This window comes from Paenibacillus sp. 1182, from assembly GCF_017833915.1.
GTDB classification, from domain to species: Bacteria; Bacillota; Bacilli; order Paenibacillales; family Paenibacillaceae; genus Paenibacillus; species Paenibacillus polymyxa_D.
Map to the genome: position 1 here is coordinate 1 of NZ_JAFICR010000007.1, position 56,886 is coordinate 56,886.

The window sequence follows — 56,886 nt, forward strand, 5'->3', positions numbered from 1 at the left end:
CAGGGGTAACCCCCCTGCTTCTCCAGAGACCAGAGCATTATGATGTAAAAAAGAAACCCACGTCTCAAAATGACGGGGTTTCTCGACAATCTGAGCAGACTCGCAAGAGTCTGCTTTTGTCATACACGTAAAGAGGAGATACACTTACCCCATTTATTTTATCCTTCCAGTAACAATGATTCCGGATCTTCCAGCAATTCTTTGACCGTTACCAGGAAACGAACTGCCTCACTGCCATCAATAATCCGGTGATCGTAGGACAACGCGATATACATCATCGGACGATTTTCCATTCGTTCCTCGTCGATGGCAATCGGGCGAAGTTGGATTTTATGCATTCCTAAAATCCCCACTTGCGGCGTATTGAGAATTGGCGTAGACAGCAGGGAACCGAAAATACCTCCATTGGTTATGGTAAAAGTTCCTCCTTGCAAGTCGGCCAGAGAAAGCGAATTGGAGCGTGCTTTGCCAGCCAAATCTGCAATGCTCTTCTCGATCTCAGCAAAGCCAAGACGATCGGCATCCCGTACAACTGGCACAACCAAACCTTCCTTGGCAGATACAGCAATCCCAATATCATAGTATTTTTTCAGTACGATATCATCGCCATTAATTTCAGCATTCACGGTAGGGAAGCGCTTGAGAGCACCAACCACTGCCTTTGTAAAGAAGGACATAAAACCCAAGCCTACATCATGTTTTTCCTTAAACTTATCTTTACGGCGTTTACGCACATCGAGAATGGCGGTCATATCCACTTCATTAAAAGTGGTCAGCATGGCAGCTGTCTGCTGTGCTTCAACAAGACGCTTAGCGATCGTCGCTCTGCGACGAGACATGCGCTGGCGTTCCACAGGCTTGCTGTACTCCGTTTGAGCTGAAGACGGAGGCGCAGGCTTGCTAGTAGCGGGAGACGCAGATATAGATGCTGCACGTGATACTTCAGCGCTGTTATGCGTTTTTACGTCCTCCTGGAATACACGTCCGAGCGGGTCCTTTCCCTGTACCTGCTCAAGATCAATCCCGCGCTCACGCGCTAACTTCCGTGCAGATGGTGATGCCGTCTGGCCATTTCCGTCGCTATTCGATGAAATAGGCGGTGCAGACTTTTCTTCTACTTTAACGCCGCCTCCTACGGAAGACGGTGAAGTCGCTACGGACGGTGCTTCAGGCGCTTGAGTCGCTGCAACTTCTCCAGCACCGGTTGAATCCGCACTACCACTGCCGCTTCCGATCAGACCAACAGCTTCACCAATGACCACAGTATCTCCCTCCTGACGAAGGATTTTCTGCACCACACCTGCTTCTTCCGCACTAATTTCCAGATTGACCTTATCGGTTTCCAACTCCAGCAGAACATCTCCCTGTCCTACGGAATCCCCTTCCTTCACAAGCCATTTGGAGATTGTTCCCTCCGTGATGGATTCTCCCATTGCCGGCACTATAATATCGCTCACAGCCGCTACCTCCCCAGTGTAATATTGTTTTTGGAATCCTGCTTCAACGCCGATTGAATAATTCGCTGTTGTTCTAGGCTGTGTACTTGCTGATAACCGCTGGCCGGGCTTGAACGATCTGGTCTGCCTGCGTAACGAATTTCTGCTCCCTGTGGCACAACATTCCGCAGACGAGGTTCAATGTAACTCCAAGCCCCCATATTTTTAGGTTCTTCCTGAGCCCATACGAACTCCTTAACATGCGGGAAGCGTCCGAAAATATTCCGAATTTCCTCTTCCGGGAAAGGGTATAACTGCTCCACACGAATAATATGCAGACGCTCTTCTGCCTCATTCTTATCCTTTTCCAATGCTTCTTCGAGATCAATGGCAATCTTGCCACTGCACAGTACAATGCGTTCTACACGATCCGGACGTGCACCCAGACCAGGCTGTTCCAACACAGGACGGAATGCTCCTTCGCTGAATTCAGAAGCAGGCGAAGCGACACGATTATTACGAATCAGGCTCTTCGGCGACATCATCACCAGCGGGCGGGCTTCCTCACTTTCGCTTAATGCAGCCTGACGGCGCAGCAGATGGAAATATTGGGAGGCACTGCTCAAATTAGCGACAGTCCAGTTATTTTGTGCGGACAACTGGAGAAAACGCTCCAGACGTGCGCTCGTATGCTCTGGTCCTTGTCCTTCACTACCATGCGGTAACAGCATCACCAGACTCGATTTCTGTCTCCATTTGGCACGGCCTGCGGAAATAAATTGGTCAAAAATAACCTGTGCACAGTTGGCAAAATCGCCGAATTGTGCTTCCCAAATCACTAACGTTTCAGGAGAATACACGTTATAGCCATATTCAAAGCCAAGGACAGATGCCTCAGACAATGGACTGTTATGAATACTGAACGAAGCACGCGCTTCCGGCAATGTATGCAACGGGCAATGTGTACGGCCTGTTTCAGGCTCATGCAGCACGAGGTTACGATGAGCAAATGTAGCTCGCTCCGCATCTTGGCCTGTCATACGAATAGGCTTGCCGTCTGCGAGAATGGTAGCCAAAGCCAGCGTCTCCGCCAAGCTCCAATCTACCTTTTCACCCTCGTTCAGAGCGGTTTTTCTACGCTGTAAAATTCGATCCAGCTTCGGATATACGTGAAAAGACTGTGGCCATTTGAGTAAGTTTTCATTGATTTGGCGCAGTTTTTTCAATTCCACTGCAGTACGTACCACAGAACTCTGATTCTTTTTCGCCTTCACAGGAGTAATCTCCGGCTCTTGTTCCGGTTGATTCTTCACCTGCTCATGCGCTTCCTTCAGTCTGTTTTGCACCTTTTCAATGAGGCCGGCACTAAACGCTTCGTCCACAATCCCCTGCTTCATCAGCTTTTGAGTATACAATTTGCTCACCGTCGGATGATTCTTCACCTTACGATATACCAGCGGTTGTGTTGTTTCCGGGTCATCGGATTCATTGTGACCATAACGACGGTAACCAATCAGATCAATCAGAAAATCCTTCTTGAAACGATTGCGATATTCGCCAGCCATACGAGCAGCTGCAATACAAGCTTCGGGATTATCCGCGTTCACATGCACAATTGGAATTTCATAACCTTTAGCGAGATCACTGGCATAACGGGTCGAACGGGAATCAACACTCTCTGTCGTAAAGCCCAGACGATTATTCACAATAATATGAACTGAACCGCCATTTCGGAAGCCGCGCAAATTCGTGAAATTAAGTGATTCTGCCACGATACCTTCACCTGGGAAAGCAGCATCACCGTGCATAATAATGGTAGCTGCCTTGCTCACATCCAGCTTCGGATAACCAGCCTCACTGCGGTCTTCCTGTGCAGCTCGTGAAAATCCTTGTACCACCGGATTCACATATTCCAGGTGACTTGGGTTATTCGCCAATGTCAGACGGGCCTGCACCGCTCCCCCATCTTTTACAAAACGATCAGCACCCAGATGATATTTCACATCGCCAGTCCAGCCATAGTTAATTCCTGTGGAACCTTCCGACGGGATCAAATCCTTATTCGGCGAATGATGAAATTCAGAGAAAATTTTACTGTAAGGCTTGCCCAGCACATGTGCCAGTACATTCAAACGGCCGCGATGCGCCATACCCATCAGGACATGACTTGCTCCTGCATTTGTGGTTAGACGAATGATCTCATCGAGAACAGGGACAAGCACATCATTACCCTCGATGGAAAAACGTTTCTGTCCGACGAATGTTTTATGCAAAAACTCTTCAAACTGTTCTACTTCTACCAATCTGCCCAGCAACGACTTGCGTTCCTGTGTGGTGAGGGGCTTGGAGGACCAACCAGATTCTGCATAGCTGTTCAGCCAGCTGCGTTCCTCCTCGTTATGAATATGGCTAAATTCATAGGCAATCGGACCTGTGTATGCTACACGTAACCGTTGAATGGCTTCCCATCCGTTAAGTGTTCCCGCAGGAGCGTTATCCCATATTAAAGAGGCTGGAAAAGCCTTCAAGTCTTGTTCAGTTAAACCGTAAGATGCTGGATTAAGCAAGCGTGTATCCTGCTCTGCATCCAGTTCCAGCGGATCGATTTGGGCGGCTAAATGTCCGTATTCACGGATATTCCATACCATTTTACCCGCTGTAACCGCTTTCTGTAATGTATTCGAATCAAGATGCCCCAAAGCACTTGTGGGGGGGCCTTGCAATTTGTTGTCTATCATGGAAGCAGCCGAGTATTCGGATTGTGGCGGCTCACCCCATTGATCAAATAGCTCGCGGTAAGCCGGGTCAACCGTTCCGGGGTCCGCTACATACTTTTCATACTGGTCCTGCACATAACCTAGATTAGGTCCGTAATACGCCTGCCAAGGTACCTGTCTGCTGCTCTCTTCCATTGTCATCTCGTTCCCTCCGTCAAATTTTGAAATTCATAGCTGGACGGAAATCATTTTCATTTTTTTATTAATCTTCAATTTAAGTTGTTCACAATATGCTCACATTATATGAAATTCTTCATCAAAAGTCGAATTTCACAATTCTTATTCCTCTTCCATTGTATAAAGTTTTCTAGCTATGAGCATTTCCTTTTTCTCAACATATCCATGCGTAAATGAGATGAATCGGGCTAATCTGTAATCAAACACCTGGCAACTTAAATAACCAGCCGTCGAATATCAACTGACAGCTGGTTATTTAGTCTATGTTGCACCTCATAACGCCAAACGAGTTTGAATGCAACTTCCGAGTCCACCCCACTATGATTACCGTCAACAGCAGAATTTAAAAGGCAGAAGGTCCGATACGATGCAAATTCAAACGTAAAGTGACATTAAAGTCACTTTTCTGTACAATATTCCTACTTTTCACTATTATTTTAATTAGGCATCTAAAAACCGCTTTGAAAGCGAAAGGGATGGAACTGTGACTGGACTAAAACAAGTACTCAGAAACAAGAATTATGTCAGGTTTTTTCTGGCAACCTTCGCCTCACAAATGGGAGGAATTATCGGGGTTACTGCATTCATGTTTTATTTGTTGAAACGGTTTACAAATCAGCCTTATTATGCAACGCTTGCCGAGTTAATGTATTCGCTTCCTATGCTGGTAGTATTTCTCGTAGTTGGAGTGCTGGCAGATCGGATGGACAGACAAAAAATTGCTGTTAATTGTGACTGGATCAGCGCTTTTTTATCCTTATGTTTGCTTATTTTTATTTGGGTCGATTCGATTCCTTTGATATTTGCCCTCCTGTTCATCCGTAGTGCTGCCTCCAAATTTTTCTTCCCGGCCGAAAGTGCCATTATACAGGGAATATTAAGCGAAGATGATTACACTATTGCCGCAGGCCTCAATCAAATGATGGGGAGTCTTTTCATGCTATTCGGAGGAACTCTCGGGGCCGTCGTTTACTGGCACTTTGGAATTACTGGAGCCATCCTAATTGATGCTGTTTCTTTTATTGTGTCTGCACTGCTTATTCGTTCCTGCAAAATTCCAAAGGAAGTACGCCTTCCGAACGGGGCACATCAATTCAAACAATTAAAATTCAAACTTGTCATGATCGATTTTAAACAAGGGTTTCTTTACATATTACGCAACAGACTATTGCTTTGGTTGGTTTCAGGCTTTTTTATGTTCGGTATTTTAAATGGTGGTTTTAGCGTTTTACCGATGTTTATTCTTAAATACAAGCTAGCTCCAGGCAATTACGAGCAGTATATGGTATGGACGGGTATTATTTTTGGGGCTGGTGTGTTGCTTGGTACCCTAATCGCTTCTCTCATCTCTGCCAAGCTAAAACTACACCAAATGATTGCAGCGGGAGTTCTGGTAGCCGGAATGGGTATGTGCACACTTGGATTTGTTAACCACATCTACGCTTTCCTGATTATCAACTTTGTCATCGCACTGATACTTCCGTTCATTAACATCGGCATAGGAGGATGGCTTCCTCGTATTGTAGATCCTCAAATGATGGGACGTGTGCAAGGTTTGATTAATCCGTTAATGATGCTGTCCCAGTCTCTTACATTAGGTTTCATTGCTGTTAGCTTTCCTTCATTTATTTCAATTGAAATTCTGTTTTTATTAGTTGGGGTCTGTACCGTTATTGTAGGAATATACTACACTATTGTGCTTCCCCGTTATGCTGATTACAGTACTTCTTCCAAGACCCTTCAGGAATCTTTATAGGCAAATTAAAAAAGTCATACAGCAGACCATTCCGCCAGCGATTGCGATTGTTGAGTTGCCACTTCTGCCTCCGAATCCAGTTCAGAGGTGGCTTCATACATTCGTTGCATACGACTAGCTCGTCAAAACCCAGTAGAGACAAAGACTAATAGGGTATGTAATATTCAAAAAAAAACGCCCGGCAGACGCATTAGCTGCATCAGCAGGACATTTTGATTGAAATCGGAGTAGCGGGATTCGAACCCACGACCTCACCCACCCCAAGGGTGCGCGCTACCTAGCTGCGCTATACCCCGATAACCCAGTGTATGTAGATCGATGCTGTTATTTACTATTATATTCTGGTCATAAAATCCTGTAAAGGGATTATTTTCACGTTAAGAGGTCAAAAACAGAGATCATAGGAGCTAACCATGCAAAGCAAAAAATTACTTATCCCCATTGCATTACTTCTTTTAATACAGTTAAGCGTTCCTATCTGCTATACCTTTGCACAGGATAACCTTGTCATAGATCATGAAACGAAAGAGAGAATCAAAGAACAATATGGCTTGGAAGAACCTCAGTCTCCTATATTAGAGCAGCAGCAAAACATTTTATTCGGAGGTGATTGGGGCTTTAATCCTTCTGCCGATGCTGTGATGCTGGAATTGACCATATGGATTCGGAATCCGCTCATTTTCATCAGTCAACAACTGATATATTCGGTGAAATCATAAGCTTTATTTCGACAAGTTCCATGATATAAAGCATAAGAATCATTTATTTCGTAGCAAATTGTCTGCCACCTAAGGTCACTTCATCCTTCTTATTGAAAAGGTTTAATTCAATAGGTCCCCTACCATGTAGCCACAGCAGTTCATCGAATAAAAATGTCAGTCCATCCTTGCCGCGTAAGCGTTCGATGATCTCCGTGACAACTTGCATAACTTCCCCTTGTACACCCTCTGCCAGTTGCAAACCTCCGCTTTCTCCATCCAGGTAAAGATGCGTATGATATGACTGCTCCACCTTCTTCACATGGCGCAGACACAGTAAGCCATTTTCGAGGTAAAAGAAATATTGACGGTCATAAAGAACCCCTTCGCATATCTCATACATATGAGGGTAATCATACGGCCCCTGAACCATGGATACCCGTTCCAATTCCATTACCGATTCTGTCATACATCCTCGCTCCATTCCTTTGTTCAAAGTTTCTTATTTGCCAATATGCTCTCTTTTACAGGTAGTTTTTCAAACTAGGCTGTTGAACGATAATTAATTGCTAATTGTAAAACGTTTTGATACGATAAGCATATTACTATGACGTTCACAAATAACATCTCAATAAACCAAATGCACATTACAGTGTTATTTTTGTTGTTTCTAGAATACATTGAATAGTGTTTATTGTCAATACTTTGATGGGTTTTTTTAACACTATAGAGTGCATTTATCTGGAGGAAAATATGATAAAGATTCATCTTTCCCGTATTATGGGCGAAAAACGAATAAATATTGCCGAGCTTTCTCGCATGACTGGATTACATAGAAACGGAATCACCAAACTTTACAACGAAGAAACAGACGGTGTGAAATTTGATACGCTAGATAAAATTTGTAAAGCTCTAGACTGCCATGTTCAAGATGTTATCGAGTATGTAGAGGATGATACAAATTAGTAAAATGGACTTCTCTTGTTATGGGAAACTGTTTCAATTAGGTTTAGAACCGGCGTACTCCCTAGTGAACTGATCGAATACTTGCCAGAGAGAGCCGTTAACATTCTTACGGCTCTCTGTTCTTTGTGTAATATTCAAAATACTTTTTTACCGATCTTCCACTCAATTAAATTTGAACAATGTAATCCCTTTCTATCAGGCCACTTTAAATATATTTCTCCCACATATTATAAATGTCGAATAAAGCATTGGGTCATTTATATTTTCTCATTTCACCCTTTTTTCCTGTATAAACTTGTACAATCCATACAGTTTCAACTCCTCTTAAACCCATAGAAAAGAAAAACCACATAGAATCAATCCATGTGATTGGAGTGCAAACTCACTATTAAAGAAACATCTTGGACCGAATAAAAAATCGGAACATGTTTTTGCTCTCAATTTAATTTGATTATTTCCTATTACCTTGAAGATTCTTTACAGTTCCAGTAATGGCCTGATAGTGATTAATAATTGAGTTATTTTGAGGATTAGAAGCAAAACTGTTAGAGATTTTATAAGGTCTTCTATTAAAACTACTAATTCCACCTATATTTTTAATAGAAGGGCCATAATTTTGATCGTAGTACCACTCACCATCTAACGTATGGATAAAAAATTCTCCTAAGAAATAGCTTGATAACAGAACGTTTTCCTCCGTCGGTTCTGAACTTAGCAAAGCTTCGATGGTTTTTAGCGACTTTTCATCTTTAAAGTTCAGATTATTTACCTCGACAAATTTCTGTAGCTTCTCAAACCATCCTTTATCCAAAAAATTTGCAGGAGGAAGCGTATCTTTAGGCACATTCTCTTCAAACCATTTTAGAGCATGCTCATCAATAATCTTTCCTAGGGTGATAAATATATCTCGTAATGACTCTTCATCCTCATAGTAATGGAATTTATCTATCTTTGATCCATCAATGAAATAAAAGCTATACACTGATTCGGACTCAGTCATAAAAGTAATGCGTATTGCATTCTCTGTCCAATAACTTTTATCGATTTGGATTGTTTCCTTAAATCCATTGACTACTCTTGTAAAAAACCAAGTATTGTTTAAATGCTCATAAGTAAAGTTCAAAGCAGCTAATTTGTTCCCTATGGTTTTTCTGATAATATTTGATATTTTCACAAAATATTCTCCTTACAAGATAATTGGAACATGCATCCGTGGAACAGGAAAAAATCCTCCTACTCTCAATTTAACGAGCAAATGATCATCTTAGAGCATGTTGTCTCCTAATTATATATTTTCAGAATGAGGAGCTAAAAAGAAACCTCATAGAGATTTATACTCCATATGGTCAAAATAACTATACAATTAATTTTTAATCGTTCAAGAGTTCCTGATTTATTCTTTTCATTTCTTTAAGGCACAAATCAATTCTGTCTAAATCTATGACTGTTTTATCAACGCCAGCTACAAAAAACAACTTTAGCCAGAAAGCATCCTCCTGAGCGTAATTTTCAATAGCTTGTTCAATAGTTTCTTCTGTTAATGACTTCTGGCCATTATTCATTCTAAAAAACACTCTTGCTCCTTTTTCCCCCTTAGGTAATTAATATCTCTTGTTAGATTTCTCGTTCCATTTCCCGTATTAAAATTTCTTTTAAGGAATTTGCCACAAGTTCATCTGCTTCTAAATGTTCTTTCCCTTCGTTTTTACTCATTTCAGAGTATTCTTTCATTTCAAACGGTGGTTGCATTAATTTATATCCATTTCAAAATCCCCTTCTTACTTTGCTATCTTATTCGAAAAAAAATTCACGGTAACACCACCTGATACTAAGATCGTTAAAAGATCCGTAAAATATTGCTGTGGTGAAAATCCATAACATCTCTCTTCTTGATCCCATTCTTCCTCGAATCTTTCCAAGAAATAATGTGCGTTTTTCCAATGGATCGTGAACGGTCCTACTGTTCCAAAACCTCCACAGAGACAGTCCGATATACTGTCCAAGCTAAATCCATAGTACCCTCCGGGTCCATTAATCGCTTCACCAAGTGCTATGAAAACTGTTGTAAAATCAGATATGTATTCGCCGTCCAAGGTGTAGACTTCTCCTCGTTTATCCAGTCTAGCAAAATGATTAGATGCAGAATGTATTCTAGTCACGTTTAGCCACCCGGACCGTTCTTCTTTAGAAAAGCCTTGCCATATATTATTTTCAAGCGACTGAGCACCCTTTAAAAACTCCCATAATCTTAATTCCACAGGGGAGGGCTTCGTTTCAAGTATACCTGTTAACTCCAGATTGAAGTTTCCTTTATTGTAGTTTAGTTTATGGATTATGTAGGATTCAGGTAGGTGATAATGATAGCTTCCAATCACTTTTTCTTCATCATTTAAAATAGCAATGTACAAGTTGTGTACAGATTGTTTTGTCTTTATTATGTTTCCTATGAAATCCTCATTAAAGACAAATTGTTCAAAAATAACCTTTTCATACGTTTCGACAATGATATCACCCGTTAAGCCAACCACATCTCTACAATAACCAACCGTGAGCCCACTTTCATCGTCAATGACAGCAAATCTATATTTCATATCATATCTCCTCACAATAGTTTTAAGGAATGTAGCATTTAGCATTTCGGAATAGAGCCAATAATTAATCAATTTGAAGCCTATAAGGATTGAGATCCTCTACACTTTTTATCTTTTTTAGATCTTCTGCAGGTATTGCAAAATAAATTTTTTCCTTCTCGGACTTAAATGTTAACGAAGCATCATACTTCTTTTCAACAATCCACTGCTTTATTTCCAACATCTCTTGAAGATAATGAGTGGCTGAAAAGTTACCTTTAATAAGAATTGTAGCATTTGATGACAAGGCTCGGCTAACAGTAGAATAGCTTGGAATTTCATCGCTGTATATTATAGTAGGACTTTCAAGACTATATATATCTACTATCACTTCTGCATCCGATCCTGTAACTTCCTTTGCTTTTTTGGTCACGGCAGTTTTTATCTCATCCCTCCACACAGAAGAGGTATAGTCATCCATCATTTGCCCATAATAGTCTTCTTCCACCAAAAAAGAAATCCCTAATCCAGAGCTCACATTAGCTATAAATTTATCATTCTTAAGGTCATAATCTACTGAATCAATTTTCCAGTTCATAGTGTACATTTTATGTAGGTAGTCAGTGACGTTACTCCGAAATTGGACTCTTTCTATCGGACTTCCTGTTGTAATGGATACAACTGTATATGCAATGTCAATAATGATCACGAATAAAACAGTTTTTTTCACCACTCCAACCAAACCTCTCTAATAAAAGAATCATGTAAAAAGCTCTAAAGATTCCAGCAAGCTTTTCACCCACATCCTCTATAATCTTTACCGCTTCCTTTAAATCTCCACTTTCTATGACTTCTTCTAAACGCATTTTGTTCATAGTTTACCAGCCCACCTTATTACAATATATAGCAACTATCCAGACTTAAATGTAATTCAATAATTTACATATGATAACAATCTGATGTCTCTTTTGTATATAGCGAACATTGTCGAAACCCTAAAGAGATATCCACTCATTGATTTAAAATAAACAAAATGTTATATTGTCTATAAAATAATCATCATTTAATCGAGGTGTTTGCTAAAATGGATCATTCCGAACTATTCTGGAATGCTGGTATCGAAGAACTGAAGCGTGGATATATTCGCCAAGGAGAGCAGGTCATTTGCTTGCTGGACGGACAGCGATTTGAGCAAGGCATCATATATCAGGATCAAGGGGTATTTTATGACGCGGAGAGGTACATGCGACTTCATATTGAGCGGACGTACGGTTCGGTCTTTGACTATTTGATCGGTCTGGACAAAAAGCTGACTGGACTGACGGATCATCAGAATCGGTTGCTTCAGTTATTTTATCAAGGCATGGGCGATGCGGACATTCAAAAGGAAACCGGAATCGGTAGCGCATCCACCATACGCAATCATCGCTTTGGTCTCAAAGAAAAAGAACGACAGGCCAAAGTATTTCTCACATTAATGGAGCTACTAAAGGAGAAAGATCGTCACGCTCCCGCCATTGTAGAAGTACCCATAGGAGCACGGATGGTGGACGAACGCTATAACATTACGGAAGACGAAAGACAAAAGGTACTCACGAAGTATTTTCCGAATGGTACAGACGGACGCCTTAAGACCTTTAAAATGCAAGAAAAGCACAAGCTGATTGTGCTGCGTGAAATTGCGAGCCGTTTTGTGAAGGGACAAATATATCATGAGAAGGATATCAATGCGATTTTACAGGAAGTGTATGACGATTATGTCACGGTGCGAAGATATATGATTGAATACAGTCTGTTGGATCGCAAACCGGATGGCAGTGAATATTGGTTGAAGGAATCTTGAAGCTAGGCGCTTATGAAATCAGCATTTTGCATAATTCGATTCCCAACGCTCGTAGGTACAATATATAGACGAACTAAAGCGTTTCGATCTATACATTGCTGATTTGAAAAGGCTCTTGGGATTTATGCAAAATGCTCAAATAGGAGGATTCGACAATGAATCGAAGAAAAGAACTGGTGCAGCAATACATGGAGATGAAGACAGAGGCAGGAATCTATTGCATTCGCAATACACGTAATGGGAAAATTTTCGTCTCTTCCACGCCGAATTTAAAGTCGCTGAATGGACGGCGTTTTGAGCTAAATATGGGTGGATTTAAGAATAAACAACTGCAACAGGAATGGAATGAGTATGGCGAAGATTCGTTTGAATTTGAAGTGCTGGACGTTTTGAAGAAAAAGGAATCCGCGTTCTTTGATGTCAAGGATGCACTAGCAAAGCTGGAGCAGACCTGGCTTGATCGACTCCAGCCTTACGGGGACAAAGGGTATTTGTAAATTACCAATCCACGGGATGCTCTTCCCGAAGGTATCCAAAAATAATAGCGTCGACAAATTGACCTTTTTCATAAAAATAGTCTCTCAGGTGACCCTCTTTAGTAAAGCCACTTTTGAGTAGCAGCCGTTTGGAGCCTTCGTTATCTGGATCAATGAAGGCTTCTATACGGTGAACCTGCGGCAAATGAAAGCCATAATCCACTACCACCGTCATCGCCTCTGTCATCAAACCCTGCCGCCAATATTCCGGTGCCAGCTCATAGCCGATTTCAATACGGGAGTGCTCCTTCTGCCAGTTATGAAATCCAATTGTACCCACGATCCGCTCAGGAGCTTTTTTTAATGTAATCCCCCAACGAAAGCCCTCTTGCTTCTCATATCTGGTTAGCATCGAACGAACAAATTTTTCGGCTTGCTCTACCTCTGTAAAGCTTTCCAAGTCATAATATTGTGTGACCTCATCCTTGGAGAAATAACCGAATACATCCTCCGCATCCCCTACTGTAAGCTGTCTTAAACGAAGCCGATCAGTTTCTAAAATCGGAAACGTTTCCATTGCCATGATCTATCTCCTCCTTCACATCGAAGAACCTTATCTTATCAGCCACCAGCCAATCCCAACTATCACTCCATTGATGAAGAATAATGCAATACATGCTCTCCACTTGCTGATTCCACTTGCTTGAAAAAAACCCGTCACTTTACTACGACACATGAACAACGTAAACAACAAATTCCAAATAATACGCATACCATATTTTACGTAGTATAAAGCAGGGTTTAACTGTACACCGCCCAACGTTGGAGGGACATCTGGAATAAACAGAATTGCACACGTATAACGCATGGTCTCATATGTAAAATAAAATACTGCCAGCCACCAAGCCCACTTCTTACCAAATAACATGCCGATACCGGCAGTCGTCCCTGCCAAACCAAGTAACGCGATAAATCCTTGAAACATGCCCCTACAAATGCCTACTAACGTAGCAGCCTCATTTAATGCATTAAGCGTCAATAGCTGGGTCACCAACAGAAGTGCTCCATTAAAGATCAATAAAATGGCTGAAATGCTTACACCTAAAGGTCGTTCGAAAACCACGTTGGTTACATAATCTTCTACTTCTTTTTTCGTATACAGATCTGACACTTCTTCTACTCTCCTAACCCAATTATATACATCCATTTTCGGGCGGGTTTAATAACAGTATGTTCTCGCCTCATTCCCATATATCGGCTTTTAGGAAAATATGGTTTAATCTTCCCTAAAATTCAGTTATCCGTAGGCTAATCATTATTATTCAGTGCAGCCATGCTGCTAATGATCATCCTCTATGGTGTCAAATTAGCGTCATGAGAATTTCTATCATCAACTGAATCCCAAATAGAGTAATATCTATCCTTATAATACCATTCCAAGAAGGAATCTGACAAATGAATGGACTACTACTAGCGCTTATGAATGTATACGCGTTATTTTCGTGGCCCTGTAACCTTCAGATGACTGGATATACTCTACCTGATAACCCATTCGGGCATCCAAAAGCCCTTCCATAAATGGAAGGCACGGACTGTAAATAAAACTCCCTCCGGGCCGAATGGCTCTAAGCAATTCCATATATTTGCGAGCGTACTCATGAATATTACCATCTGCCTTCAGATGATGATGTATAAAATGATTGGAGAATGCCATATGTGAAACGATCGTTCCCCATGTGCGTTCCCCAAAGGTGGTCTCTAACCAATCTCCTTGAGTGACCCAACCTTCTGTTTCAGCCAACCGATCTGTTCCGTAAGCCTCAATTCCACAGGCACGTAAATAAGTAACCAACCGTGCCTCAGATCCGCAACCAACATCTAGAACAGGCTCTTGCAAACGAGCAATGTCCAATCCTAGCAGATTGGCTTGCAACTCCGGCGTATATTCCTCACAAGGTATCCAAAAGGTATACTCACACTCTGCATACTTAGCAAACATTTCACGTCCGTTGGTACGAGTTAAAAAATCTCTCAAATGCCCGTAATGCTGCTGAAGCAGTAAGTCCAAGGTTGCTCTATCTATAAATTTCTTCTGGAACAGTTTCTCAATACGGGTGAAAAGTCGATCATACAGCTCCGTAAGCTCCCTCACATGAGCTGTGTGAAAATGTAGATATTGATTGGTATTTACAAACTGGGACAGTATTTTAGCCGCTACATCCGTCACAAAAGCGTTATACATATGCTGGCGCTTCAAGCCTTGAAGCATGAGCATCAGTTCTGAGCTTCTCTGCGTCAGCCAGTACGTCATTTCCGTTGAAGGTCCTAACAGAACAGAACCCTCACGCATATAAAATAAACTCCGATGCTGATTGTACAGGAGTTGACCGTTAATAAGTTTATGAAGTTGAGCGACTGTCATTCTCGCTTCCTCCTTAAGATCCAGAACATTAAAGCCCTACCCAAGCCTAAACAATGTTATCTTTGGGTAGGGCCAGCTTATTTTCTAAGTATACCATGGCTATGGAAATAATGTTCTATTGCGAATCTTCCACCTGTACATAAGAGGATAAAGGAATATTCAGCTCACGTATTCCCTGAGCTACCAGCCGAGCTATTTGCTCCGCACCATATTCCTGAAAATGAGTATCATCCTTCACTCCATCAGGAAATGCAGGATACACCCCTGGCTCCACATGCAAAAATAACGGGAGTGTTCCTTCCAGTCCAAGTGTATCATAGTACGCTACGCTCAAGCGGCTAAGATCGACCAGTGCAACATTTGTCTCCGATGCTGTTTCCTTCATGGCCTGCACATATTCCGGGAAACTAATCCGAAACGAGGCACTTGCCGCATCATAATCCCGGCGGCCAACAGGAGTAATTAGCACAGGTGTTGCACCGCGTTGGATGGCTCCTTGAATGTAGGTTTTTAAGTAAACTTTGTAATCTGCGGGTGAAACATAACGCTCTTGGTTGTTGATCGCGGCATCATTATGCCCAAACTGAATGAGCAGATAATCTCCTGGACGGATATTGCGTAAAATATCATCTAACCGCCCTTGTACCAGAAAGGTTTTCGTGCTTCTTCCACCAATAGAACGGTTCACAAAAATAGGCTCATCTGTGAAGAACGGAGCAATCATTTGCCCCCAGCCCGCCTGAGGCTTCATCGCGGATTTATAGGTTTGAACCGTAGAATCTCCCGCAAGGTATACCGAAGGATGTTCTCCAGCCGTTCGAGCATCCTTTGGGGTAATAACCAAAGCGTTAATCTTCGCTTCATTACCTGAGAAATACAATTCGAGCTGACCGTCGATGAGTGCAAGTTCAAATCCAGCCTCGACAAATTGTCCTGCTGTTTTAGCAGTAGGTTCTACCTTGACGATGGACTCGGCTTTAACCGTAATGTCTGTGTTTCCGGCAGTATCTCCGGCAATCAGGGAAAGCGTGTAATCCGTCGGTGGTAAATTGACAACAAAGGATGATCCTTGAACACGAACAAAATCTGAGCGTATAGCATCACTTCCACCACGATCTTCTTCATTCACTTTGGAAAGATCGGTAAATCCATAGCCTCGCTCAGGCGTGTAAACATCATTGGCAGTGACTTGGGTGTAGCCGTCAGCTACCTTGCCGGGGCCAAAATCAAAACGAAGAGGTGCCACAAGCTGTTTTTCGGCTAATGCCTGCCCTGGGATAAGTATGGTTGCAAACAACAAGCTGAACCCTGCGCATAATCCAATCATCTTACCGAACAACCTGTGACGCTTTCCCTTTTGTTTCAAGCGCAACCCTCGCTTTTCAGATTATTTGAGTGGTTTGTCATCGTCTATACGTGTATTGATCCCCGCTAGCTTTTGACAGCCTTGGTCCAGCGCCCAGGATACCACAATGCCAACCGTGTACCTGATCAGATCCGCGGTCAGGAACCCTTTCCCAAGCACCAAGCCGCCCAGTGTCGTTGCCCGAATGTGGTTAATCCAGGGAGCCTGGTACATCTGGCTGAACTCAATGGCGAAGCAAAACAGCAAGCTGCCCCACAGGGCTACGGACAATTGACGATTCACCCCCAACATTCTCAGCCCAAAATAAATCATGCACGCCCACAAGGCATCCCCAAAGTGATTAGCAACGAATTCAGGCAACTGGGAGGAGAAAACTCGGCTTCCCAAACCCAACAAGATCGTGACCAGCACAGCAACAAGGTACGCAGCACGGGCCTTCCAGCGGAATTTCGCCTTTATTTCCCGATTGGCCTTCCTGCTGACGCTCTTACGAACGCTCCTCATGCTAAATCACCTGTCCTAATGCTGGGACATCTTCGCCAAGCTGCGGGAAATTTTTAAGCACCCTCTCTTGGATAGCGTTTGCAAGATTGCAGAACCTTTTGCTGATGTCATATTGTATGCACACCAACTTGTCTGTATTTTTCATAATATAATTAATCATAATGAGCCTCCGTAATATCGTACAAACATATCAGCAACTTCCAAACTATTCATGTGAGGATACTAAAATTCAATACCACGCACCTTGGCAAAAACCATTTCGTGTGCCATGCTCCCCTTTTCATCATACTCGACGTTTCTTAAAATCCCCTCCAGTGTAAAACCTGCACGTTCCGCTACCTTGGCGCTGCGCGTGTTTCTGGAATCACAACGAATCTCCACCCGATTGGCATGCAAATGCTGTATGGCAAAATCCGTAATACCGTGCACGGCCTCTGTTATGATGCCTTTTCCAGTCCAGGATGTTCTGAGCCAATACCCAATTTCAAATCTTCGTGTATCCCAATCAATCCGATGCAGACCGCTGCTGGCTACAAATTCTCCCGAAGCCGTATCAAATATATACAACATCATATCAGAGCGATCCAGAAATTTAAGTCTGGCTTGACGCGAACGGATTTCAGATTCCTCTACCGTCGGAAGATTTCTTGCAAACGGAAGCCAAGGCCGCAGTTCATTCGCACTTTCTCGCATCGCCTCATTGACTGCCGCTCCATCCCCCCACTGCGGAGCGCGTATGGTCAATCTCTCCGTCTGGAATTGGTCCGGGAACGATAAGAGAATCGGATTCGGTTGCTGCTCCATACTCATGATGCACCCTCCTCCTTATTCGTTGAATAACTGCGACGATCCAGCCAACCTGTGATTTCACGCAAACTCCCAATCTGATAGTCCGGTACAATGCCCGTTTCCTGCCACGTCATAAAGCCTTCCAGCCAGATGGTATGCAATCCTGCACTTTGTGCACCACGAATATCATTTGTCGGGTGATCGCCTACATAACAGGCATGGTCGGGATCGACAATGTCCAGCTCATTCAGAGCCAACTCGAAAATTCGAGGATGAGGCTTCTGGATGTTGACGCCACCCGACACGATAATAGAATCCACATAATCCCTCAGCATAACTCGGTCGATTTTCGCTTGCTGCGTGCGGAGTGAGCCGTTGGTAATAATACCGAGCTTCAAGCCACGCGACCGCAGTTCGGACAATACTTCCTTGGCCCCGTCCATCAACACCGTAAACTTATGAAATTCACTATACCAAAAGCCCAGCATCTCTTGTACTGACGTATCGGGATTTTTCAGTTCCAAGTCTGTATGCAGCTCGGTATACAGTTCCTTCTTATCCCGGTATCCGTCCCGATCCGCCAATCGTATCTGTTCAACGACAGCCGCGCGGATCGCCGGTTCTTCTGCCACTATAAATCGTTCTATAAAACGCTCTGTATATGATGCAAACGCCTGTTTACGATGAATAAGAGTATTATCCAGATCAAAAACAATCGCTTCTATGGACATAAATAGCTCCCTTCCTTCATCCCCTTGTATCGATTAGGCTGAAACAAACTGAATAATTCCTATTAGAAATAAAAGAAAAAAAATAGACAAGAAAATAATGATCATGTACTTCAAGATTCTCTTGGAGGTCGACTTTTGTTCTAGTTTGGTCTCGATCTGGGTCAACCTTTCTTTGATTTCTTCCAAATCCTGCTCCACCTTCACATCATGCTCCCCTTCCTTCGTTTCGACTTATTCATCTTCCTGACACTCACTCACACAAGTTGCTCCAAAAACGCACTTTTTTTACGGCATTAAAATCAATTTGTTCATAAGGCTTCTCCCCAAATTCCAGCTTGAAATACTCCTGCAAACATTCCCCATACACGATAATATCCGTTTGATATACGGAAAATACCGGATTTCCTTCTTCAGATGGCTGCTCTGGGATATATCGATGTCCGTTGATTGGGATTAGCTTGGGCACACGTAAAAACTCACGTTTACATATATCAACAGCTTCCGCCGAATCTGTCGGTTTTTCGCCCCATTCGGGAGGCCAGAATACATGCTGCTCTACATCAAAAATCATACCTTCTAACGGCCAATTCAACCTTTGCCGAATTACACCCATCCGCTGTGGTGACGTATCTCTCCAAGGGATAAAGCTTTTACCGATGGGAAGAACACTCATCAGAAGCTCCCGCAAATCGGGCGGGAAGTGAATATCATACCTGCTTTCGACGTCGGTAATCTCCTGCATGGATAAGCCTGGAGCTAGGGTCACATCGTGTTTACGTAATAAATCTATGATATAAGCGATATCCATCTCTTATCGACTCCTCAGCAACTACCTAGTTGACCGGATTGGTCAAGAGGCCTACCAGGCTTGTAACTTCAACTTCACCAACACGGCGCGGACCTTCCATGAAATATCCCCTTGTTCCTACCTGTATCCGATGTCGGTGTACCTTTTTCCTCATTTCTCCAAACAAAATCCACATTCTCGCTTGCCCTTCCCGCTGAACAGGACGACCAACATCCATAATCAGTTGACCATCTCCATCTTCAAACTCAGGATGTATGGCATAAATTCCCGTATTCCCGATGTCGTCACCCTCATAGGCAAAATCACAGCGATAACCCTGAATAGGCAGCTGTTTCCTGCCTCCTTCTTCCGGTGTGTAAAATCGATATTTTATTATAAAATCGTGCGGATGCTGTCTGCTATTTTCATAGGGGTTCCACATTTCATATCATCCCCTTAGGTCTTTTCCAAAAATATGTACTTCATTCTAGTGTAATCTAACAGGAAAAGAAATCCAAGACCTATCCGCAATGCGTTGCTGAATAAGCTTGGATTATATGAGATTCATTTATTAGAATGTATGACTTCTATGCTTGCTGTCCGTTCACCTGAATATCTGCGGCTACTTGCTGCCCTAACCAAGCCCGCATGCGATTCCATGAAAAAACCTGCTCCGTATGAAATACACCGAATGGAAGTTCTGAACGGTACAGGGCGAGCGCTGCAAAGACGGCTGCCTTAGCGGTTAAATCAGACTGATGGTGACCCCTTAGCCGACATTCGACCTTCGTCTCCTTGCCATTGAGAGTTCCTCGAGCATCTACCTTGACCGCTACAGCATTCCCACCTATATGTACCTTGCTAAAGCTGCGAACCACTGCATCACGCACGGTTTGCTGTCGGAGTAGACCTGAAACTCCTATCGTCCGAAGCCCTGCTAGAACCGAGTGGTCAAGCGCGAATCGAAGCAAAGGCGTGTGCTAACCGTAGGAACTTTGAGCGTACGAGGAAGTGTCTGCTGATCTGAAAAAGGAAATCGATACGCCCGATGACAACCCACTCCTGCACCAAAATCTGCCACTATTCCGCCAGTAAAGCTTTTTCGAGTCACAAAACGTCCCTGTTCTATAACCTCCAAATCGGCATGAATCTGATCTACTGTCCACTCAATAGCAGCCTGACCGTGTCGATCTCCCAAACCCAGCATCAAAGATATATTCAACTCATCCGTCTGATCCATGAGCTGTGTCGCTTGCAGTGCCAACAGATTGGTCAGTCCCGGAGCTAATCCTACACTTAACAGGGCTGTGGCCTGATGAGCTCGGGCCTCCTGATGACACTGCTCCACCTGACTCAAAAAGTCCGCATTCGCGGTAATATCCATGTAATGCACCCCATGTCGAAGGCAGGCACGTACCAAGGCCGTATTGTCCTGATCCAAACACATGATTACCAATTTGGCTTGCTCTAATATCGACGGGTCCATCGGCTCATGAATATTAAGCTGCAAGGGCCGTATCTTACCATTCGATCGTTGGCTAAATTCAGTGGCCCGTTCCAGACTACGACCTGCGGCAAATACCTTGCCGGGAAACATTTCACTTAACTCTGTACATACAATTTTTCCAACATGGCCATACCCGCCAATGATGATGATGTTATCCTTTGTCATAAGCTGTCCCTCCCTCTTTAACTGCAAACCATGCATTTACTAAAAAGCACCATAATACCGGGTGATGTGGGTAAAGCCTGCATCTATCAACAGTTCCTGTATTGCCGCATTGGACACTGGGTTTGACTCACGACCGATGGAAGCAGCGAATCGTTCCCAATCCTCCAGTGAAATGCCCTGGCTCAGCATATGACCTTTCCACGCCTGCATTTGGATGGAAAAAGAAGGCTCCTGTGAATTCCCATTAATAGAAGCTAAACAAAAAGGCGCACCCGGCTTGAGTCGAGTAGATATCTGGCGTAGCAACGCCTGTTTACTTTCCAAGCTTTGAAGAAAATGAAGCACCAGCAGGCAGGTTGCAGCGTCATAGACCGGTTCTCTGCATGATTCTTCGCTGTGCTTTTCGCGCTGTTCTTCAGGCTGTTCTCCAGACAACTCTTCCAACGTACCTGCAACAAACGATATTTTTGAACTGATGCCCGCATGTGTTACACGCTTACGTGCCAAATCCAGCATGTGCTCAGAGGGATCAACTGCCGTAAAGGACCATGCATCATGGCGCCCTCCGAGCGTAATCAATTCCTGACCGCCTCCAGCTCCGACAATTAGCACATTTGGATCTATATTTCGAATATGAGTTTGTGCTTCAAGCTGTGCGGCTATCAAACCGTCTGTCATCTCGTACAAATGAGCACCTCAGTAGATCCGCGTACGCTGCTTTCCACAGGGGCATTTACAGAGTCGGGTGTGGAGGACATTCATAACAAACTGCTAGAATACGAATACCTGCACGACGATATGATGAAATATGATCAGTTGGTGCGAGAAGGACAGTCTGTAGCGACGCTACATGGGTTTACACATGGCCAACCGGATCGGAGCACACGATATAGAGATGTTTTGCAACCCGCCGGATTCGGAGATGAGCTACGTGTTCCGTTTATGTACAAAGGGAGCTGTTGGGGATTTCTTACGTTGTTCCGTCATCATGGAAAACCTGTATTCAGCGAGGAAGAGCAACAACTGCTTGAAGCGTTAGCGCCGTCCATAGCCTATCATCTGCGTCAGGCCAGTGTCGGTTTATCTCCATCCCCTGCCATGATCACGGAAAATGGACTTGAGCCAGGAGTTCTCATGCTTTCCGATAAGCTAAAACCGATTTCGTCCAATTTAGTAGCAGAGCAGTGGCTACAGTTGCTTCGGCAGCAGGAGGGAATCCATGAAGACGGTCTTCCGGCTCCCGTCCGGGTGGTATGCTTGCGAGCGCTATCCACTGCCACTGCACCAGCACGACTATGTATCCCTTCCACAGACGCAGGAGCCCCATGGGTAACCATCAGAGCCACCCTTCTGCAAGGCGGACAGAAGCATACGGGACAGAAGCAGCTAGCCGTATGGTTTGAGGCTGCTAAAGCAACTGACATGCTACCGCTTATGGCTGAGGTGTACTCATGGTCCGAACGAGAGAGACAAATTGTCCAACTCATTGTTCAGGGCTTTTCGACCAAGGAGCTGGCCAGCGCACTTCATATTACTGCCTACACGGTGCAGGATCACCTGAAAGCGATTTTCTTGAAAACAGATGTAAGCAGCCGTCGTGAGCTAGTATGGAAGGTATATTCCAGATTCAATTAACCTATGTAAAAAAGACAGATGACCCGATTAGGGATCATCTGTCTTTGCATCACTGCTCTATTGGAATGCCAGAGCCTTATTTCTTCGAAGAGGAGTTCGTATCATCGTATGACACTGGTGAGGGCTTCGCAATCCATTCATCAGCCTCAGGCTCGATATCCACGCCATTTTCCAGCTTCGTTTTCTCCATCAAGGAATCTCCGTCCTCGTCCTTCTTGTTGCGGATTTTCGCTTCGTCTTGAGTGTGGTCGCTCATGTTGATTCCTCCTTTTTTAATTTCATCTGATGGTTGTACCTTACTCATAATTACCCATTGCCGTCCTGTACAAACCTCTACACGACCAGATGCCCTTTTTTCTCCGCTGGTTCAATGGTCGCCTCAATGCCAGCATTAAACTCCAGAAAGTCGCTTTCCACTCCATCGCTGAAAATAACTCCATTTTCCGGCATCTGCGATGCAATCCGTAACGGCTTTTCGGCTACTACCTGACCAAACACAAGATCCGCAGCAGTCGTTCGACTGGGGAAGGGTTCTCTCACTGTAAAATAAAGTGATGGCAAACTCCAGGTTGCACGATGATCCTGACTCGTTCCGTCTACTGCCCCTTCCTGACTGAAGGCTGCACCTGGCATCAGCTGGCCTGGAGTCAGCGAGATTGGATGCCGTGTAGCACTGCCGACAATCCCGGCCGCTCCAGCAAGCACGCTGGTCAGCCAGCCTGTCGCTCCCAATCCGGTTGAAACGATAATGCCGCTAGAGGATTGCTGCTCTACCTGATCCTCCAGTCTTAGCTCATATCTCGCGGAGACATGAGTTTTGCGCCCAATGAACAAATCATTTACAGCATACAAGGATTGGCCATCATTTAATTGGGCCTTAGCCAGTGTAACTTCCTTAATTGGGCGTCTGTGCACGAATACATCCGGCACCACCCAGCGCAGGTCGGATACAGTAAACGGCAGTAATACCCCGTCCCAGCGCAATGGATCTGGGTTCACACCGATAAGCGGCTGCTCAGTCAAATATTTTAACGTGTTGGCTACCAGCCCATCCTGACCCAGTACCACCACTGTATCCTGCTCACCAAAAATAAAGTTCGGCACATGCTCCCGCTCCACAATCTGAACTCGACCCAAGGCCGTTAACTCCGACGTAGCCGTTGCCACCGCCCTGCGGTAATTTTCGTCCTCCAGCACATAATCACTGAAATCCGCACCCAACCGTTCCATAAAGAAGCGAGCCTGCTGCACCGTATTGTATCGGACAATCAGTTCCTCCAGTCGCGTTTTACGCTTCACCAAAATGATCTTCTGCTCTGTCATTCGGCTGCTCATCGTGTTCTTCCTCCAGACCCTCTCGATCCTGCTGATCCGTTTGCTCCCGTATCTGACATGAGACCTTGCAGCAGATCCGGTGTAATATTCAGCTGACCGATTTTCCCTGCATTTTCTGCAAGCTCCTGGAATGCTATCGCAATTAGCTTATCCGGGCTCATATCCATGTTGGCCATAACTTGAAGTACGTTCGGCTCAACATCCTGCAACGATTTCATAACTGCTGTCAGCTCATAGGCCTTGGCATCGGCTTCTGCCTTTTTATTCGTTACGGTCAGCTCAATCAGCTCGCGTTTTTTCTCCTCCAAGGCCGTGTCAAATCGTAGCTGCTCCTCTTTCATCTCGCTTTGCTTTTGCTTCACAGAACGCTCGGCATCGAGTTGAGTTTCGCGGATTTGTTTCTTTTTCGTCTCCACTGCAATCTCGGTGTTCAGCTCGTTTTCCTTCACACGCCGCTCTTGCTCAATAGATGCATTACGACGCTCATACAAAGCGTGATCCGCGTTGCGAAGAATCTCTTCCCTCGCTTGAGCCTCCAGCGCTCTCATCGTCTCCTTATTGGGTAGAATCGCCAAAATCGACAACCCCATAACCTCAATGCCGAGCTTTTCCATTTCCGTATGCTGAGCAATATCCTTCGTCATGTTTTGGGCCAGACGTTCACTGGACTGAACAGCTTCTTTGAGCGGGACACGCTCCAAATACTTTTTGGTAAGCACTTTGGCGATGTTAATCACCCGTTGGGCCAGCTTACCCGGATCATCCGAAATGTAGCGTCGTTCCTTCAAGTCATACGTATAGTTTAAAATCTGCGTCGTTCTCCGATAATCTACAATTCGATAAGTCAGTTGCCCCTGCACCGTCACCGCCTGAAAATCATTCGTCATGTCCTCAAACATGAACGGTACATCAATGGAAGAGACGGGCACGACGACGACCGAGGTGGTCGGGGCGTAATAATAAAAAGATAATCCAACACCCTCCCGAACCACCTTCCCGTTTTTCACCTTCATCACATATTCACTGGGCTGAAATTTAACAAAATTAAATCCAAACATAGCCGCTTCCCTGCTTTCTTTATAGTTTATAATATTTTGTTATTATCATTTTGTTATTAACAATAAAATAACACACATTTTCGATAATATCAATATGACATTTATAAAAAAACAAAGACCGTTTCCCCTCCGATATACTCGGTTAGAGGAAACAGCCTTATTAAAACACTCTATTTATCATCCACATTCCATTCTCTATAAAATTGCTCCAAGTACATCTCCATCCATTGATGCCGAACCTCCGCCAGCTCTCGGGCATAAGTGGTATTCATTAAATCTTTGAGCTTGAGTAGCTTTTCGTAAAAATGGTATATGGCACTTTTACCTGCGGCACGATACTCATGCTGTGAAAAGTCTTTATCCGGGTGATGCATCATGCTGCCTTTTGAGCCTGCATACATAAAGGTTCTTGCAATCCCAATCGCTCCAAGAGCATCCAACCGATCCGCATCCTGCACAACTTGACCTTCCAGCGTCTCCATAGGCGGGTTTTGTCCACCATTGTAGGACATCGTAGCTATAATAGTCATCACGTGCGTGATTACATTCGGATCGCTGATATGCAGACGCAGCCACTGCTCTACTTTATCTAGCCCGGCTTGTTTGGAATCATTTAATTTTTCATCCGCTACATCATGCAGCAGTGCTGCCAGTTCACAAATAAACGAATCTGCGCCTTCTTTGGCAGCAATTTTAAGGGACAGCTTTCTCACCCGGTCTATATGCCACCAATCGTGACCACTATGATCATGCTCCAACTGCTGCTGTACAAAGGGCTCCGCCTTTTGAATAACATCTGCCAAAATCGCTTCCTGTTGCTCCGTTCGTCTCTTCATATGTCACCTTTCAATCCCGTCCATACTTTCTATGGTAGGTTCGTTTAATTTTTTAATGCTTGTCCATTTGCTTACTACGAGTCATTCTTCATTTTATTCTATAGGGTGTATGGCATCCAACCTTTAGAACGAGAAGTCGGTAACCTGACAAAAAAAGAACCTCCAAAACCACATCAATCGTAGTCGCGGAAGTTCTTTTTCGTTTGTCTATCTAAACCCGATCCTATTTAACTTAATTCCGTATCTTACTCTACTCCACGACACCAAGCTCGCGGTTCTTCTCCTTAAAACGGCTGTTATGAGAAGATACATATGCCGCTTTGTCAGCTGCTGGATCAATGTACAGCTTCGCGCTGTTCAGTGCAAGGGCGGCATCTGTGAACGCACCAGCAATCAGATACAGCTTACTTCCGTACTCAACAAAATCGCCTGCCGCGAAAATCCCCGACAGATTCGTTTCCAGCTTTTCGCTCACTCGGGCATGCCACTCACCCATATCCAGCCCCCAATCCCGAAGCGGGCCGAAATCGGATTTTAGTCCATGATTTACGATGACTGCATCGACATTCAACACCTGTATTTCGTCCGTATCTACATGACTGATCGTCACCTGTTCAATCGTCTCTCCATTGTTGCTATGTAGCTGGCTCACCGCGTATGGTGTGAGAACACGGACCGAAGATGATTTCATACGAGCTACATTTTTCTCATGTCCGCCAAAGTGATCCCGACGATGTACGACGGTCACACTCGCCGCAATAGACTCCAGCTCATTCGCCCAATCCACCGCCGAGTCGCCCCCACCGGAAATCAGGACGTGCTTGCCCCGGAATGGCTCCAGCTCTTGTACAGTATAATGCAGGTTCGTAACCTCATAGCGGTCCGCCCCCTCAATCTCCAACTTAGCCATTTTGAGAATACCATAGCCTACTGCCAGAACGATCGTGCGTGTCCAATGCTGTTCCCCTGTGGCAGAAGTTAGCAGGAACGTGCCATCCTCTTGCCGATCCAAACCAGTGATCTGCTGTCCCAACACAATGGTAGGCTCGAACGTCCGCGCCTGCTGCTCCAGCTGATCAATCAGCTTTTCACATAAAACCGGGGTAACCCCCCCGACATCCCATATCATCTTCTCTGGGTATATGCGCATCCGTCCGCCCAGCTCATGCTTGGCTTCGATCAGCTTGGTCTTCATATCTCTCATTCCACTGTAAAATGCGGTATACATACCGGCAGGACCACCGCCGATGATCGTTACATCATATAATTCCAAGGATACTGTCACTCTGCAACTCTCCCTATCATAGCGTAATATGTCTGCTCCTATTATAAGTGATAATAATTATCAATATCAATTAAGAAATAAAAACATGACCATTACAGAGTTTTTCGTGACCTTAGAACTATATTTTATAAGTTTATATAACTGCTACTTCCGTTATTCTCGTAAATTTTGCGAGGATTGCTGCACAGAAGGATGAAAAAGCTTCTTCTACCTCATCCATCAGTTGTTCCTTGTTTTGCATGGAAGGTATAAAGCTATCCTCCATTCCTTGCTTGTATGTAATTGTCGGATCCATGAGCTTGGCTGCGTTTCTGCGCACATGCACCATGATATGGTTGATGATCCCACCAATACTGTTCGTTTCGGCCTCACCCACGCGCCATAGCACCTGTTCATCCAAAAGCACAATGCATGCCCGCAACTTTACCAAATATTGATCGTACATTCTGTGCTTGGATATCATTTTAAACTCATGCATGGAAGAATCCATATTTTCATTTCCTCCTTCGTCCTATCAAGTGAATTTCTCAAAAAAATTACTTCCATCGATCATCCAATACTGTTCAGGTGAAGGTACCTCGTTCAAAAAGTTTTGATATTCCCCTTTCCACCCCGCTGGGACATAGTGTTCAAACGAAGCTGGCTCAGGAAATAGCGAATAGAGAACTTTCTCATCAAAGTTAACATACAGAGCAGGACAGAACTCCAACACTTCATCCCGATGCTGAACAGCCTCATCCAGCAACTGAAGCATTGAAGTTAGTTCCCCTGTAGCCACCTTATATTCACAGATGTGATCCAAAAATGCTCCCACTGTGGTTTCATCCAAAATAGAGATGCCAAACCGTTCCTCCATCTCGGTATTCAAAAACCAATACTCTCTTTCCGTCACATACCAATTCCATTTCCCTTCAAAAATAACACCAATAATGATGTTTTGTGCATATTCAGGCCATAATTTCATGAGCTTCTCGCGTTCCCCTCTTTCTCACTCACAGTTCGATCCAAAACCGGTTTACACGGTTTCCGTCTTCCTCTATGTAATCCTTGTCCGGCGTTCCGCCGTTTTGTATGATTGTTTTTTTGGAGGCAATATTATCGGAGTCGCATACGACCAGGGCTCGGGAAATCCCCAGCTCTTTTGCTTTTTCTAACGCCAAGGCCAGCATTGTAACAGCGTACCTGTTCCCTCGTGCAGAAGGACGGATACCGTAACCGATATGACCTCCGGCATTCATTAGGTGTTCGTTAAGGTCATGCCTGATATTCACTGCTCCCACAACCTGTTCATTCGCATTCACAAGCCAGTATGTTGAGCTTTTGACCCAGCCTTCAGACAGGTTCATTCCATTTTCCTGATTACTTAAAACCGTCAGCATACCTTCAAAATCGTACGGCTCTACAGAGATCACCCAAGGTACCATATGCTCCTGACTCTTTTTCCATTCCTCATAAAATGAAAGATAAGCCTCCTTCCAGTCCTGATCCGGCTTTACCAATCTGACGGTCTGCATCCACTCACGGCCTCCTCTTTAAACGTTCAATTCATCTGCTATTGCTTATATTCAATATCCATGAATTTTTGCGCCCAATCTGCAAAAGAGAGCTTATCATCCCAAGTGACTAGCTTCATCGCTTTGGCACATCCCCAGTTTAGAACCTGCTGATGCAGCATATGCACCCGGAAACGCTCAGTAAATCCTTCTTTGGCTTCCATCCCTTGTGCGTAAGCAGTAAGAAACCCTTTTGCCAACTCTTCTTCGCCATTCTCCAGATACATGGTGGTTATTTTCGGAAGGTCGGCAATCCCATCCCCAAAATAGGCTGTCGTAAAATCAAAAAGACCACTGACTCTCCAACCCTTATCCCTATTCTGTACAAGAAAATTTTGCGGTTTAAAATCCCCCATCACAAAGGTGGCAGCTTCCAGCTGATCGAATGCTTGACGGGAGCCTTCCAAGATTTCCTCTACCCATTCCATATCCTGTACAGAAATGTTCGAGTATTTTTTGGCATCCTCTAGCCAATATCGAATTCGCCCATACAACCATACTCGATAAGAAACATCAAAAGGACGAATGGCTAGAGTTGTTGTATCCAGCTCTCCACTGTTCTTAACCTTCCAGCTATGAAGCTCCAACAGAACATTAGCAAGCATTTCAGCCATTTGCTGTTTATCCAGCGAGGTCAGCTTTGCTTGCAACTCAGGTGTATGTATATGCTGACCGTATAGACGGGGCATAACTGCATAGCTCCAGCCAAAAATGTCCTCCGTATAATCCACAAGATACGGTGTTGGCACGGGAATTGAAGTCCATGTCTGTATTTGCTCCACCATAAACTTTTCTTCTATCCATTGCCCTAGAAAAAGCGGGTTCCCCTTCAGCACAAACTGCCCAGCCGTTGAGGAAACATAGAGGGTTTGCCCTAGGACACCTTCTGCCGTTTTTTCGTAAGACAGCAAACGTCCCAAATCAAAACGATTCAGCATCCTTTGCATTTGGTCATTTGTTACCTCACCTAGCCGATTAGACGAAAAATAAATGGTCGTCGTCATCTCTACACACCATAGCTCTTAATCGTTGCTTCCAGGGTTTCATCCGTATCTGCCAGCCAAACGAAACTAACCTCAAACGTTCCCGGCTCGAAAAACAATGGAAATCTCCGCTTAAACCAATCCTGCATCGGCAGATTTAACGCCTCCTTCATATCGACCCACAGCAGTTCCCCCTCGGGGGGATTTTTTAATAGTTCACCTTCAGTGGCTGTAGCCAAATAGTTAAAGACCATATACCTCAGCCCTTGACTTGGATCACAATATTCGTCGATTCCTTTAAATACAATTTCCGTCACGGTTAAGCCCGTTTCTTCCTTTACTTCACGAATGGCCCCATTCACAATGCTTTCTGGAAACTCTACTTTTCCTCCTGGAGCAATATAACCCGGAAACCCCTTTCGATTGGGTCTATTCATAAGCAATACCTTGCTTCCGTCTTGAATCATACACATGGTATATATTTTGTGTGTCACTTCTGTTGTCAATCCGATCATACCTTTCTTTATTCACGATTCATGATCTAGCTTTTAACTTTCTCACCGACATATTGTGGTTAAATATGGTATTCACCATACTTTAACGCGTTATTTTGTAGAGCGCAATAACTCTAACCATAGACTAGATTAGAAAACTCATGCCTAAGTCGGTCAAAATCAGCAAAAAAAAGACCGCCTTTCTGCAAAGCCGTTGGTACTACCAAGCGACTCCAGAAAGGAACGGTCTTATCCATCATGCCAATAATCAGTTTTCTAGACACTCCCCGGATAACGAAAACCTGCTGCGAAACCTTTAGGCGAAATGCGCTCAATCTCTTGAAGCTCTGCTTCCGACAAGGAGATCTGTAGAGCACCAAGATTTTCACGCACTCTTTCCAGTCTCTTCGTTGCCGGAATCGGAACGATATGGTCGCCTTGCGCCAGCAGCCATGCCAGCCCCAACTGAGCAGAAGTACAGCCTTTTTGGGCAGCCAGTTTTTCGATCAGGAGGACAACTTCTAGATTTTTGTTAAAATTCTCTCCTTGGAAGCGTGGAAAATGACGGCGGTAATCATCCTCTGGCAGATCGTCAAATTTCTTGATCTGTCCCGTGAGGAAACCTCGACCCAGTGGACTGTAGGGTACGAAGCCGATTCCCAATTCGTTCAGTAGCGGAAGAACATCATCTTCCACTTCTCTGCTCCACAAGGAATATTCGGTTTCTACCGCGCTAATTGGATGCACCGCATGCGCGCGGCGGATCTGTTCAGCCGACGCTTCCGACAAGCCGATATAACGGATTTTCCCTTCCTTAACCAAGTCGGCCATCGTTCCGACGGTCTCTTCAATCGGAGTATTGGGATCGACTCGATGCTGATAATACAGGTCGATATAATCAATCCCCAGATGAAATAGACTGGCGTCCACGGATTTTTTGAGATATGCCGGATCTCCCTTGGGCCCCTGAGTGTGCGTGATCCCGAATTTAGTGGCAATCACGGCCTCCTCTCGACGACCCTTGAGCGCACGTCCAACCAGCTTCTCATTGCCGCCGAACTTCTGCTGTGCGTATTCTTCACCATAAAGATCTGCTGTATCAAACAGCGTTACACCAAGGTCCAGCGCTCCCTGAAGTGTACGCACCGACTCCTCGTTGTTCGGCATCATCATCGTGCCAAGGCCCAGAGCTGATACCTCCAGCCCTTCATGTCCCAATTTCCTTTTCAGCATATCATGGTTCCCTCTTTTCTTTGGGTAAATGGATGGAATGAACATGTACTCATTCTAATGAACCCATATGGAGGCAACCACAGTACGTTTATACTAGTAACAAGATTACCAGGCAGAGGATTGGCTTACTGGCGTGTAGATACAAAAGTGCAGACCCGGTTGGTCCGTAATGCTTGCTAAAGAATTAATATCATAGGAAACTGCCTCCACAGCGCCAGGGTTTTGAAAGGAAACCCGATTCACTTTTTTGAGCTGGATATGATGCAGCTTCCACATGGTGTCAAACTCCATACTTTCCACACGTAGCCGTTCTACCGTCTCCTCAAACCAAGGATCTCCTAAATACTTGTCATAATAGGTTCTAAAAACAGCTACCGAATAGGACGCAAATTCTTCCCAGTTAACCATTCGACGACGTAATTCGGAATCCACGAACAATAAACGAATCATGACACGTTCAGAAATAGACATGGAAGAAAAATCGGTAATGACCTCATTCGCCGCGCTATTCCAAGCAAGCACTTCCGCTTTCTCATTGCTGATGAAGGAAGGATAGGACAACTGATCAATAATATGTTGCCACTGTGGATTCAGCGTTGTATGGATGGGCGAAATAGCAACCGTCTCATTGGGATTCCACAATTGAATTAGATGTGCTCTCTCATCATGAGTTAATTGTAGAGCTTCTCCTATACTTTCGATAATTTCCTTAGATGCTGTTACTTCTCTACCTTGTTCCAGCCATGTGTAATACGTCGCACTGACACCTGCCAGCATAGCAACTTCTTCTCGGCGAAACCCCGGTGTTCTTCGCTGCCCCTGTGAAAGTCTAAGGCCTGCCTGCTCTGGTTGAAGTCGATTTCTACGTGATTTCAGAAAAGCTCCCAACGTTTTCGATTTACTATAATCATTAGACATGTGTCACCTCTTTTCGAATCAATCGCCATAGAACGATCACAGTCCCTCGTCAAACAACTGTAGGCCTATGATTTCAAAGGCGACACCGTCGCCCGCTTTAACGTTGACATCACCATTCATTTCTTTAGAATCCAAAATAAACGTAGTGTCTCCTACTACAATCTCCAGACATTCTATCTCGCCTACTTCGCCCTGTATCACTTGATGTATCGTTCCTTGAATCCAATAGTCGCCTAGTTTTGGCTGAGGTCGAAAAATCCCTGTCTCTTCAGTAGACTTCAGCCTTCTGAACCCCTCTATACTGGATTGAGAAGTCTCGACCGAAATTACACAACCGGGAATCATCTTATTCAAGCTTTGTTCATACGGGACAACATACGCATATCCGGAAGTCAGTTCATGCCAAAAACATGTCCAGTAGCCGTATACTTTTTCCTCGCCAATACTACGAATGATGATATGCTGATCTTTATTTATTTCCTTGATCTGTACACGCATATATAGAGTCCTCAGTAGATACTTTTCTTATAATAATAGTGTTTAAAGCCTCTCGGAGCATCGTCAATGACACCAACGACTTCATACCCGTGCTTTTCATAGAATTCGGGCGCTTGGAAAGTAAAGGTATTAAGTTGTATAAAATCACACCCTTTATCTCTAGCAATTTGTTCAATTTCACCAAGTAGTTGTGAACCGTAGCCCTTTCCTCTGTAGCTCTGATCTACCCACAAAATATCAACCTCCACCCAGTTCCAACATAGTACACTTAGGAGACCGCCTATCACCTGACCGTCTTCATTTTTAAGCGTAAGATTAATCTCTTCGTATTGGGTTCGAATATCTGTTGGAACGTGTTTCGCATTAAACTCAATCAACTTGTTTCTGACTAAACGCGCTTCATCTCTACTACTTCGATTCATCTGAGGTTCCAGCGTCATGGCATAAATCCTCCAATTTGAAATGATTACTAGCACTTACTGATTTAAATATAGAAAATAATAGGGTTAAAATACTTTCATCTTCCTACTGTTATATATTGTATATACTTTTCTATGTTTAGTCACATGATTCAATTTAGATGGACAGAATTATTCTAATCTAAATATCGCTGATTAAAGTCGTTCCCTGGATTCATGCAAAATATTTAGTAACGAAAAAAGCAGGCCCCTCTGAAACGGAGAACCTGCTATCCTTTATATCCATCGTCTGCCATACAGGAGAAGAGAGGGGATGATTAAATTGAAATATCCAGTGATTTCCCAACTCCCGTAATATCGCTGCTGTTAGCGCTGTTGATACGAGTTGTTTCTGTGTTACTTGGAGCGGGCTTTTCCATTTTTGGAGTTGACGTACTGCTGGATTGCGAACTTTGCTGTGCAATTTGAGCTTCAATCTGTTTAATTTGTTGCTGAAGCTGCTTCATTTTTGTTTCTTTTGTATCTTTATTATCCTTACTTTGCTGTACCTTGTTGTACTCCGCTTCAAGTTGAGCTTTTTGCTTTTCCAGACTAGCTGTATCGTTGGTACTGGATGAAGATGAAGTGCTTGAAATAGATATAGAACTGCTGGATGTGGATGAAATGTTCATACGAGATTTCCCCTTTATAAAAGTATGAGTTTACACGTGTGGGCTAACCGGTTCTAAGCTATGGTGTTGCACTCTGTGGCATTCGTAGGAAGCGGAGCCTGCATTCCTCCCGTGTATTTCATGAATTCCTTGCTCAGTTCGAGTGAATCGTTAGATTTCTTGTGTGTGGTATGCCCCGTGGTATTTAGTCCATTCTCATATGACTTCACCATGTTCGAATGATCATAGGAAGTCGTGATGAGATGCCTGTTAATGGATAGTGACAAAGTAGATCCCCTCTCAGTGTACATAATGTTTTTAGCTGCCCACCTACCTTTCATCGGTAGCAAATCTGAATGCAACCTGAGGGTATGCTGAATGATAACTGAATCAATACAGACTCATTAATACCGTAACCCTTTTATTATTTCCTAGACCATAGTCAAGGAAAATCCCCTCCGCAAGACGGGGGGATCAACCCTACTTGAGACAGGAGTAAGTAAAGGGATAATTTGTTACTCTTAGCAAAGAATAAATGAACGTATTTTAAAAATTGAAAGTAGGGAAATGATGTATGATCCGTATTAGCCATTTGGTTCACGAGAGACTTATGTTCCTAGTCAAATTTTTGTACTCGCCTGCATACGTGGGTAGTGTAACACCAAGTTCCAGATTTTTAGCTAAAAATATGATAGAATCCATTCCATGGAGTGAAGTTCATGCTGTTGCCGAGCTTGGTGCTGGAACAGGGGCAATTACCCAATACATCCCGTCTGCTGCTGAATTTCAACCTAAGGTTTTACTCTTTGAGAAAGACCAAACCATGCAGCAGAGTTTAAAAAGAAGATTCCCGAATTATCTATGCTATTCCGACTCGCGTGAGCTTCAGCTTGCTATGAAAAATGCCCAAATAGAACAGCTTGATTGCATAATCAGCGGGCTGCCTTTTTTCAATTTTCCACAAGCGATGCGGAATCAAATTGTAGAACAAATTCATCTATCGCTCAGGGATGGAGGAATGTTTGTGGCCTTTCAATACTCTAAACAGATGAAGCAGCAGTTAGGTGAATGGTTTGATATTGAAGAAATCAAGTTTGTGCCCATGAATGTTCCACCCGCATTCGTGTATGTATGCCGAAAGAAAGCTTAAGAAAGGAGTACGGGTATGGACGTGGAATATTTAATTTCCATCATCGAACAATACGGCTATGCAGCATTATTCTTTTCTCTATGGCTTGGGATTGTGGGTCTACCCATCCCGGATGAAGTCATTGTGATGACTGGCGGGGCTGTAACAGGCATGGGCATACTTCATCCGTTACCCGCTTTTTTAATTGTATATCTTGGGGTTATATCAGGCTTGTCCTTAGGTTATGTATTGGGGAGAACCGTGGGCACACCGATTCTAGAACGTTTACGCCGGAAGAAAAAAATGGACAAGTACATTACGTTTTCGGAAAAATTGATACATAAGTATGGGAACTTCACTATTTGCATCAGTTATTTGCTGCCGATCGTCCGTCACATTATTCCTTATATTGTCGGAATCAATAAAATGAGCTTCAAGCGCTATGCCCTCTTCTCTTATTCAACGGGTTTGATCTGGACGCTGATCTTCTTTCTACTCGGGCGTATCTTTGGCGATCATGTACAGGCAGTAGGAGAACTGATTCATCGTTATGGCTTGCAGATGGCATTGCTTGTCATCATGCTGACCATTATATTTTTTATAATGAAATTAGTATGGGGAAAGAAAACAACGGAGGAGTAAAGGTAGAACACGGTCGGCTAGTCTCCTGCAAAGGAGGTGATGCCTGTGGAGGTTAAAGATACATTGATGTTGATGATTCAATTTGCGACATTGGTGATCTTGATTCTTTCCTTCAACAAAAAGAAATAGACCGCCCTCTGGAAAAGGAATGCGGTCTATTTTACTAATTCAACCCTACAACTACCGCCCTTATAAGCGGCTGTTGTAAAAGAGTGAGGATGTTGGCTGCATCTTTGCTATTTTTCAGTATATACTTATTAGCTTTAGTTTATCACAGGAAAAACCATATTGCCAATATGGAAAGCCTTTAAAGTGGCGGCTTACACCCGAGCTATTTCTTTAATTGAAGCAACTTAACCAGCTTATCATGAATGGCAGTATTCGGGTAATTCCCGCTAAACTGAGAAGAACCTGGGCCCATCGCGGTTAACGCCACATCAACAGATGTATGTCCTCCCGTGGTCCAGTCAATATAAAACTTTTCATTAGAGCCTTTTACAGTAAAAGGGCCGTCCTCTTTGGAAACACCCTCACCGGATTCATCCTCCGCATCTTCGCCTTCAATCGCCAAACCGCCCGTTTCATGATCTGCCGTCACCAACACTAATGTATCTGGATGTGCTTTGGCATAATCTTTAGCTACTTTAACGGCCTTATCGAGCTGTTGCCCAGCCTTAATCGTTAGCTCACCTTCATTGTCATGCGCCATCTCATCCGTTCCTTCTTCTTCTACCATCAGGAAAAAACCTTTTTGGTTTTTGGAAAGAACATCAATCGCTTTGGTCGTCATATCCGGTAAAGAAACCGTTGGATTGTAAGAGTTACCCTGCTTGTTGTGAGCTTGGAACATCTCTTCATTGGCGAACAGCCCCAGCAACTTAGAACCTTTGGCTGCTTTCATTCCTGTCTGATCCGTCACATAGCTATAACCCAGCTTCTTCGCTTGTTCTACCAAATTCCCTTGAGTTCCCTTACTCGCTTCCTCAGGATCTTCTGCCGGAGCATCTGGATGTTTGCCTACTGTTCCGGCAGGGTACCAGAAATCCTCACCACCGCCCAGAATAACATCCAGCTTGCTTTTCTCCAAATACTGTTTGGCAATCTCGCTTTGAGCGGAGCGTTTTTCGACATGCGCACCAAAGGCAGCCCCCGTTGCGTCTGTCACTTGGCTTGTCGTCACGACACCTGTAGACATGCCTGCTTTTTTAGCCAGCTCCATAATCGTTGTCACTGGTTTTTTATTCAAATCCATTCCAATCGCGCCGTTATACGTTTTCACACCTGTTGCAATAGCAGTCGCAGCGGCGGCAGAATCCGTAACCAGGTTATCCCCTGAACTTGTGCTAACCAGGCCGGTTACAGGCATGTTGTCCATTTCAAGTAATCCCGATTTCCCTACCGTCGCCAAGCGAATCGCGTTGCGACTTGCTTCTCCCATACCATCGCCGATAAAGAGAATGACATTCTTAGGGGCATCGACTTTCGCTGACGAGGTTTTCTGTCCTTTGGATACCTGTGTCGTAGTAGACTTGGTATTAGATGAGGCTGCAAAAGCGTTAGGGATATTAGCAGATAACAATGGCGCACTCAAAACGGTAATGGCACCTAAAGCAAGGATACTCTTTTTCATCGAACGCTTTTTCACAAGGTCACACTCCAATAAATTTAATATTCATATATGATAAAGTAATCATATATCTGCTTTGTAAAGCATCGTAAAGCAATAGATTACACGAATGTAAAATTTGGAGTGCTCACCTGTTTTTTATAAGACAAAAGAAGGCACCGACTCTTGGTATATCAAAGTCGATGCCTCTTATATTAAATCGCAGCGATATTTTTGCCGATCGGCATGGTGTAGTAGAGCGGCTTTTGCTGTCCATTTTGCTGATAGACTACAAGCAGAAGCGTGCGGCCTTCGGCAGTCAATGGGCTACCCCCACTCAGGATATGATCCAGACTGAACGGCAGTACATCCAGCACAGCGTGCTTTTGCAGTTCTTTTTCACTCAGCTTCAAGGAAGCAAAGGCTGGGATAATCTCGCGGTATGGCTGCGGCTGTTGACTGCCTACATCCGTTCCGCCTGTACTCTCCTTGCTCGCATCTGCCACAAAATCTGCAACCACAGGTGACAACAGCGCATCCGGGTGCTGGAGAACCATTTTCATATAGCTGGACCAATCATTCTTCTCCAAGCTATGCTCCCACCAAATTTTACGCGGCTTATATTTATGGTTAAGGAAATAATCAAGCTTCATCAGTCCAAGCACCATATCCATTCGCTTTGTTCCACGCGATTCCAGAAAGGACTGGAGACGTGTGAACAAGTCTTCGAGCTGATGTCCGATTTTTTGCCAGCCCTGTCCTTCCCAGTAGTCTCCGAATTCCTGAAAGAAATCAAAGGCGGACGAGAATTCACGCTCAATCAGATAGTTGACTGTATGATCCATACGATGAGAGTTCCAGTATTTTTCCAATACATCTTCCAAGCGCTTGAGTCGGACGATATCGGCAAAGGAAAGGACGTCATTGCTCAGCATTTCATACGGCGCAACATCCATATACGTATAGTTATACTTGTCTGCGTCGATACGCAGTCCGGTGCCACGCAGCATTTTGAGGAAGCCAAGTTGAAGCTCTTCCGGGCCGAGCGCAAAAACGTCATTAAACGTTTTACGGAATGTGTTGTAGTCCTCCAAGGGCAATCCGGCGATCAAATCCAAATGCTGGTCGATTTTACCGCTTTGTTTGACCTTTGTAACAGTACGAGAAAGTTTGGTAAAGTTCTGGCGACGCTTAACCAGCTCATTAGTAGGATCATTCGTTGATTGGACGCCGATTTCAAAACGAAATACGCCCGGCGGCGCGTTTTCCGCCAAATAATCCAATACCTCGGGACGCATAATATCTGCCGTAATCTCAAACTGGAAGACACATCCACGGTGATTTTCAATCAAAAATTTGAACATTTCCAGTGCATAATCGCGTTTAATATTAAACGTCCGATCCACGAACTTGATTAGGTTGGCTCCATTGTCGATCAGATATAAAATATCTGACTTTGTGCGCTCAATATCGTAATAACGCACCCCAACTTCGATGCTTGACAGACAAAACTGGCAGCTGAACGGACAGCCCCGGCTCGTTTCGAAATAAACAACCCGTTTCCCGAGTTCCGGTATATCTTCAGCAAAACGATAGGGCGACGGCAACTCGTTCAAGTCCGCTTTCGGACGACCGGGCATCTGAATAACCTCTTCTCCCTTACGGTAAGCCAGTCCATACACAAAATGGAACTTGCGATCCCCTTCCAGCTCCTGCAGCAGTTGATGGAATGTTTCCTCTCCTTCACCAACCACGATAAAGTCCACATTCGCCAAACGCTTCATCCAGTGATCCGTATCGTAGGATACCTCTGGACCACCCAGAACAATTTTGACTTCGGGCATAATCTTTTTCAATACATCGATGACTTTAATCGTCTCTTCAATGTTCCAAATATAACAGGAAAAGCCGATGACATCTGCCCCCCGTTGAAACAAATCGGATACGATGTTCATCACCGGGTCTTTAATCGTGTACTCCGCTAGCTCGATATCAAAGTCCTTTTCACTGTAGGCTTTGAGACATCGGATGGCCAGCGAGGTATGAATATATTTTGCATTTAACGTTGATAAAATGACTTTCATAGGTCACAACCTTCTATAGTTTGCATGAACTTTTATATCCTTATCTTAGTATGGCTATTCAAAATCCTCGTACACATCGTCTGTATAAATCTCGTCCTCACTTACCGTTCCTCCGATATTCCCTTGATTTTGAAAAAAATCAAGAAACGGCTTGCCGTACTTGCGGAACTTCACTTCTCCGACACCCTTGATCCGCAACATGTCTGCCTCGGATTGCGGGCTCGCTACGCTCATCTCACGCAGCGTCGCATCATTGAAAATGATATAAGACGGTACATGCTCCTGAGCGGCCAGATCGCGGCGGATCAGGCGCAATTGCTCGAACACGGTTTCGTTGACTGCAGCCGGGTATGCATCGCGTCCCTGTCGTCCGCGTGAACCTGCTCCACCTGCAAAAGCCGTGGCATGTCGCACAACACGCTGCATGACTTCTCGCTGGCCCTTCAGCACTTCAGCGGCAAGCTGCTGCAAGCGTACGACTGGATATTGTCCCTCGGACAACATCAGATAGCCTTCCGAAACAAGAACATTGATGATTTCGGCGATCTCTTTTTCCGTCCGGTTGCCCATCACGCCATAGGTTGGTAGGCTGTCAAAACCATACTGCAGCACTTTTTTGTTACGCGAGCCTTTCAATACCGAGGCGACCATCGAGACCCCATAACGTTCCCGCATGCGATGAATGCACGAAAAAATCTTTTGCGCATCTATGGTCATATCAACCAGTTCCCGTTCATCTGTACATGAACTGCATATGCCGCAAGCTTTATGCTCCTCCGCTTCTCCGAAATACTCAAGCTGTGCTGTACGTAGGCAACGAGTCGTGTAGCAATAATCAACCATCTGCTGGAGCTTGCGATAGTCATTACGCTTGCGGTCTTCATCCTGTGGATTTTGCTCAATCAGGAACTTCTGCGTCACAATATCTTGCGGTCCGAACAGCAAAATACATTGACTCGGGTCGCCATCACGTCCTGCGCGTCCCGCCTCTTGCACGTACGCCTCCATATTTTTAGGCATGTTGTAGTGAATGACATAGCGTACGTTCGATTTATCTATCCCCATGCCGAAGGCATTGGTTGCTACAATGACACGGATATCGTCGTACAGAAACCCTTCCTGGCTATCTTCACGTTCCTGATCTGTCATCCCGGCATGATAGCGTCCAGCCGCCATGCCTGCGTCACGCAGCCGTTGGTACAAATCGTCCACGTCCTTACGTGTCGCAGCATAAATAATGCCGGATTCACCCTCATGCTCACGGGCGTAATTCAGTAAAAAGCTGCGTTTGTCTTCCCCGCGCAGCACACTGAACGCCAAATTGGGCCGTCCAAGGCCTGTAACGAACGTCTCCGGTGAGCGCAGACGAAGCAAGCGCACGATGTCATCCATGACCTGCGGTGTCGCCGTTGCCGTAAACGCAGCCACGATTGGACGTTCATACAGCCCGTCCACGAATGGAGCCACAGCCAGATAGCTGGTACGGAAATCATGGCCCCACTGGGATACGCAGTGAGCCTCATCTACCGCTACGCAGGAAATCGGCAACTGAGCCATTTCATCGCGAAACCAGTCCAGTTCGAGTCGTTCCGGTGCGACATACAGTAACTTCAAGTCACCATTCCGTGCGGCTCGTATGCGATCATTCACTTCTCGACCACTCAACGTACTATTGATGTAGGCAGCAGCAATCCCCATCGTGGTCAGCGCATCCACCTGGTCCTTCATCAGCGAAATGAGCGGTGACACGACAATGGTCAGCCCCTCATGCAACAACGCGGGGATCTGGTAGCATATCGATTTTCCGCCCCCTGTCGGCATGATGCCCAACGTATCGTTGCCCTCCAGCATACTGGCCACAATTTTCTTTTGTCCCTCCCGGAAATCGGGATAGCCATAAAATTTTTGCAGCAAGTCCTGCGCCCGTTCCAAGGTTGGTGCTTGTACACTCATAGTTTCAAAACTCCTCATATTTCTAGCGTCCTTGACGCATATCGGCTTTTCTTTCGTTACCTTTAGTTTACCGGGGTTCAGGGTAATGTTCAACCGCTAGAAGACTGCCAATCTGGTTTAGTCCCTTATGGCGTTCGCTGTTTTCTCATGATATAGTGAACACGGTGCCGAAAATTTGTCCATAATTATGAAGAGACACGGTTCCAAGAAGGAGAAAGAACCCATGAACAATCGGAAACCCCAACGGAAAAATCATACAAAATCTACGTCAAACGCAAGCCATTCCAAACGCAGTCATAAACCTGCCGGAAGATCTGGCTCCCATAGACCGGAAGCTCCACGGAGAACGAATGCTTTTGATAAAGCCCCTGCCAAAACATACATCGTCCAGGAGCCTGCCGAGCTGTTAAGCTTTTTAGTAGAGCATGTGACTGGCATGGGTCGCAACTCCATTAAATCAGCATTGGCTCGTGGGCAGGTGTCCGTCAACGGCATTCCGCGTACCGTGCATAATTTTCCACTGGAGCAAGGTCAGACTGTCGCTCTTTCCAAGGAAAAGGTAATTCCCGTCGTACCACTGACTGGGCTACGTATTTTGCATGAGGATGAAGCCATTATCGTTATCCATAAGGATGCCGGGTTGCTGTCCGTGGCTTCAGCGCAGGAGCAGGAAGTAACAGCCTATCGCCAGCTTACGGCCCATGTGAGACGCGAGCATCCGTACAATCGTATTTTTGTACTGCATCGTTTGGATCGTGATACATCAGGAGTGATGATGTTTGCGAAAAGCGAAGCCATACAGCAGGAAATGCAAAAAGCGTGGAAGGAAGTTGTGTATGAACGAACATACATTGCTCTTGTAGAAGGACAGGTTAAAAAAGCTGAGGGTACAATCACCTCATGGCTGAAAGAAAGCAAGACGCTAAAAATGTATTCCAGTCCTTATCCGAATGACGGACAACACGCAGTCACTCATTACAAGCTACTTCAAGCCAATCGGCATTTTTCTTTGCTGGAAGTACGTTTGGAAACCGGACGCAAAAATCAAATCCGCGTACATATGGAGGATATCGGTCATCCCATTGTTGGAGATAAAAAATACGGTTCCAAATCCAAGTCGATTGGGCGCCTTGGCCTACATGCGAGGGTATTGTCTTTTATTCATCCCGTCACCGGGGTATTGCTGCGTTTTGAATCCGACATCCCTAAAACCTTTTTGAATCCGTTCCGGGAGTAGAATTGAGCAAAGCATACGGAGATTAGATAGAAAAATAGAAGAGGAAATGAGGGGGCTGTAGAAGGACAGCACCCTTTTTTGATTGATTAAGCGGTATACCTCCGAACACCATCAGCCATTTTCATCAACTCATCCCATATATATATGGGCGTATTACACACTGGACAATCTACCCAACCATTTAAATAGGGTAATTGGGCAATCAGCTTGTTCTCTTCAATTTTTTGGGCATATTCGTGTAACCACTGCATATTAGCACCTCTATGATCTAATGAACGGGGGCGGATCGGTCGGGGAACCAGATTATCTGAATTTACAGGATCCTTATCATAGACAACCAGGGTGTCATTCTGTTCATCAGGCCAAATATAGAGCGGGGTACCGCAATGCGGACAATCCAGCGTATATTCGTCACCAGTATCGAAGCTTTGTAGCATATAAGCTATGCTGCGATAACCCTGAAAAGCGGCACCCGCAGCCAGAACATAGCGTTTACCGACATCTCCTTCGTGTTCTTTCGCATAGAGCATCATTTCTTCAGTCAATTCTGCAAGTCGGACAATGGCACACCGATATTGCGCGTAAATATATTCAGCCAGACTAGAATCCACTTTCACCTGATCCCTTGTAAATTCCAAAGGAACTTTGGTATGTAAGGGATTGTTATTCTTCGCTTCGAATATTCCGCAAATGTTATATATATCTGCACGAATCCCTATATCAGAACTTTTTAACGCAATGTCTACAAGGTAAGGTACAGCCGCAAATGTACAAGTATACAACGTATTTTGGTGATACAGCTCCTCCCAATACAAGGTGTCAGCCATTTCGCCATCATATCCGGCTTGGAGCTGCTTCAACATTTCCGGGACGTATTGAGAAGAACCATAAGGGCCTTGGAGCAGAGTCCAGGCCGGATCGGACAAAGCCAGCATCTTGATACTCCTTCCACCGTTTTTCTTACAGTAAAGGATTTTGCAAAAATCCAATAAGCGACTTCCAATGAACAAAGGTATAGAACGAAGTAGTTTAGTTCGTCTATATCTTGCACTTCGGAGCGACTGGAATCGAATTGTGCAAAATCCTGACAGTAACATGGGATCGGTTTGTAAATTAAACTCGCTAACAAATTCATTTCAACTTCATAATTCTCAGCTTCTTACGTTTATTTTATTATACGCATATTATTAGCTGAAGTTGCTTTCTCGATTTATGCAATATACAAAATCACTATTTTTCCGGGTCTATAATCATATTCGGTTAAGCTTTCGGCATTGTGAAGGTGATACACATTAAATTACTGAATTACTAACCTGGTTCTTAAGTTCTACTACGAGTTCTCTGTCAGTTCAGTTCCTTCTTCGTATACATAGTTCATATTATAAGTCCTGTTACTTAAAAATTGCTGAGTAAGAAATAAAGTATATATACATTAAAATTTCCATACATGTAAAAACAAAGCCACTCCCCTGCCTGTTTTTAATTATGCCAAACGGGTAAGACATACTTGTTCAAGCCTTTAATCTAACAGCTACAGAACTGATTTTATGAATCGGTATATGAAAAGGCGTGTTGGGAATATTATGTATGAATACTGCGACTATAAGGGGAAATAGCCTATGACCATAACACCGGAACAGCGGATTACCCTGCACGGATTTAACAACCTGACCAAATCATTGAGCTTCAATATGTACGATATTTGTTACACCAAAACCAAAGAAGAACGCGAGGCGTATATTGAATATATTGATGAACAATATAACTCAGATCGGCTGACAGCTATTTTAAAAAATGTATCTGACATTATCGGCGCCCATGTGCTCAACGTAGCCCAGCAGGATTATGTTCCTCAAGGAGCCAGCGTGACAGTACTTATATCAGAGGGACCCATTGTGGAGGTTCCGACTGAATCTTATGCCGAGTCACCAGGCCCCCTACCTGAATCTGTCGTGATACAGCTGGATAAAAGCCACATTACGGTTCACACCTACCCGGAATATCATCCAGACGAGGGGATCAGTACGTTTCGAGCAGATATTGATGTCTCTACCTGTGGGGAAATCTCCCCGCTCAAGGCACTCCACTATTTGACTCATTCTTTCGACACCGACATTATGACGATTGATTACCGGGTACGCGGCTTCACACGTGATATGAATGGACATAAGCTTTTCATCGACCATGATATCGGCTCCATTCAAAACTATATTCCAGACGAAGTGCGCAGTCAGTATGACATGATCGACGTGAATGTGTATCAGGAAAATATTTTCCATACCAAATGTAAGCTAAAACAATTCGATTTAGACAATTACCTGTTCGGCTACACCAAGGAAAGTCTGACTGAAAAAGAGCAACAAAATATATCAACACGTCTCAAAATTGAAATGGACGAAATTTACTACGGTAAAAATATGACGTAACAGATCGAATGTGTGAAAATAAAGTGAATCATTTCATTGAAAAAAAGGATGATCGCTTGGACTGAAATACAGCCAGGCTTTCGTCCTTTTTTTGATGCAAAATAAAAGATATTACTCAACTTAATCTGTACAAGCGAGTGATTGTTCACTATGATAGGGGAAGAAACCATTAATTTGAAATATCAGCATAGATTTTACATCCGCTTCATATTGTAAGCGCAATCAATCGATCCTACGTATGATTTTGTCATGGAAGACAAAGGAGGAATTTGCATGCAAGGCGGTATTGGCGGTAAAAATATCATTTTACGATTGGAAATTTCCACAGAGCACATCCAATTTGGTCAATTGATTACGTTGGTAAACGAACATGGCGGGGATGTAATCGCCATTGACGTCATCCGCACCTCTGAGAAGGTCACTGTGAGAGATATTACAGTCACCATTGCTGATCCAGCAGAAATCGATCAAATGATTGCCCGGATTAAAAAAGCACAAGGTGTTAAGGTATTATCCATCTCTGATCGTACCTTCCTATTACACCTCGGGGGCAAAATTGAAATGCAGCCCAAGGTCCCCATTCAAAACCGCGATGACTTATCCCGGGTATATACCCCCGATGTGGCACGCGTATGTATGGCGATTCACGAGGAACCGGACAAAGCTTTCCGTTTGACGATCAAGCGCAACACGGTCGCCGTCGTCTCTGACGGAAGCGCTGTCCTCGGGCTAGGCAACATCGGTCCCTATGCAGCCATGCCAGTTATGGAAGGCAAAGCTATGCTGTTCAAGCAGCTCGGGTCCGTCGATGCCTTTCCCATCTGTCTGGATACGCAGGACACCGAAGAAATCATTAAGGCCATTAAGCAATTGGCCCCAGCCTTTGGCGGTATTAATCTGGAGGATATTTCATCGCCACGATGCTTTGAGATTGAACAGCGGTTACGTAACGAGCTGGACATACCTGTTTTTCATGACGATCAGCACGGCACAGCTGTCGTTTTGTACGCAGGGCTGATCAATGCGCTCAAGGTTGTCGGCAAGGCCCTGTCTGACGTCAAAATTGTCGTCTGTGGTATCGGGGCTGCAGGTGTGGCCTGTACGAAAATTTTGCTATCTGCAGGAGCAGTCAATATCATTGGCGTAGATCGTCACGGAGCGCTTACAGCGGATGAAACATACGAGCATCAGATGTGGAACTGGTATGCACAGCATACCAACCCCGAACGGCTGTCTGGCACGCTGTCCGAGGTTCTGAAGGACGCTGACGTGTTTATCGGACTCTCGGCAGGCGGGCTACTGCAACGAGAAGACGTGAAACGTATGAAAGAAGCCCCGGTACTGTTCACTATGGCTAACCCGGTTCCTGAAATTGCGCCAGAGGACGTCGAGGACATTGCGGGTGTCATCGCCACCGGACGTTCGGACTATCCTAACCAAATTAACAATGTGCTTTGTTTCCCTGGCATCTTTCGAGCGGCGCTCGACTGCCGTGCCCGTGAAATCAACGAAGAGATGAAGCTGGCGGCCGCAGAAGCCATCGCAGGCACGATCCGTCCTGAAGAACTAAACAAGCTGTATATAATCCCTGGTGTATTTAACGAGAGTGCGGTTCAACGGGTGCGTGAAAAGGTAATTCAAGCCGCGATTGCGAGCGGTACAGCGAGAAGAGTGCCTCGGGATTTCAGATAAAAGAAAAGGATTGCTCCCCTAATGCGGGTGCAATCCTTTTTGCTATGGGAAGATCAGGCTGCATATCCGTTATCTCCACAGCGGTTATGACCTCCATTTAGAGAACAATTGACTGGCACGCTGGGCAAATTCCTCCAGATTAAAGTTGGAGTTGTCCAGCTTGTAGTACCATTTTTTAATCGTATCCAAAATCCATGAGGGAACTTTAACCTCCGAGATACCGGAATAAAACGTATGATACGCCCACACCAAATGCTCCCAGCGCTTGTCATCGCCTTCCTTCACGTATTCAGATACGTCCAATACCTTGGCACGCCCGTCTTGCATGAGTACATTCTTGAGGTGGATGTCACGGGGGTTCAGCCCCTTGGATCGGACAAATTCTCTCGCCTTTTCCACATCCAGAATGACCTGCTCTGGCACAGGAATTCCTTGCAGCAAACAATCCAGCAGCGTAATACCGGATTCATAACTTATGACAATATACTTGTCGCCTTTTCCGTAATAATGAGGAAAAAAGTCAGACCCTCGCAAACGCTCATATACGTCGGCCTCCGCATCTTTCTTGTCGATCGCCATGTCTGAGTACACCTTGAATGCGTAGCCTGGCAACGTATCCAGCGTAAATACGGCCGCATCTGTCCCGATGCCAATACAGCGGACGTCTTGAGTGGCTGTTTTAATGGTAACCGGATCATTATCCTCTGTACTGTATACGGTCACTTGACTTATGATGTCTTCTGCCTGCCTCCATTGTTCTACCATGCGCGATCCCCTCCTTTTCTGTTCTAAACCATTACCAATGAAATTAGATCTATAACAGATAAATAGTATTACGGGTTAGCTTTGGGAATGGCTTCAAAATAGGTTGATTCTTTTAGAAAAAACGGTATGTGCCGTGTCTAACGAGCGTCCGGCAAAAGCAACCTTCTTAACTCTGCATAGCTTGCTGCTGTTTTATAGATCCCTAGCACGTCAGTTTCCGGGGGAGCGTTCCTGTGATTGAACCAGATCACCTGCCAATTCGCAGCTATAGCTCCCGCCACGTCATTGCGCCAGGAATCCCCAATGTAACAGCAGTGCTCTGCTAACGTTCCTGTCCGTTCGTTCACTACTTCAAAAATGCGCGGATCAGGCTTGGCATAGCCAACGGTTCCAGATACAAAGATATGCTCTGCTGCAACATGATTTTCCAACGCCATAGCCTTGATCTTGCTCATCTGGTGTTCTTCAAGACCGTTGGTAATTAATCCAACTAAAAAGCCAGCCGAGCTCAAATCATTTATTAACGAGGTAGCCCCCTCAAAAGGCTCAATTCGGTACTGACGATCCAAATATTCTTCTTGAACATGTTCTGCCTGCTCACGGGTAATTTCTATCCCGAATTCTTGTAAAGCCAGAATGAAACGGCCTTCTCTCATCTCATCCAGTTCATGCGTCCCTGCCTTCCCCTCCAGTAGTCCTCCTTTAGCCGATAGTACATCGCTATAATAGCGAATACGATGGTAGGCTTTCTCAAAAGGAAAACGCTCACTCAATCCTAATACTGTTCGCAATGCATCGCGTGTAGGGTGCAAATGATCGTACATCGTATCATCTACATCAAAAAAAATAGCCTTCTTTTGCAAGTTCATATGCCCACTTCTTTCTGTTAAATCTTCGGATGTCGCTCCTTTTCACCTTGTCCTGATATTATACCCGTTGGCCTGTTGCGTTGCACCCTGTCCTTCACACTGCGCTCCTGCATTCACACTTCACGGTTGCTAACATACACTGAAAAAGACCGCATTTTCGCAAACTCACTTTACTTCTCTACCGAGCTAATATAGGTATCTTGTCCTGCTTTGCCCGAAAGCGTTTTATTTGACAACACACGGGTAAAAGGTCACATTTTTGAAAAGATTCGTCATACAGGTTTACATTTCGTGTAAAATCACGTACCTTTTAGGGATGGACGCTTTATGGATGTATTGGATAAGGGAGGCATACACGATGGATTCCGGTTCTAACCTAGCCTATGGATCAGCTACACCTTTGATTGAGGCACTTATAGAATTTGAAAAGGAGCTCGAAGCGAACCGGCATTCTTTGAGTTTTGATTTGGGATTGATTATGGAGCAGGGCCGCGCGCCACGATATATGGCTACACCACCAGATGTTATTCCTTTTGCCCATGCAGGGGTGGACGGAATACATTATGGCTTTTTAACGGATTTTGGTCTTGAAAAGGACCTTTCACAGGCCCCTATCGTATGCGTATCTCCCGTCGATTGGACGGGTGTATGGGTGGTTGCCCGTCATTTGCAGGATTTTTTAAGTGTTGTTTATACAGAGAACAGTTCATTACAACGATACTACGCCAGTGGAGATGACTATTCTGGACATGCAGGTCAGCGACTGCCTCAGGTTGTAGATGAACGTACCGCGTTTGTACGCGAATGCTTCCGGGAACGCTTTGGTATCGAACCGATTCAGGATATGGCTGCCTATATCGATAGTTTGCGTACAGAACGGAAGCACAATGAAGCAGCTCCTACGCTGAACGGCTTGGGCATTCAGGTATCTTCTTCTGCGAAGCATAGCTCTTCTAAGGAGAGTGCACTCTTGACCGTAACGGAGCCTTTCCTTTGGGAACAACAAGGCGAAGCTGTGCGTGAGTTATTCCACAACGGTTCGCGTGAAGCCAGACTGGCCTTTATTCGAGATGCCCAGACACGGCATCTGTTCACCCATTCTGCCCTTCGTGCTTTTGTAGCTGGACAGCTTAAGTTGATGGGCCTATCTGAGGCCGCAACATATCTGGAAGAGTCCTACTATACCGTTATTCCTGATATGATAGAATCATGACGAATTCCTTGGATTTCCCCTAACCTAACCGCCTCCGAAAAGGCGGCTTTTTGTGCTACAATAAATGAAAATAATAGGGTCGAACGGCCCGGTACGAATGAAAGAGAGCGAGCATGAATAATCATTCCTATCCTACTCCTGAAATCATTGAGGTTTGTCTGTTGGCGGGCAAACTGATGATGCAAAATGGAGCCGAAACCTATCGTGTTGAAGACACGATGTCCCGCATTGCTTCGGCCTATGGCATATCCCAGTCCCATAGCTATGTCACACCAACTGGGATTTTTTTTGCCATTAATGACTCGGAGCCTGCCACGCTCATTCGCATCGTAGAGCGGACCACCGATTTGCACAAGGTGACAGAGGTCAATTCCATTTCACGTAAAATCAGCACAGGTGATTTGTCTCCCCGCGCTGCCGTCAAGGAGCTTTCGGAGATTGAATGTGGTCCCCTCCGTTATTCTAACCGTATACAGCTGATGGCTGCTGCGTTGGCCAGCGGTTGCTTTATGATCATGTTTGGTGGAGTTTGGCGAGATTTCCCCGCAGCTGTGTTATGCGGAGGTATCGGATTTGCAGCCGTACAGTATTTTCACAGGCTCGTTAAGGTTAAGTTTTTCTCAGAGTTTTCTGCATCTTTTCTAATCGGTTTGCTGGCGGCTCTATTAACGATAGTAGGCTGGGGACAGATGATGGATAAAATTATTATTGGCTCTGTCATGCCACTGGTTCCAGGCTTGTTAATTACAAATGCCATCCGTGATTTAATGTCCGGGCACCTTGTTTCGGGTCTTTCCAAGGGAGCCGATGCTTGCCTGACGTCTTTCGGCATTGGAGCTGGCGTTGCGGTGATCATTTCTTATATGTGATTCGGAGGAGATTCAAGTCTATGCTTGCACAATTATTCACAAGCTTTATTGCCACCGCTGCATTCGGCATACTTTTCCATGCCCCCCGGCGCTCGCTGCTGCAATGCGGTTTCGTCGGTATGCTAGGCTGGCTGGTCTATTATTCAACTACGGACAGCATGGGACCTGTGAGCGCCAGCCTTTTGGCAACGATCCTCATCGGCATCGTCAGTCAAGGCTTTGCGCGGCTGTACAAAATGCCTGTGATTATTTTCAGTGTCGCAGGCATGATTCCGCTCGTTCCAGGGGGAATGGCCTATAATGCCATGCGCCAGTTCGTACAACAACATTATCCGCAGGCACTGGAGCTGGCGATGAGCACGCTGATGATCGCAGGAGCGATTGCTGTTGGTTTGGTGCTGTCTGAAGTGCTTAATCAGATTTTTCACAGTATACGTTTTAAACCACAGCGCTAAAAGCGATGAAAATAGAAAAGCAAAAGAGGCTGCTCCCAAAATCATCTGCAGTGTATGAGACGATTTTGGAAACAGCCTTTTTCTGTACACGTTACAAAGAATATTTATATGTCATAAGCTTATTCATCCACTCGCTTACCCAATATCGCCAAATCTCGCTCTATGCTGTCCAGCACAGCTACACGCGGATAGTACCCCCATTGCTCAAAACCAAACTTCCGTAGCAGCCCAATACTTGGCTCATTATGACCAAAAACAAATCCCAACAACGTGGTAATCCCCAGTCTCGGACATTCATTTAGCAAGTGCTGCACCAGTCGACTTCCTGTTCCGGTTCCACGAGAATCCTCATGGACGTATATGCTAATTTCTGCTGTACCGTTATAAGCTGGACGCCCATAAAAGGACTGAAGACTGGCCCATCCGGCAATTGTACCCTTTTGTTTTAAAACCCACAAAGGCCGGTGGTTTTCCTGATGAGCCTCAAACCATGGAATTCGACTTTCCACTGTCACCGGTTCCAGATCTGCCGTGACCATTCGTCCTGCGATCGTAGAATTATAAATGTCCACAATATCGGGAAGATCCTCTTTGCATGCAAATTCAATGGAAAAAGATTGGTCGTTATTCATTATTCGTATCCGCCTCCTATTGTGTGATTTATTTATTGTACAAGACAAGCGCCCGATCAGCCATATCGAGTTGTTTTGCGGATTAGTCCCAAAGGGTTTTATAATAGAGCTTGAAGAAAAACAAAAACGGAGTAAGCGATTTAACATGACGAGACGGGAGGTATGTTTCGGAGTCAAGGATTCTGAAGCAGCTTAATATGAATATTGGAACTCAACTCTTGATTTTGGAAATACCTATGGAATCTTTTTTTGGAAAAACAACCATTTATCCTGTACTGCTCAAGGACGAGGATGGACTTACACTGATTGACACGGGAATGCTCGGCCAATTGGAGCCATTACGCAAGGCTATTTCAGATGTGGGTGAGGATATCAGCCGCCTGAAAAGAATTATTTTAACACATCAAGATATTGACCATATCGGAAATGTTCATGCACTGCTGGACTTGCTGCCGAATACTGCCCTGTTAGCCCATAAGGATGACGTCCCTTATATGACAGGAGAGCGACCATTTGTGAAGCTAACGCCGGAACGGATTAATCAGTTGGATACTACGCTCAAGCAACAAGCAGAGGATCTGATTCGCCGCCTGCCAGATTTGCGCTTTGCTCATATTCTTGAGGATGGTGAGCATCTACCCTATGGTGGAGGAATACAGATTATACATACACCCGGCCACACTCCCGGGCATATCAGCTTGTATGTGCCCGCACAAAAGCTGCTGTTGGCAGCAGATGAACTGCTGGTAGTCGAAGGTGAACTGGTCGGTCCCGCTGAGTCGGCTACGCCGGATATGCCACTGGCCCTAAAGAGCCTCGATAAACTGACTGTATTGGATGTTGATAAGGTACTCTGCTACCATGGTGGTTACTATGATCAGAATGTACAGGCACGTCTGCAAACATTAAGTCAGGAAAGAGAATAAGTCATTCCATGCTATAAATAATGATGTATGAAGAGCTATAATGAATAAATAGGCAGAAAGGAATGAGACTTTATGAATGAGAAAATAACCCGACTGTATGATGAACTGAAGTCACAGTCTTGGGACGGCCTGCTTGTGACCGATCCTAAACATATTTACTACCTGACGGGCTTTGCCAGTGATCCGCATGAGCGTTTTCTTGGTCTGGTGTTGCTTCGGGACCAAGAACCAGAACTGATCGTACCCGCCCTGGATGCAGAAGCCGCCCAAGCTGCTTCTTCTGTGACTCGTATATCCACCCACACCGATACGGACAATCCATATGATCTGCTTCGTCAACGCACAGGCACCGGTGTGAAAGCATTCGCACTGGAAAAGGAGCACGTCTCCGTCCTCCGTTACGAACAGCTACATACTGCCATTGGCGCGGCTCAATATGTGGACCTGGGTCCAGTGCTTCAAGAAATGCGTGTGAGAAAAACTCCTGAGGAAGTACAACGTCTGAAACATGCAGCTCGTTTGGTGGAAGATGCCCTTCGTCACGGTCTCACCCATGTGCGTGAAGGGGTGACGGAAGTCGAGCTGGTGGCCGAAATCGAATACCAGATGAAAAAAATCGGTGCAGATGGCCCGTCTTTTGACACAACAGTGCTGTCTGGACCCAAAACAGCCTTGCCTCATGGTGTTCCGGGTACCCGCAAGCTGCAACACGGCGATCTGCTCATGTTTGATATGGGCGTATATTCCGATGGTTATGCTTCGGATATTACACGTACTTTTGCTTTTGGAAAGCTATCGACTGAGCTCGAAACAATTTATAATACGGTTCTTCGCTCGAACGAAGCAGGAATTGCCGCCATTCGCCCGGGAGTTTCCTGCGCATCCGTAGATCAGGCAGCACGGGCTGTTGTTGAATCCGCTGGATATGGCCCTGCCTTTAACCATCGAGTTGGACACGGCCTTGGCATGAGTGTTCACGAATATCCATCTGTACACGGAGGCAATAGCGATCTGCTTCATGAAGGCTTCGTGTTCACAATCGAACCCGGCATCTATGTGCCAGGCCTCGGCGGTGTGCGGATTGAAGATGACGTTCTGGTCACCTCTGATGGTGTTGAAGTGCTTACCTCTTTTCCAAAAGAACTGACAGTGCTCGGATAAACCCATCGCTATTCATTATATAAAAAGCAGAAAAAAGGAGGGGTAACCCCAAGCCATCATGGCTTTAGGGTTTGCCCCTCCTCTTCTATAAAGCGGAAATTGCGTGCAATGTACAAAATGGGTGTACCCGCCGCGGTCAGTACAAATTTTAAAATGTAGGTGGTGAATAATATCTCGATCCATATCCCCCATGCATAACCGTAAAAGGCAATAGTACAGAAAATGAGCGTATCTATAAACGAGCTGATCATCGTGCTGCCGTTGCCGCGAATCCAGAGCTGATGACGTTCCGGGAAAAACTTGCGAATCCAGGCGTACAGACGCACGTCCAGCAATTGACTGACTGCATAGGCTGTCAAGCTGGCAAGCGCAAGCCTTGGCAACAATCCAAACAGCTGTTGCATCGGGGTCTGGGCAAAATCCGTTGCAGTAGGCTCGAATTGCAGCACCATTTGCATCGTGACCGTCGTCATAATCAGAGTGAAAAAGCCGAACCACACAGCTTTACGCGCCTCTTTAGGCCCATATTTTTCATTCAGCAAGTCGCTGGCCATATACATAGAAACATACATCGTATTTCCCAATGTCGTGGTAATGCCGACCAGATCAATCGTTTTGGTTACCTGAATGTTAGCTAGTACAGTAGCAACACCAATCCAGGCGTACAGCCCTTTTTTACCGAACAACCGAAAACATAACAAAAAGAACATAAAATTGACGAGGACAAAAGCTGCCCCCCATAACAGATTAAACATGAAATCCTCCTAGTTTTGATAGCGCGGGATGGTTGCGAACCGCGGTTCATCCGAAGCAAGCCGGAAAAACATTATTTTAATGTATCATAGATTAGGATTCGTGAACAGCTATAATTTACACTGTCCTAAGCCTAATATAAAGAGCCGACCTTAAGGTCGACTCTAAGTATTGAGGTGCACAGTGCATGTGTTACATATGCGATAGATGCGATATGAGACTGTAGTTTACACCATCTTGTCTATCTTTTACTTAAGAGTGCGCCGTTGCATCCAAATCCATACCTTGATTGTTGAACACGTCTTGATCGTTCTCTTTGAGCACCTTGCCTGAAATGAGACCTGCGGTAATAGAATCATTGACATTTAACGCTGTGCGACCCATATCAATCAACGGTTCGACTGAGATGAGCAATCCTGCCAATGCCACTGGAAGATTCATGGTGGAAAGCACGATCAGGGAAGCGAAAGTGGCACCACCGCCTACACCCGCCACGCCGAACGAGCTGACCGTAACGACTAGAATAAGCGTGAGGATAAAATCCCAGCTCGTTGGATCAATACCCACGGTTGGAGCAATCATAACCGCCAGCATCGCCGGATAAATACCAGCACAGCCGTTTTGTCCAATAGTCGCTCCCAAGGTCGCAGACAGATTCGCGATGCCATCGGACACACCAAGTTTTTTCGTTTGCGTTTCAACATTTAACGGAATGGTCGCCGCACTGGAACGAGAAGTAAAAGCAAAAACCAGTGTAGGCAATACCTTTTTCACATACGTCACCGGATTATAGCCGAACAAGGCCAGCAAAATAAGATGAATGATAAACATGACCAACAAAGCCACATAAGAAGCGAGCACAAACTTGATTAGCTTCAAAATTTCATCTGGATTGGTCGTAGCTACTACTTTAGTGATCAGTGCTAAAATACCGTAAGGTGTCAATCTCAGCACCAGCGTTACAATCCGCATCACTACAGCGTACACTGCATCGATCACTTTACGGAAGGTTTGCGCCTGTTCCGGTTTTTTACGATCCAATCCGAGCACAGCCACCCCGATAAAAGCCGAGAAAATAACCACCGCCAGCGTCGACGTACGACGTGCTCCCGTCATATCCTCAAAAGGATTTGAAGGAATAAATTCCAGCACCTGCTGTGGAATGGTCATGTCCTGAACTGTTCCAAGGCGCTCTTCCATCTTCAAGCCCTGTGCTTGTTCCTTTTCTCCACCTTGAATCTCAATGGCCTTTAAATCAAATGACAGACTGGTTACAATACTCACTGAAGCAGCAATTGCCGTTGTAATCAGTAGTACTGCAATAATGGACACGCTGATTTTGCCAAGGTTCTGTCTTCCCTTCAAATTCATAATAGCCGAAATAATCGACACCATGATAAGCGGAATAACGACCATTTGCAGCAAACGGACATAACCATTACCTGCGAGGTTGAACCAATCAACTGATTTTGTAATGACCTCTGAGCCTGCCCCATAGGCATATTGTAGAATAGCCCCGTAGATCAGTCCGAAGCCAAGTGCGGCAAATACCCTTTTTGTAAAGGAGATGTGCTTTTTCTGCATCCAGACCAACACGCCGAGCAGTGCAAGCAGCACGATGACATTCAAAATAATAAAGAAGGTATCCATATATCATTTCCTCCAAACTTCAACGTAAGATGTTTTCTAAAGTGACCCTTCAATCCGAAGATTACTATATCACAAAGCCAACTATTTTTGTAGGTTTTATTGAAATAAAAATAATAAATCTGCTCCAGCCTTAGATTTATCAAAATGACAAACAGCAAGCCTTCGTAAGATGAAGGCTTGCTGTTTGTTATCCTGACACAACGACACGTATTCGATTTAGCTGCCGGGGCTCTTTTCCACAACCGAGTTCGGAGAAGCATTCATGCCAGATGTAGATACTACTTGCGAATGCTCATCTTTTTCATCCACAAAGCCCATAAAATACGTAATTACGCCAGCCGTAACAAACGAAATCAGTATACCCACAATACCGTACACAAGCGTGGGTTCAGAAAATAAAGGTAAGCTGAGCAGCCCAGCAGACGTACCAATAGCAGTAAGCTCTGTTTCAAACAAACACATACAAGCCCCACCAACGGCTCCGCCAATCATAACTGCTATTAACGGTTTTTTGAAACGGATATTGACACCATACATGGCCGGTTCAATGATTCCCAGCATGGCTAACAAACCTGTGGACGCAGCCAGCGTTTTGACTTTGGCATTTTTGGATTTAACACATACGCCAAATGTTGCGCCAGCCTGAGCGAAAGCCGCTGCAATGACCACGGGAAAAATATGGTCGTAACCCAATGTTGTAAGCGAGCTGATCATAATCGGTAGCATTATATATTGCATGCCTGCAATAATAAGCCAAGACATCGCACCTCCGAGCAACAGCCCTGTAAATATTCCTGCATTGTCAAACAACCAGCCTAGTCCATCCGATACATATTGGCCGAGATAACTCCACAGTGGTCCGAAAGCGAACACCATCAAAGGTATAGTGAGTATCAGTGTCAAAGTCGGGACAACCAATAATTTAAGTGAATAAGGGGTATACCTGTCTAACCATCT

The 56,886-nt window shown here is 44.8% G+C and carries 62 protein-coding genes, 1 tRNA gene and 2 pseudogenes (1 of these 65 only partly in view); 17 read left to right on the forward strand and 48 right to left on the reverse strand.

Annotation, left to right across the window (positions count from 1 at the left end):
* Positions 1–158 precede the first annotated feature (158 nt).
* Both odhB and JOD82_RS15015 read right to left on the reverse strand, forming a co-directional pair.
* Positions 159–1,457 carry a 2-oxoglutarate dehydrogenase complex dihydrolipoyllysine-residue succinyltransferase gene (gene odhB, locus JOD82_RS15010; RefSeq protein WP_165145028.1) on the reverse strand — a complete coding sequence of 433 codons (1,299 nt, stop codon included), beginning with the start codon at positions 1,455–1,457 and terminating at the stop codon, positions 159–161.
* Positions 1,458–1,462: 5 nt separating this feature from the next.
* Positions 1,463–4,354: a 2-oxoglutarate dehydrogenase E1 component gene (locus tag JOD82_RS15015; protein WP_165145026.1), complete on the reverse strand. Its 2,892-nt coding sequence runs from the start codon at positions 4,352–4,354 to the stop codon at positions 1,463–1,465.
* Positions 4,355–4,874: 520 nt separating this feature from the next.
* Between JOD82_RS15015 and JOD82_RS15020 the strand changes: the two genes are divergently transcribed.
* A complete protein-coding gene (locus JOD82_RS15020) occupies positions 4,875–6,146 on the forward strand; it encodes an MFS transporter (RefSeq protein ID WP_029516459.1) in 1,272 nt (423 codons plus the stop codon).
* Positions 6,147–6,368: 222 nt separating this feature from the next.
* Here JOD82_RS15020 and JOD82_RS15025 read toward each other — a convergent pair.
* Positions 6,369–6,442 (reverse strand) — tRNA-Pro (locus JOD82_RS15025).
* Positions 6,443–6,559: 117 nt separating this feature from the next.
* Between JOD82_RS15025 and JOD82_RS15030 the strand changes: the two genes are divergently transcribed.
* Entirely contained in the window at positions 6,560–6,865 is a 306-nt protein-coding gene (locus JOD82_RS15030) for a hypothetical protein (protein ID WP_029516458.1), read from the forward strand.
* Positions 6,866–6,908: 43 nt separating this feature from the next.
* On the opposite strand, the gene JOD82_RS15035 is transcribed toward JOD82_RS15030, so the two are convergent.
* Positions 6,909–7,313, reverse strand: coding sequence for a hypothetical protein (locus JOD82_RS15035; protein ID WP_165145020.1), 405 nt, complete (start codon positions 7,311–7,313; stop codon positions 6,909–6,911).
* Between the two features lie 284 nt (positions 7,314–7,597).
* Here JOD82_RS15035 and JOD82_RS15040 point away from each other — a divergent pair, with 284 nt between their 5' ends.
* Positions 7,598–7,810: a helix-turn-helix domain-containing protein gene (locus JOD82_RS15040; RefSeq protein ID WP_016820594.1), complete on the forward strand. Its 213-nt coding sequence runs from the start codon at positions 7,598–7,600 to the stop codon at positions 7,808–7,810.
* Between the two features lie 451 nt (positions 7,811–8,261).
* On the opposite strand, the gene JOD82_RS15045 is transcribed toward JOD82_RS15040, so the two are convergent.
* The 6 genes from JOD82_RS15045 to JOD82_RS29225 form a co-directional block, all read right to left on the reverse strand.
* On the reverse strand, positions 8,262–8,984 hold the full coding sequence (locus JOD82_RS15045) for a hypothetical protein (protein ID WP_029516456.1): 723 nt from the start codon (positions 8,982–8,984) through the stop codon (positions 8,262–8,264).
* Positions 8,985–9,180: 196 nt separating this feature from the next.
* Positions 9,181–9,372: a hypothetical protein gene (locus JOD82_RS15050; protein ID WP_209949586.1), complete on the reverse strand. Its 192-nt coding sequence runs from the start codon at positions 9,370–9,372 to the stop codon at positions 9,181–9,183.
* A 52-nt stretch (positions 9,373–9,424) separates the two neighbouring features.
* Positions 9,425–9,559: a hypothetical protein gene (locus tag JOD82_RS29510; protein ID WP_280921450.1), complete on the reverse strand. Its 135-nt coding sequence runs from the start codon at positions 9,557–9,559 to the stop codon at positions 9,425–9,427.
* 29 nt (positions 9,560–9,588) lie between these two features.
* Positions 9,589–10,401 carry a barstar family protein gene (locus JOD82_RS15055; RefSeq protein ID WP_029516454.1) on the reverse strand — a complete coding sequence of 271 codons (813 nt, stop codon included), beginning with the start codon at positions 10,399–10,401 and terminating at the stop codon, positions 9,589–9,591.
* A gap of 64 nt (positions 10,402–10,465) precedes the next feature.
* Positions 10,466–10,978: a hypothetical protein gene (locus JOD82_RS15060; protein WP_209949588.1), complete on the reverse strand. Its 513-nt coding sequence runs from the start codon at positions 10,976–10,978 to the stop codon at positions 10,466–10,468.
* A gap of 97 nt (positions 10,979–11,075) precedes the next feature.
* Complete coding sequence (locus JOD82_RS29225) at positions 11,076–11,255, reverse strand: hypothetical protein (RefSeq protein ID WP_245249056.1); 180 nt, start codon at positions 11,253–11,255, stop codon at positions 11,076–11,078.
* Positions 11,256–11,464: 209 nt separating this feature from the next.
* Between JOD82_RS29225 and JOD82_RS15070 the strand changes: the two genes are divergently transcribed.
* Together JOD82_RS15070 and JOD82_RS15075 are read left to right on the forward strand one after the other, a co-directional pair.
* A complete protein-coding gene (locus JOD82_RS15070) occupies positions 11,465–12,223 on the forward strand; it encodes a DUF2087 domain-containing protein (RefSeq protein WP_029516451.1) in 759 nt (252 codons plus the stop codon).
* 155 nt (positions 12,224–12,378) lie between these two features.
* On the forward strand, positions 12,379–12,720 hold the full coding sequence (locus JOD82_RS15075; RefSeq protein ID WP_209949591.1) for a GIY-YIG nuclease family protein: 342 nt from the start codon (positions 12,379–12,381) through the stop codon (positions 12,718–12,720).
* Between the two features lies 1 nt (position 12,721).
* On the opposite strand, the gene JOD82_RS15080 is transcribed toward JOD82_RS15075, so the two are convergent.
* The 12 genes and pseudogenes from JOD82_RS15080 to JOD82_RS15135 form a co-directional block, all read right to left on the reverse strand.
* Entirely contained in the window at positions 12,722–13,282 is a 561-nt protein-coding gene (locus tag JOD82_RS15080; RefSeq protein WP_209949593.1) for a GNAT family N-acetyltransferase, read from the reverse strand.
* 30 nt (positions 13,283–13,312) lie between these two features.
* The gene (locus JOD82_RS15085; RefSeq protein ID WP_209949596.1) at positions 13,313–13,870 is read right to left on the reverse strand and encodes a hypothetical protein; all 558 of its coding nucleotides are present in this window, start codon (positions 13,868–13,870) and stop codon (positions 13,313–13,315) included.
* A 306-nt stretch (positions 13,871–14,176) separates the two neighbouring features.
* Complete coding sequence (locus tag JOD82_RS15090) at positions 14,177–15,121, reverse strand: class I SAM-dependent methyltransferase (RefSeq protein WP_029516447.1); 945 nt, start codon at positions 15,119–15,121, stop codon at positions 14,177–14,179.
* Between the two features lie 115 nt (positions 15,122–15,236).
* Positions 15,237–16,448, reverse strand: coding sequence for a rhamnogalacturonan acetylesterase (locus tag JOD82_RS15095; protein ID WP_209949683.1), 1,212 nt, complete (start codon positions 16,446–16,448; stop codon positions 15,237–15,239).
* 60 nt (positions 16,449–16,508) lie between these two features.
* Positions 16,509–16,991, reverse strand: coding sequence for a ribosomal maturation YjgA family protein (locus JOD82_RS15100; RefSeq protein WP_029516445.1), 483 nt, complete (start codon positions 16,989–16,991; stop codon positions 16,509–16,511).
* A 1-nt stretch (position 16,992) separates the two neighbouring features.
* Entirely contained in the window at positions 16,993–17,151 is a 159-nt protein-coding gene (locus tag JOD82_RS15105) for a hypothetical protein (protein WP_209949598.1), read from the reverse strand.
* Between the two features lie 62 nt (positions 17,152–17,213).
* Positions 17,214–17,801, reverse strand: a complete 588-nt coding sequence (locus JOD82_RS15110; protein ID WP_209949601.1) for a GNAT family N-acetyltransferase — start codon at positions 17,799–17,801, stop codon at positions 17,214–17,216.
* Positions 17,798–18,511 carry an HAD family hydrolase gene (locus tag JOD82_RS15115; protein WP_209949603.1) on the reverse strand — a complete coding sequence of 238 codons (714 nt, stop codon included), beginning with the start codon at positions 18,509–18,511 and terminating at the stop codon, positions 17,798–17,800. The genes JOD82_RS15110 and JOD82_RS15115 overlap by 4 nt, the downstream gene beginning before the upstream one ends.
* A gap of 250 nt (positions 18,512–18,761) precedes the next feature.
* On the reverse strand, positions 18,762–19,319 hold the full coding sequence (locus JOD82_RS15120; RefSeq protein ID WP_029516442.1) for an SMI1/KNR4 family protein: 558 nt from the start codon (positions 19,317–19,319) through the stop codon (positions 18,762–18,764).
* Between the two features lie 25 nt (positions 19,320–19,344).
* Complete coding sequence (locus JOD82_RS15125) at positions 19,345–19,740, reverse strand: hypothetical protein (RefSeq protein ID WP_029516441.1); 396 nt, start codon at positions 19,738–19,740, stop codon at positions 19,345–19,347.
* 145 nt (positions 19,741–19,885) lie between these two features.
* Positions 19,886–20,970, reverse strand: a pseudogene (locus tag JOD82_RS15130) (saccharopine dehydrogenase family protein).
* Positions 20,957–21,663: pseudogene (locus JOD82_RS15135) on the reverse strand (class I SAM-dependent methyltransferase); the annotation flags it as partial. The pseudogenes JOD82_RS15130 and JOD82_RS15135, both read right to left, overlap by 14 nt.
* Here JOD82_RS15135 and JOD82_RS15140 point away from each other — a divergent pair.
* Positions 21,604–22,605 (forward strand): LuxR C-terminal-related transcriptional regulator, encoded by a 1,002-nt coding sequence (locus JOD82_RS15140; protein ID WP_245249058.1) that lies wholly within the window; start codon positions 21,604–21,606, stop codon positions 22,603–22,605. The pseudogene JOD82_RS15135 and the gene JOD82_RS15140 overlap by 60 nt on opposite strands.
* A gap of 76 nt (positions 22,606–22,681) precedes the next feature.
* Here the strand turns inward: JOD82_RS15140 and JOD82_RS15145 are convergent, their stop codons facing one another.
* From JOD82_RS15145 to JOD82_RS15220, 16 genes are all read right to left on the reverse strand, one after another.
* A complete protein-coding gene (locus JOD82_RS15145; protein ID WP_013309345.1) occupies positions 22,682–22,861 on the reverse strand; it encodes a hypothetical protein in 180 nt (59 codons plus the stop codon).
* 77 nt (positions 22,862–22,938) lie between these two features.
* A complete protein-coding gene (locus JOD82_RS15150; RefSeq protein WP_209949605.1) occupies positions 22,939–23,940 on the reverse strand; it encodes an NAD(+)/NADH kinase in 1,002 nt (333 codons plus the stop codon).
* Positions 23,937–24,998 carry an SPFH domain-containing protein gene (locus tag JOD82_RS15155; protein ID WP_209949606.1) on the reverse strand — a complete coding sequence of 354 codons (1,062 nt, stop codon included), beginning with the start codon at positions 24,996–24,998 and terminating at the stop codon, positions 23,937–23,939. Before JOD82_RS15155 ends, JOD82_RS15150 begins: the two co-directional genes overlap by 4 nt.
* A 170-nt stretch (positions 24,999–25,168) precedes the next feature.
* Entirely contained in the window at positions 25,169–25,834 is a 666-nt protein-coding gene (locus JOD82_RS15160; protein WP_209949608.1) for an HD domain-containing protein, read from the reverse strand.
* Between the two features lie 250 nt (positions 25,835–26,084).
* Positions 26,085–27,119 carry an NAD(P)/FAD-dependent oxidoreductase gene (locus JOD82_RS15165; RefSeq protein WP_209949610.1) on the reverse strand — a complete coding sequence of 345 codons (1,035 nt, stop codon included), beginning with the start codon at positions 27,117–27,119 and terminating at the stop codon, positions 26,085–26,087.
* A gap of 133 nt (positions 27,120–27,252) precedes the next feature.
* A complete protein-coding gene (locus JOD82_RS15170) occupies positions 27,253–27,609 on the reverse strand; it encodes a hypothetical protein (RefSeq protein WP_245249059.1) in 357 nt (118 codons plus the stop codon).
* Between the two features lie 24 nt (positions 27,610–27,633).
* Complete coding sequence (locus tag JOD82_RS15175) at positions 27,634–28,083, reverse strand: hypothetical protein (protein WP_209949611.1); 450 nt, start codon at positions 28,081–28,083, stop codon at positions 27,634–27,636.
* 28 nt (positions 28,084–28,111) lie between these two features.
* Entirely contained in the window at positions 28,112–28,633 is a 522-nt protein-coding gene (locus JOD82_RS15180; RefSeq protein WP_209949613.1) for a GNAT family N-acetyltransferase, read from the reverse strand.
* Between the two features lie 38 nt (positions 28,634–28,671).
* The gene (locus JOD82_RS15185; RefSeq protein ID WP_209949615.1) at positions 28,672–29,676 is read right to left on the reverse strand and encodes a phosphotransferase family protein; all 1,005 of its coding nucleotides are present in this window, start codon (positions 29,674–29,676) and stop codon (positions 28,672–28,674) included.
* Positions 29,677–29,678: 2 nt separating this feature from the next.
* The gene (locus JOD82_RS15190; RefSeq protein ID WP_028542993.1) at positions 29,679–30,170 is read right to left on the reverse strand and encodes an 8-oxo-dGTP diphosphatase; all 492 of its coding nucleotides are present in this window, start codon (positions 30,168–30,170) and stop codon (positions 29,679–29,681) included.
* A gap of 255 nt (positions 30,171–30,425) precedes the next feature.
* A complete protein-coding gene (locus JOD82_RS15195; RefSeq protein ID WP_209949616.1) occupies positions 30,426–31,382 on the reverse strand; it encodes an aldo/keto reductase in 957 nt (318 codons plus the stop codon).
* A gap of 105 nt (positions 31,383–31,487) precedes the next feature.
* Entirely contained in the window at positions 31,488–32,300 is an 813-nt protein-coding gene (locus JOD82_RS15200; RefSeq protein WP_209949617.1) for a helix-turn-helix transcriptional regulator, read from the reverse strand.
* A 36-nt stretch (positions 32,301–32,336) separates the two neighbouring features.
* Positions 32,337–32,798 (reverse strand): hypothetical protein, encoded by a 462-nt coding sequence (locus tag JOD82_RS15205; RefSeq protein WP_209949619.1) that lies wholly within the window; start codon positions 32,796–32,798, stop codon positions 32,337–32,339.
* An 11-nt stretch (positions 32,799–32,809) separates the two neighbouring features.
* The gene (locus JOD82_RS15210; RefSeq protein ID WP_209949620.1) at positions 32,810–33,238 is read right to left on the reverse strand and encodes a GNAT family N-acetyltransferase; all 429 of its coding nucleotides are present in this window, start codon (positions 33,236–33,238) and stop codon (positions 32,810–32,812) included.
* A gap of 296 nt (positions 33,239–33,534) precedes the next feature.
* Complete coding sequence (locus JOD82_RS15215; RefSeq protein ID WP_165144962.1) at positions 33,535–33,888, reverse strand: FlxA-like family protein; 354 nt, start codon at positions 33,886–33,888, stop codon at positions 33,535–33,537.
* Positions 33,889–33,941: 53 nt separating this feature from the next.
* Entirely contained in the window at positions 33,942–34,154 is a 213-nt protein-coding gene (locus JOD82_RS15220; protein ID WP_245249060.1) for a hypothetical protein, read from the reverse strand.
* Between the two features lie 287 nt (positions 34,155–34,441).
* On the opposite strand from JOD82_RS15220, the gene JOD82_RS15225 reads away from it, so the two are divergent.
* Genes JOD82_RS15225 through JOD82_RS29775 form a run of 3 tightly spaced genes read left to right on the forward strand, consistent with a single transcriptional unit; the run spans position 34,442 to position 35,767 of the window.
* The gene (locus JOD82_RS15225) at positions 34,442–35,017 is read left to right on the forward strand and encodes a class I SAM-dependent methyltransferase (protein WP_029516416.1); all 576 of its coding nucleotides are present in this window, start codon (positions 34,442–34,444) and stop codon (positions 35,015–35,017) included.
* Between the two features lie 15 nt (positions 35,018–35,032).
* On the forward strand, positions 35,033–35,638 hold the full coding sequence (locus JOD82_RS15230; RefSeq protein WP_029516415.1) for a DedA family protein: 606 nt from the start codon (positions 35,033–35,035) through the stop codon (positions 35,636–35,638).
* A 39-nt stretch (positions 35,639–35,677) separates the two neighbouring features.
* Positions 35,678–35,767 carry a putative holin-like toxin gene (locus tag JOD82_RS29775; RefSeq protein WP_367988533.1) on the forward strand — a complete coding sequence of 30 codons (90 nt, stop codon included), beginning with the start codon at positions 35,678–35,680 and terminating at the stop codon, positions 35,765–35,767.
* Between the two features lie 202 nt (positions 35,768–35,969).
* On the opposite strand, the gene JOD82_RS15235 is transcribed toward JOD82_RS29775, so the two are convergent.
* The 3 genes from JOD82_RS15235 to recQ form a co-directional block, all read right to left on the reverse strand.
* Positions 35,970–37,283, reverse strand: a complete 1,314-nt coding sequence (locus JOD82_RS15235) for an alkaline phosphatase (protein WP_029516414.1) — start codon at positions 37,281–37,283, stop codon at positions 35,970–35,972.
* A gap of 176 nt (positions 37,284–37,459) precedes the next feature.
* Positions 37,460–39,328 (reverse strand): B12-binding domain-containing radical SAM protein, encoded by a 1,869-nt coding sequence (locus JOD82_RS15240; protein ID WP_069012020.1) that lies wholly within the window; start codon positions 39,326–39,328, stop codon positions 37,460–37,462.
* Positions 39,329–39,382: 54 nt separating this feature from the next.
* Positions 39,383–41,281 carry a DNA helicase RecQ gene (gene recQ, locus JOD82_RS15245; protein WP_069012018.1) on the reverse strand — a complete coding sequence of 633 codons (1,899 nt, stop codon included), beginning with the start codon at positions 41,279–41,281 and terminating at the stop codon, positions 39,383–39,385.
* 223 nt (positions 41,282–41,504) lie between these two features.
* Between recQ and JOD82_RS15250 the strand changes: the two genes are divergently transcribed.
* Entirely contained in the window at positions 41,505–42,518 is a 1,014-nt protein-coding gene (locus JOD82_RS15250) for an RluA family pseudouridine synthase (protein WP_069012016.1), read from the forward strand.
* A gap of 86 nt (positions 42,519–42,604) precedes the next feature.
* Here JOD82_RS15250 and JOD82_RS15255 read toward each other — a convergent pair whose 3' ends face one another.
* A complete protein-coding gene (locus tag JOD82_RS15255) occupies positions 42,605–43,453 on the reverse strand; it encodes a hypothetical protein (RefSeq protein WP_069012078.1) in 849 nt (282 codons plus the stop codon).
* Positions 43,454–44,137: 684 nt separating this feature from the next.
* On the opposite strand from JOD82_RS15255, the gene speD reads away from it, so the two are divergent.
* Positions 44,138–44,944: an adenosylmethionine decarboxylase gene (speD, locus tag JOD82_RS15260; RefSeq protein ID WP_029516409.1), complete on the forward strand. Its 807-nt coding sequence runs from the start codon at positions 44,138–44,140 to the stop codon at positions 44,942–44,944.
* A 273-nt stretch (positions 44,945–45,217) separates the two neighbouring features.
* On the forward strand, positions 45,218–46,636 hold the full coding sequence (locus JOD82_RS15265) for an NAD-dependent malic enzyme (protein ID WP_029516408.1): 1,419 nt from the start codon (positions 45,218–45,220) through the stop codon (positions 46,634–46,636).
* A gap of 84 nt (positions 46,637–46,720) precedes the next feature.
* On the opposite strand, the gene JOD82_RS15270 is transcribed toward JOD82_RS15265, so the two are convergent.
* Together JOD82_RS15270 and JOD82_RS15275 are read right to left on the reverse strand one after the other, a co-directional pair.
* The gene (locus JOD82_RS15270) at positions 46,721–47,401 is read right to left on the reverse strand and encodes a serine/threonine-protein kinase (protein WP_029516407.1); all 681 of its coding nucleotides are present in this window, start codon (positions 47,399–47,401) and stop codon (positions 46,721–46,723) included.
* 137 nt (positions 47,402–47,538) lie between these two features.
* Positions 47,539–48,270 (reverse strand): HAD family hydrolase, encoded by a 732-nt coding sequence (locus JOD82_RS15275; protein WP_069012555.1) that lies wholly within the window; start codon positions 48,268–48,270, stop codon positions 47,539–47,541.
* 358 nt (positions 48,271–48,628) lie between these two features.
* Here JOD82_RS15275 and JOD82_RS15280 point away from each other — a divergent pair, with 358 nt between their 5' ends.
* From JOD82_RS15280 to JOD82_RS15290, 3 genes are all read left to right on the forward strand, one after another.
* Positions 48,629–49,483: a hypothetical protein gene (locus JOD82_RS15280; RefSeq protein ID WP_029516405.1), complete on the forward strand. Its 855-nt coding sequence runs from the start codon at positions 48,629–48,631 to the stop codon at positions 49,481–49,483.
* Between the two features lie 113 nt (positions 49,484–49,596).
* On the forward strand, positions 49,597–50,352 hold the full coding sequence (locus JOD82_RS15285) for a threonine/serine exporter family protein (RefSeq protein ID WP_029516404.1): 756 nt from the start codon (positions 49,597–49,599) through the stop codon (positions 50,350–50,352).
* A gap of 20 nt (positions 50,353–50,372) precedes the next feature.
* On the forward strand, positions 50,373–50,807 hold the full coding sequence (locus JOD82_RS15290) for a threonine/serine exporter family protein (protein ID WP_013309318.1): 435 nt from the start codon (positions 50,373–50,375) through the stop codon (positions 50,805–50,807).
* 119 nt (positions 50,808–50,926) lie between these two features.
* On the opposite strand, the gene JOD82_RS15295 is transcribed toward JOD82_RS15290, so the two are convergent.
* Positions 50,927–51,439 carry a GNAT family N-acetyltransferase gene (locus JOD82_RS15295; RefSeq protein WP_069012554.1) on the reverse strand — a complete coding sequence of 171 codons (513 nt, stop codon included), beginning with the start codon at positions 51,437–51,439 and terminating at the stop codon, positions 50,927–50,929.
* Between the two features lie 197 nt (positions 51,440–51,636).
* Here JOD82_RS15295 and JOD82_RS15300 point away from each other — a divergent pair, with 197 nt between their 5' ends.
* On the forward strand, positions 51,637–52,365 hold the full coding sequence (locus JOD82_RS15300; RefSeq protein WP_069012553.1) for an MBL fold metallo-hydrolase: 729 nt from the start codon (positions 51,637–51,639) through the stop codon (positions 52,363–52,365).
* A gap of 72 nt (positions 52,366–52,437) precedes the next feature.
* Complete coding sequence (locus JOD82_RS15305) at positions 52,438–53,526, forward strand: M24 family metallopeptidase (protein WP_069012552.1); 1,089 nt, start codon at positions 52,438–52,440, stop codon at positions 53,524–53,526.
* A 56-nt stretch (positions 53,527–53,582) separates the two neighbouring features.
* On the opposite strand, the gene JOD82_RS15310 is transcribed toward JOD82_RS15305, so the two are convergent.
* The 3 genes from JOD82_RS15310 to JOD82_RS15320 all read right to left on the reverse strand — a co-directional run.
* Positions 53,583–54,281 (reverse strand): queuosine precursor transporter, encoded by a 699-nt coding sequence (locus JOD82_RS15310; RefSeq protein ID WP_029516399.1) that lies wholly within the window; start codon positions 54,279–54,281, stop codon positions 53,583–53,585.
* Positions 54,282–54,531: 250 nt separating this feature from the next.
* Positions 54,532–55,929, reverse strand: coding sequence for an L-cystine transporter (locus JOD82_RS15315; protein ID WP_029516398.1), 1,398 nt, complete (start codon positions 55,927–55,929; stop codon positions 54,532–54,534).
* Positions 55,930–56,145: 216 nt separating this feature from the next.
* Positions 56,146–56,886: the 3' portion of a PTS transporter subunit EIIC gene (locus tag JOD82_RS15320; protein ID WP_069012551.1), read on the reverse strand. The gene runs 495 nt beyond the window's last position; 741 of the gene's 1,236 nt are visible here — the last part of the coding sequence; its start codon lies off the right edge, out of view; the stop codon is at positions 56,146–56,148.

What these genes read in the sequence shown, in the direction of transcription:
- JOD82_RS15295 (WP_069012554.1), bottom strand. Translation starts at nt 51,439, where the DNA reads ATGAATAACGACCAATCTTTTTCCATTGAATTTGCATGCAAAGAGGAT.
- JOD82_RS15170 (WP_245249059.1), bottom strand. Translation starts at nt 27,609, where the DNA reads ATGGATTCTTCCATGCATGAGTTTAAAATGATATCCAAGCACAGAATG.
- JOD82_RS15100 (WP_029516445.1), bottom strand. Translation starts at nt 16,991, where the DNA reads ATGAGGAGCGTTCGTAAGAGCGTCAGCAGGAAGGCCAATCGGGAAATA.
- JOD82_RS15175 (WP_209949611.1), bottom strand. Translation starts at nt 28,083, where the DNA reads ATGAAATTATGGCCTGAATATGCACAAAACATCATTATTGGTGTTATT.
- JOD82_RS15225 (WP_029516416.1), top strand. Translation starts at nt 34,442, where the DNA reads ATGATCCGTATTAGCCATTTGGTTCACGAGAGACTTATGTTCCTAGTC.
- JOD82_RS15290 (WP_013309318.1), top strand. Translation starts at nt 50,373, where the DNA reads ATGCTTGCACAATTATTCACAAGCTTTATTGCCACCGCTGCATTCGGC.
- JOD82_RS15200 (WP_209949617.1), bottom strand. Translation starts at nt 32,300, where the DNA reads ATGTCTAATGATTATAGTAAATCGAAAACGTTGGGAGCTTTTCTGAAA.
- JOD82_RS15015 (WP_165145026.1), bottom strand. Translation starts at nt 4,354, where the DNA reads ATGACAATGGAAGAGAGCAGCAGACAGGTACCTTGGCAGGCGTATTAC.
- JOD82_RS15255 (WP_069012078.1), bottom strand. Translation starts at nt 43,453, where the DNA reads ATGCTGGCTTTGTCCGATCCGGCCTGGACTCTGCTCCAAGGCCCTTAT.
- JOD82_RS15285 (WP_029516404.1), top strand. Translation starts at nt 49,597, where the DNA reads ATGAATAATCATTCCTATCCTACTCCTGAAATCATTGAGGTTTGTCTG.
- speD (WP_029516409.1), top strand. Translation starts at nt 44,138, where the DNA reads ATGACCATAACACCGGAACAGCGGATTACCCTGCACGGATTTAACAAC.
- JOD82_RS15230 (WP_029516415.1), top strand. Translation starts at nt 35,033, where the DNA reads ATGGACGTGGAATATTTAATTTCCATCATCGAACAATACGGCTATGCA.
- JOD82_RS15070 (WP_029516451.1), top strand. Translation starts at nt 11,465, where the DNA reads ATGGATCATTCCGAACTATTCTGGAATGCTGGTATCGAAGAACTGAAG.
- JOD82_RS15075 (WP_209949591.1), top strand. Translation starts at nt 12,379, where the DNA reads ATGAATCGAAGAAAAGAACTGGTGCAGCAATACATGGAGATGAAGACA.
- JOD82_RS15155 (WP_209949606.1), bottom strand. Translation starts at nt 24,998, where the DNA reads ATGTTTGGATTTAATTTTGTTAAATTTCAGCCCAGTGAATATGTGATG.
- JOD82_RS15305 (WP_069012552.1), top strand. Translation starts at nt 52,438, where the DNA reads ATGAATGAGAAAATAACCCGACTGTATGATGAACTGAAGTCACAGTCT.
- JOD82_RS29225 (WP_245249056.1), bottom strand. Translation starts at nt 11,255, where the DNA reads ATGAACAAAATGCGTTTAGAAGAAGTCATAGAAAGTGGAGATTTAAAG.
- JOD82_RS15310 (WP_029516399.1), bottom strand. Translation starts at nt 54,281, where the DNA reads ATGTTTAATCTGTTATGGGGGGCAGCTTTTGTCCTCGTCAATTTTATG.
- JOD82_RS15250 (WP_069012016.1), top strand. Translation starts at nt 41,505, where the DNA reads ATGAACAATCGGAAACCCCAACGGAAAAATCATACAAAATCTACGTCA.
- JOD82_RS15190 (WP_028542993.1), bottom strand. Translation starts at nt 30,170, where the DNA reads ATGATCGGATTGACAACAGAAGTGACACACAAAATATATACCATGTGT.
- JOD82_RS15210 (WP_209949620.1), bottom strand. Translation starts at nt 33,238, where the DNA reads ATGACGCTGGAACCTCAGATGAATCGAAGTAGTAGAGATGAAGCGCGT.
- JOD82_RS15145 (WP_013309345.1), bottom strand. Translation starts at nt 22,861, where the DNA reads ATGAGCGACCACACTCAAGACGAAGCGAAAATCCGCAACAAGAAGGAC.
- JOD82_RS15140 (WP_245249058.1), top strand. Translation starts at nt 21,604, where the DNA reads ATGAGTTTGTGCTTCAAGCTGTGCGGCTATCAAACCGTCTGTCATCTC.
- JOD82_RS15275 (WP_069012555.1), bottom strand. Translation starts at nt 48,270, where the DNA reads ATGAACTTGCAAAAGAAGGCTATTTTTTTTGATGTAGATGATACGATG.
- JOD82_RS15300 (WP_069012553.1), top strand. Translation starts at nt 51,637, where the DNA reads ATGAATATTGGAACTCAACTCTTGATTTTGGAAATACCTATGGAATCT.
- JOD82_RS15115 (WP_209949603.1), bottom strand. Translation starts at nt 18,511, where the DNA reads ATGTCCATAGAAGCGATTGTTTTTGATCTGGATAATACTCTTATTCAT.
- JOD82_RS15110 (WP_209949601.1), bottom strand. Translation starts at nt 17,801, where the DNA reads ATGAGTATGGAGCAGCAACCGAATCCGATTCTCTTATCGTTCCCGGAC.
- JOD82_RS15080 (WP_209949593.1), bottom strand. Translation starts at nt 13,282, where the DNA reads ATGGCAATGGAAACGTTTCCGATTTTAGAAACTGATCGGCTTCGTTTA.
- JOD82_RS15280 (WP_029516405.1), top strand. Translation starts at nt 48,629, where the DNA reads ATGGATTCCGGTTCTAACCTAGCCTATGGATCAGCTACACCTTTGATT.
- JOD82_RS15315 (WP_029516398.1), bottom strand. Translation starts at nt 55,929, where the DNA reads ATGGATACCTTCTTTATTATTTTGAATGTCATCGTGCTGCTTGCACTG.
- JOD82_RS15240 (WP_069012020.1), bottom strand. Translation starts at nt 39,328, where the DNA reads ATGAAAGTCATTTTATCAACGTTAAATGCAAAATATATTCATACCTCG.
- JOD82_RS15105 (WP_209949598.1), bottom strand. Translation starts at nt 17,151, where the DNA reads ATGATTAATTATATTATGAAAAATACAGACAAGTTGGTGTGCATACAA.
- JOD82_RS15215 (WP_165144962.1), bottom strand. Translation starts at nt 33,888, where the DNA reads ATGAACATTTCATCCACATCCAGCAGTTCTATATCTATTTCAAGCACT.
- JOD82_RS15180 (WP_209949613.1), bottom strand. Translation starts at nt 28,633, where the DNA reads ATGCAGACCGTCAGATTGGTAAAGCCGGATCAGGACTGGAAGGAGGCT.
- JOD82_RS15030 (WP_029516458.1), top strand. Translation starts at nt 6,560, where the DNA reads ATGCAAAGCAAAAAATTACTTATCCCCATTGCATTACTTCTTTTAATA.
- JOD82_RS15265 (WP_029516408.1), top strand. Translation starts at nt 45,218, where the DNA reads ATGCAAGGCGGTATTGGCGGTAAAAATATCATTTTACGATTGGAAATT.
- JOD82_RS15055 (WP_029516454.1), bottom strand. Translation starts at nt 10,401, where the DNA reads ATGAAATATAGATTTGCTGTCATTGACGATGAAAGTGGGCTCACGGTT.
- JOD82_RS15125 (WP_029516441.1), bottom strand. Translation starts at nt 19,740, where the DNA reads ATGTGGAACCCCTATGAAAATAGCAGACAGCATCCGCACGATTTTATA.
- JOD82_RS15035 (WP_165145020.1), bottom strand. Translation starts at nt 7,313, where the DNA reads ATGACAGAATCGGTAATGGAATTGGAACGGGTATCCATGGTTCAGGGG.
- JOD82_RS29510 (WP_280921450.1), bottom strand. Translation starts at nt 9,559, where the DNA reads ATGCAACCACCGTTTGAAATGAAAGAATACTCTGAAATGAGTAAAAAC.
- JOD82_RS15040 (WP_016820594.1), top strand. Translation starts at nt 7,598, where the DNA reads ATGATAAAGATTCATCTTTCCCGTATTATGGGCGAAAAACGAATAAAT.
- recQ (WP_069012018.1), bottom strand. Translation starts at nt 41,281, where the DNA reads ATGAGTGTACAAGCACCAACCTTGGAACGGGCGCAGGACTTGCTGCAA.
- JOD82_RS15160 (WP_209949608.1), bottom strand. Translation starts at nt 25,834, where the DNA reads ATGAAGAGACGAACGGAGCAACAGGAAGCGATTTTGGCAGATGTTATT.
- JOD82_RS15120 (WP_029516442.1), bottom strand. Translation starts at nt 19,319, where the DNA reads ATGGATATCGCTTATATCATAGATTTATTACGTAAACACGATGTGACC.
- JOD82_RS15090 (WP_029516447.1), bottom strand. Translation starts at nt 15,121, where the DNA reads ATGACAGTCGCTCAACTTCATAAACTTATTAACGGTCAACTCCTGTAC.
- JOD82_RS15060 (WP_209949588.1), bottom strand. Translation starts at nt 10,978, where the DNA reads ATGAACTGGAAAATTGATTCAGTAGATTATGACCTTAAGAATGATAAA.
- JOD82_RS15195 (WP_209949616.1), bottom strand. Translation starts at nt 31,382, where the DNA reads ATGCTGAAAAGGAAATTGGGACATGAAGGGCTGGAGGTATCAGCTCTG.
- JOD82_RS15185 (WP_209949615.1), bottom strand. Translation starts at nt 29,676, where the DNA reads ATGACGACGACCATTTATTTTTCGTCTAATCGGCTAGGTGAGGTAACA.
- JOD82_RS15150 (WP_209949605.1), bottom strand. Translation starts at nt 23,940, where the DNA reads ATGAGCAGCCGAATGACAGAGCAGAAGATCATTTTGGTGAAGCGTAAA.
- JOD82_RS15095 (WP_209949683.1), bottom strand. Translation starts at nt 16,448, where the DNA reads ATGATTGGATTATGCGCAGGGTTCAGCTTGTTGTTTGCAACCATACTT.
- JOD82_RS15050 (WP_209949586.1), bottom strand. Translation starts at nt 9,372, where the DNA reads ATGAATAATGGCCAGAAGTCATTAACAGAAGAAACTATTGAACAAGCT.
- JOD82_RS29775 (WP_367988533.1), top strand. Translation starts at nt 35,678, where the DNA reads ATGCCTGTGGAGGTTAAAGATACATTGATGTTGATGATTCAATTTGCG.
- JOD82_RS15270 (WP_029516407.1), bottom strand. Translation starts at nt 47,401, where the DNA reads ATGGTAGAACAATGGAGGCAGGCAGAAGACATCATAAGTCAAGTGACC.
- JOD82_RS15205 (WP_209949619.1), bottom strand. Translation starts at nt 32,798, where the DNA reads ATGCGTGTACAGATCAAGGAAATAAATAAAGATCAGCATATCATCATT.